Consider the following 56,916-nt stretch of genomic DNA (forward strand, 5'->3'; position numbering starts at 1 on the left):
GTGCTAACCCGCGCATAGCCAATCGTGGTCATTTGGATTGCCTCTGTCTCATTTGACTCTAGATGTTAAATTTCTAGTGTCTCAAAATATCTGAGTCAATCCTATTGAGACATTTATATTGTCTCACGGCGTTGTACCGCGAGGGTTTACCCTATTGGGACGCGATGGACTGATTGAGACAGAGCTAGGAACGAGACAGCGATCGCTCCGGCAGGACCAATCGCACCACCGAACAGTTTCCCTCTCCCGGCTTTCGATCAAGGGAGCTGATCACCGGGCAACAGTCCGAACATTCACGCCCGGGCAGCGGCCTCCGATCGAACACCCGCCAAGGCCATGCGTGGAGGTCTGGGAATCTGACCATGTTCCCCTAACTCACTTCCCATGACCACTGACGAGGCTCAGTTGCACTTCAATATCGTTGAAGGCGGGCTGCGGTTGTAAGCTGTAAACCTCGATTCGATGGTTACCTCGATTGAGGTGTAATCGGCCTATCATCCTGCCCTTAGAGTTTCGTGCGTGGCTCATATTGCATAACGAGTGGAAGGTTTGATCAACTACGGGAGCTTCTCCAGGTTTTGCGCGAACAACGACTCTGAAGGGAATGGGAAGGCCCAAGCGTGCGCGCGCTCGGTCCGGGATAGCGTCGTAGTCTGTATTGCTGGTACAGAAACTGCTGCCGTCTCCGTCTCCCACAAGCTTGTCTGCAATACGGGCTTCAATCGAAGGAAAGACAAATTCAAGTTCGAGCTGATACGACTTGTCCACCGGCACGTTGAATGCCCTATCGAGGATCAAGCCAGACTCTCGAAGGGAAACATCAGTAGCTGCAATCAAGGGCGGGAACGAGCAGAGCCCCGTGATAAACATTGCAAGCCCAATGATCTGTTTCTGGCAAAGACTGTAGGTGATCGGTCCCATATGGATCGTCTTCTGCGTCAAATGCTGTGATCTCGCGTCACTAGTTGTGTCGTCTTAAAACTTAGTTCTGAAATACTCGACAAAGCAACGAGACGTGTTGCCGTCGCCAAGCGCCCCCCAAGCATTCCCTCCAGTTTTCCCAGCGGTGGAATCGACGGCGGGGGTGAGTCGAGGTCAAAATTTTTTATGCGACTAGGCCCCAGTCTTGGGCAGTCCATTCCTACTAGCCAGCCCTAAAAGGCCATTTACTACCCGGTCCTTGATCCGGGCGTCCGTCCACCCCCACCCCTGAAACAAAAGCCCCCCCTTGTTCGGGAGGTTCAACCACGCGCGGCCAATAGCCGGCGCGAAAGGAACACTATGAGCGAAAACATCGAAGTAAAAACTACCCTCACGGCCCATGATCTCGCATCGCCGGTCCTGAAGGGCTTTCTCGCCAATCTCAAGAAACTTGAAGCCAACCTGAAAGGTTTCAATTCCCAGTTCGCGAATTTAGGCCGCGCCGGTGCAGCCTCGATAGCGGGGATCAACCGAGACGCCGAGTCGATGATCGCCAAAATGAATGGCGTGGCCGCCTCAGTGAAGTCGGCAAGCCGTTCGTATGCCGATGACTGGCGACGAGCGACGGATCAGCGGTTGAGCGACGCAAGATCAATGTACCGGCAGCTTGATCGTCTGGAGCGTGGTCATCAACGCCAGCTTGAACGACGCATTGCCGCAGAACGTAGGACCGGTTTCGGTCGTGAGTTTGGCCGCGCTCGAATGCCAGCACCGCATATTCGGACGCTCATGTTCGGCGGTGCGGCGGCTATCGGTGGAGTTGCTGGCGCGTTGTCGCAGCGCATGAAAGTCGAAGCGGCTGAGACTAAAGCCCGGATGTTTGGCGGCCTGACACCAAACGAGATCGTTGGACTTCGTAAAAGTTTTGCGGACCGTGCCGGAATCGTGTTCGGCGTCGGAGTCACGAAAGCCATTGAGACCGTTGTTGAGGGATTAAAGGCAGGCGTCGATTCTGCCAATGCAGCGGCATTCGGAGAGTTGGCGCTTCAAGCGCAAACCGGATTGGACATCGACTCCGGTGCAACGGCGAAACTGTTAGGCCGCATCACAACCCTAAAAGGTAGTTTCGATAAAAGCTATCTAGGCTCGGTGCTGAACGCCGTGGCAGTGGCGAACAATAGCACGGCAGCGGATGGCAACGAGATTGTTGAGGCTTTGCGCCGGTCGATATCGGCTACCGTCGCAACTAAGATATCGATGCAAGACCTTACTGCATTCGATGCCAGCGCCATCTCAGTCGGAATCCAGCCGTTCAAGGCTGGAACGTTCATGAGCTTTCTTACATCCGAACTCGCCAACGCTAAGAACGCGCGTGGTCAACGTGGAAAGGACCTGAATCAGGCGGCAAACATCCTAGGTTTGGGTGGCCGGTCCGGCTTGTCGGTTCAAATGATCGCAAAGCCGACTGAAACGTTGCTTACGATCTTTGATCGAATGATGCAGATGCCGGAAGCACTGCGGGCCAAGGTCGCTAACTTGGTCGGCATGCGTGAATGGTCCGGAGAACTGTTACAGCTTGCAGCCGCCCGTGACCTGATCGCCAAAACGCTAACGGAGATCGCTAACAAACCGAACTTTCTTCAGTCGGCGGCCCTTCTTAAGATCAAATCCATGGCCGGTCGCTGGGCATCGATCAAAGCGGCGTTTGGGCTGATCGTAGAGAAGATAGGAGCAGGTCTGACCGAGGCGTTCGATTCCGTATCCAACGCTGTGATCGATCTTGCAGCAAACTTTGATTTCAACACTCTCAAAGATCACTTTGCCGCCTTGACCAATGGCTTGCGCGATGGATTTGGCCTCAAAAATTGGGGTGATGCTGTTAAGTCGCTGGCATCATCGTTTGATGCTGGAAGCGTCAACAAGTGGTTCAAATTCGGAAAAGGTTTTGCAGAGGGGCTCCGCGAGACCGTCACCATGCTGAAGGGCGCATTCACCGGAATAGCCTCGTTGTTCGGGAAGGGTGACGCTGAGTCGATGGGTAAGTTCACCGCCCGATTGCTCGGACTCACGGTCGCGCTGGCCTTGGTTGCGCCAGTGGTCAATGTATTGGGCTCTATTAGTCTATTTCTCTTGACCATCGGCGCGGTTGCAAGTGGTGCCGCTACCGGCATTGCCGCCTTGTTCCTTGCGTTGACGGTTGGACTCAAACTGTCTCTGTCCTGGGTGGCCGACAAGATTTTCGGTGCGTTCACGGCGATCGTTGATCCCATCGTCGGGGCGATAAAATCCATCGTCACGAAAACATGGGGATGGCTTAAGGGGCTATTCGGATTCAGCCCATCATCCAGCGGTGGCGCTTCGGGAAGCTGGGAAGAGTCGTCGTTCTCAGATACCCGTAAACAGGTTGCAGCCATATCGGCCTCACCAGCCTCATATTCGGCCTCACCAGCCTCATATATTGGCTCCGACGTTTCCGGTGTCACCGGTGGTGCTCTGTCGCGAACGGCCTTCGAATCCACCTTCGCCGGGAGTGCATTGGCCAGCCAATACGACGCGATCAACGCTGCCGCAAAGGCGAACGGTTTGCCTCCCGCTTTGTTGGCTGCCGTCATCGCGCATGAAACCGGTCGTGGTCGCAATGTCAGAGGAAATAATGTCGCTGGATTGATGAACCCGGAGACTAACTTCCGAACGAAGCAGGGCTTCGCAACGATCAATGATGGTATCTCTGCCGCTGGTCGCGTGGTCGGTAAGAACTACCGGGTTGCCGGGGGCGATCTTAATAGGATGGGCCAGAGATACGCGGAAGTCGGTGCTGCCAATGATCCAAACAACCTCAACGCTGGATGGGTTAGCGGAGTCCGAAGCTTCCGAAACCGGCTATCCGGTGGCGTCGGAGGAGCAGGTTACGCCGGCCTTGGTGATCCATTGTCGGCGGCAGAGCAATATTTGGGGAAATCTGAGTACACCAACCGCGCCGAGCTTTCGAACCTGATCGGTCACGATGTCGCGGGCAATGCCAACGCATGGTGCGCTCGGTTCGTTAACACGATGCTCGATAAAACCGGCGGCAAGGGCACCGGTAGCGCCATCGCGAACAGCTTCCTGCGATACGGCGAACGGGTTATTGACAAGGCCAGCGTCGCAAGCGGTGACGTGTTGGTTCAGCCTAATGGCCGGGGCGTAGATCAGCCGGGGGGCCATGTCGGTTTCGCAACTGGTAGAACTCGCGAGGTCGACGGTCGCCTTCAGCTCGAAATGCGATCGGGCAATGATGGGGATTCCGTCAGGGACTCATGGCGCGATGCTTCGAAGCTTGAAGTCCGGCGCGGCCTTACTGCCAACGTCCCACCCGCCGACATGATTGCGAATGTCCCGCCGTCGTCTGGTTCGGAAACATCCGCTCTTCTCAAGCGGAACGGATCAGCGGTCCTTGGTAATGCCGGTGGCCCTGTCGCGATCAATATCAACGGCAACAGCCATGACCCTGAAGCTCTCGCCACGTTGGTGCAACGTCGTATTGACGAAGCGATGAATTGGCAAATGCACGACATAGGCCACGCACTGACGTGACCACCGCCTAAAATTTTGCTGCCGTTTGCACGTATACAAACGAATGCAAATGGACTCGTGAATAGACCGACTTGATAATTCGTCAGGCCGGTCGATTCCGATCGTAAATTTATTGGAGAAAAAAATTGGATTATAAAAATTACGACATCAATTTCGAAGATGACGTTGGCCGATACGTTGCTAGGACGCACGACGACGACCTTTTTTACATGGTGTCATTCAACAAATCACGCTTAATTAAGGCGATCGATCAACTTTGGGAGCACTGTGAAATAATGTGCTCGATAGGCCGTGATCCTGGAACGATTGACGGTCAACCATTTCCCGGATGGATCAGGACTTGGCTGAAGACGGATGCAGATAGAGTCGATCTCGATCAAGAATCCGCCCTTGGCAACCTTTGCTAGAATGTCCCCAAAATGCCAACTATAAGACCGTCTTACGAGGCGGCCTTATTTTTGGGTACAACTGAATGCTGATTTCTCTGATGTCATTTGAGACATGAGACAGCATTTTACGCCTTCAGGATCGAAGCCAGCCGCTCAATTGCAGGTGAGTGAAACTGTCTCGACATCTTGCTGCTCGGACCATCCGCTACGAAAATTGAACCGTCTTCCGTCCGTGTCGACGGTGAACATATGCTTGACCGCAGTTTGATTTTCCCAAACTCTTTTCGTCGGGCCTATGCTTTCCGCATAGTAAAAATAGCGCTGAGGGAGGAAATGGACTCGCCGATCGTCATCTTCCAAATAAAACTCTTCCTTGGGATTGAGACGCCAATACCCCGTCGCTTTAAAACTTGGAGCGAGGTAGGCGAGCGCAAAGTCAATCGTCTCGCGGCACAAATTCTGAACTTTGATTTGGATGCCGTAGTAAATTCTCCTCATATACGATGCTTTGGCGATGGCGGCCGCCTCGAAATCAATGGCGTCGTGAATATTCACACTCCTTTTCTGCAGAATTTTTCCCGCAGATTTTGCGACATATTCTGCAATGAAAGGACGTACTCCACCCCGTTTTGCGTATTGCACAGAGTGCTCGACTTCGTGGAAAAGTAATTCGACGCCTTCCTTTGTATCGAGGTCGATATCTCCGGGAAAGAAAATATCGTTCCCAACTGTTATTGCTTGACCATGGACAGTGTTAATTCCTGTTGCAAAGCGAATGTGCTCCATATTGATCGGCGTGTAGTGGTGTGACACGCTCTGGATTATCTCCTTAGGAATAGAGCGCCATCTGTGCTTCGCTTGGGTTTGTAGGTAACCGAAATAGTTATCTACGACGATTGCCAAGTGACCGTAGAGAGCATCGGACAAAATATTCTTTGGGCAGTCTTTGACGTTGAGAAAACACGATTTTAGACTTTCCCCACTAATTGGGCCAATACCTGGGCCTCCGGGTCCAAGCAGACCGCCCGGTCCAAGCGGTGACATGGGGAGTGTAAGTATTGGGCCAGCCACGGGGATTTGGCACGTCGATTTTCGGATTTCGCAAGCGGGGTCGTTGCCTCTAATCTTGCATTTTCCGAACATACTGACCAAGCAGCGATTGCACTTTTCATTTGGATCGCATGCGGAGGCACGGCTCGGTGAGAAGTGCAAAATACAAATAACTGCGCATATGATCTTTGTTAAAAAAATGCCACTCTGAAACAAAGGCGTTTCAATCGCGTCGTTCTGGCCTCCTATGGTACTTCCAAGAGCGATCATGGGCATCGTGCCTCCATACAACCACCCAAGCGGAAGCCAAGAAGACACGCAAGCTCTGGTTGCGGAAGAATACGGCTTCCTCAAGCGAAGATGTTCAAGTTCGAATGGGGATAGAAGGTAGAGGCAACGCCCGCCTGGGCTCAACTCAGGCCTCTAGGTGATGTCAGTTATTGCGCCGCCCTCGGCGTGGTCAGTACTGCTATTTCCGGCGACGCCATCGTTGGTGGATCACGTCCGCCCATGGCATGGAGCATAAGCCCTCAGGGGCCGGAGGCCGGCTGCATCAGATTGATTTACGTGTCAAGTACTTAGGTTGATTTTATTAGAAATTTATGCTAGGACATAAATCCAAGCAGAAGAAATATTCAGGAATTTAAACATATGGTACGATCTAAGAAACCACCGCAGCCATCACAGACTTACGTTGGACTGATGATGCTGGACGACGTTGTCGAGGCAATGGACCGACAAGCAGGCTATCGGCAGAGGGCTGCATTCGTTCGCGAAGCTGTCAAAGAGAAACTTGCTCGCGATGCTAGCGAAAAGGCCGCCGCGTAATCACCATCCAAAAACGCCAAAAGCCCGCACGGGAATGCGGGCCTTAGCGAGAACGTTCAACAACCTAAAACTGAAATTGAATAATGCCTGAAAATTCGAAAAAAATCAACTCCGATGAGCCTTTCATCACATCGCCCGATGGAGTGAGAATCCAAATCACCGCAGGTCGCAAACTTCAGCAAATCCGAACTTTCATGCGCGATCCGAAAATTACAGATGCGCAGTTTCGGGTGCTAGCCTGTCTTGTTGACCGGCTGAATGACGGCACGAAGGATCAAGAGAGTCGTTGGGGTTCTGCATATCCTCAATATGAAACGCTGGCGAATGATGTCGCGAAAGATATTCGATCCACTAAGCGGATCATCAAAGAATTGGAAACAGGCCAGCGTGAAACTCGCACCAGGGGCGTGACGAAACTTGTCCCATGCAGGGAGGTTCTGAGCGTTGAGCGTTCGGAAGCTAAACCTGGAAGAGGTGATGTTAATCAATATCGTTTGAAGGAATGGGGAGCCTTTGTCGAGAATAAGGGTGACGTCACCAGTCAGGAAGGGTGTGGTCACCTGTCAACGAAGGGTGCGGTCACCGGCAAGGAAGGGTGCGGTGACCTGTCAGGAAGGGTGCGGTCACCGGTAAAGAAGGGTGCGGTCACGTCACCCGATTCTACTCATCCACTCCCCTCAGCATCCAACTCATCAAATACAAACTCATCAAACTCAAAGAACGCCTCCGGCGGTGGTCCGGCTAATTCTCAGGTTCAAAGAAAAGGGGATAATGATAACGAGTCGAGAAATGACGACCGGTCAACATCACCTTGGCCGGATGATTACAGGAAAAAGTTTTGGGATCTGTATCCCCGTAAACCTGGAGACAGCCGGAGCAAAGCACTAGCAAAGCTCGAACGGATTGAAAGATCGGACTCTGTGGAATTCTCAGATCTGATGAAGGGTCTTGGATATTACGCAGCCAGAATGAACGAGAGAGTTCAGAAAAATCCGGATGACAGGAAGTTCATCGCAGCAGCTCAAAACTGGCTTGATCAAGCCAGATGGGAAACTGAAGAGCCGGTAAGCTTGAAAGATAAACATGCTGCGATCAAAGCTAGGGTGAAGGTGGCGATTTAAGTCGACACCGCTTCCTCCTCTGAGATCGTTCAGGTTTGGATAGGAAAGGCATCGAAATCCGGATGCTTTCCTTTCCTACACAAAGACCCGCCAGTGAGATTCGCCGTCTCACCGGCGGGTTCCCCATCCGGAACCCTATAACCTCACCACCAACCAATCTACCCCACCTAGCGGGGCCTTCTAACCGGGCCTCCGGAGAAAATCTGAGATTCGGACAAACAGTCCCGTTCCCTGCCAAGGTGTTCTTGGGCAAGGTCGTCAGGTCGAGGAGCGTACAATCTAGGTCAAACAGGTCAGCGAGGGGAAGGTCTGCCGCCTCCCACCTTTCCCTCTCCATAAAAGGATAATATTCCTATATGTGTTTTCACTCCGAACGAACTGGCTAGAATCTCATTTGCGTCCGTAAAACATGGATAACTCGTGGAAGGACGTGAGGGAAAAATAAGAAACTTTGAGTTTTGGTATTGACAAATATGGGGGGGTGTGAGACAATTAGTCCTATCATAGGGACTTTATACCCAATCAAATAGTCAACCTCAACCCGTCGCAAATCGCGGCGGGTTTTTCATTTTAGGAAACCAATGAAATTCGATGCAAAAACCTTAGCAGCGGAGCCGATGAAAAATATCACCTTTGCTCTGCCCGAGTCCGTGATCGATCGGATCGATCGCCTTGCCGCCAAGCAGGACGTGTCCTGCCCGAACCGAAGCGCATGGCTTCGAAGCGTCATCCTGTCAGCCATCACCCGCGAACACCGGGCAGCGGAAAAGACGGTGACGGCATGAGCAATCTCGAAGACATTCTCGCGAATGAGATTCAACGTCAGGGCTTCCGAACTACACCGGATGCTTTCCGAAACATACTGATCGAATGTACCGGTCGCGTCGATGATGGTGGGGAGTTCGTGTTATTTCCGTACCCGAACGAAGAGGGCGTTCGAAGCATTGCGATCGGCGATTTTATTAGGAGTTATCGACAAACCAGGCCGGATGCGTTCACGCCCATCACCAGCCAGGATACATCCCAACCAGATGACGGTCACGGCTATTCCGGCCTTACCGCTTCATACATCGAAGAAAATCGCCGGACTAAGCTTTCAGGCAAGCCGGAAAATAGCCATCGACACACCGGTAAAACGCTCGAAATGATGAGCGAGATTATCGCGGCTCGTAAAGGGGCGGTCCGATGATGAAAACGGTCAATCAAATCCGCGCTGAGACCATGGAGCGGAGTCACGCATTCGCCGACGTGATTGCGCTCCGTGACAAGCTTGCGGATGCCAGAAACCGCCTCGCCGCTGTTAAGGCAGACCTCGCCGCACGGCCACGCCAGCCGACAGAAACCCGCGACCGAATCCGCGATCATGTTGCGGACCTTGAGTCTAACCTCAACAAGGCTGAGGCATGGTGCAGAGAGATCAATCCCGATCAGCTTCTTAAGCACGACTCCAAACTTGTCGCCGCAGAAGAGGCTACTAGGGCCCTCAGGGAGGCTGAGGAGGCCGCTCACGAGATCGCCCTAGCGGAAGGCCGTAAAACGGCAGCGGTCGCCGGACAGGCCCGCCTTGAGGCTAGAAAGCGCCAACAGACGGAAGCCATCGAATATCAGTAAGCCGGGAAGGCTTCCCGGATTTTTGAGCGGGAAGCGAGAACAGCCGCGTGGGTGTGGGGGTTTCGAATGGACTCACCAGGTGCAAGCCCTCAGTGTTGTCCTTCCCCTCACCGTCAAAGCCGTGACTGAATATGGTTTGTTTTACCGATAATAATCATGTCCGAATGGTCGGACCGAACACGCCACTTCGGCTCAAGGACGCGGTTGCCATCGCCTTCCCGGCCGGTGGGATGACTATCGCGGGACTTCGAAAAGAAATCCTTCGAGGTCGTCTGCAAGCTGAGAAGATCGCCAATAAGGTTTTCATTACGCTAGCCGGTATTGAGCGAATGCGTGAACTTTGCAGAATTGACACCGCGCCAACGGAGAAGCCAGCCGAGATCAGCCATAATCGAAAGTGGTCAGATCAACTATCCTCGGCGGCAATCCTGCGAGATCGATTGCAACCGGTTGGCAAAAAGGACGCTGCATAGGATATGTTGTCTCGGACTCGGAGGCAGTATGGCGAGACAATCCAAGGGACCGCACTTATGGAAACGAAAGGCGCGGTTTGATCGGAGTGGAAAGCAGATATCGGCAGCGGTTTGGTTGATCAAGGATGCGGGAAAACAGATCACCACCGGCGTTGCTGCGAAAACCGGCCAGACTTCCCCACCGAAAGCCGCTCAGGAAGCGCTCCGCAACTACATCGCTTCAAAATTCGAAGTGACCCGCTCCGAGCGTGACATCGCCAGCATTCCGGTTGCTGATGCGCTCTTGCTCTATCTGACGGATAAAGAATCCGTGGTCGCGGATGCTGACCGGCTCAAGATCAGCGTTAAAAACCTAAACGAGTTTTTCGGAGAGAAGAAGCTAGCCGATATCAATACATCGCTCTGCGCCGCCTATACAGGAAAGCGTGGCAAATCCGGAGGCGCAAGGCGAGACTTAGAGACCTTGCGAGCGGCGATAAGGCATCATTCGGCAGAAGGACTCCACCGTGGGATCGTTCGGGTCACAATGCCGAAAAAAGGCGAGCGTCGGGAACGCTGGCTAACGCGGGGTGAGGTCGCCAAGCTTCTTTGGATTTGCTGGCGTCATCGGGAAGTCCAGACTCTTCACAAGGGAGGACGAAAGGGCGAGACCACCGCAACAAAGCGATTTACATTGCGCCACATCGCCCGATTTATCTTGATCGGCGTGTATACGGGAACGCGGGCCACCGCTCTCGCGTCGGCGTCTGCCATTCAGGAAAAAGGCAGATCGTTTGTCGATCTTGAACGTGGTATCTTCTATCGCCAGATCGTTGGAACGCGGATCACGAATAAGAAGCAACCACCGGTCCCACTGCCCCCTCGCCTTCTGTCGCACCTCAGACGGTGGCATCGGGCCGATGCTGTTAAAGCGGAAGCGAAAGGCAAGACCGCTGCCGACCTTCCGTTCATTCACTGGAATGGAAAGCCGGTGGCATCGGTCAAGAAAGGTTTTGCCAGAGCGGTCGATTTAGCAGAGTTACCCGGTAGCGTTACGCCGCACACCCTGAGGCATACCGCAGCTACCTGGGCAATGCAGAACGGTATTCCGATTTGGGAGGCCGCTGGCTATCTCGGAATGTCGCCTGAGGTCTTGAACGAGCATTATGCCCATCACAGCCCGGATCACCTAAGAGGGGCAGCATCAGCCATCGTAGGCAAAGCCTCAACCACCGGAAAACCACCGAAACCCACCGGGACCGGGAGGGCGGTTAGTCAGCCTAACGATGTTGACAGAACGCAAACCACCACCAAAAACCACCGAGAACACGATCAATCGGTGGCTGAAACGGTGGTTGAGAATGGAACCTGAAATATGGGGCGTGAAATTAAACAGCTATTTCAGCTATTTACATGGTCGGAGTGGCAGGATTTGAACCTGCGACCCCTGCGTCCCGAACGCAGTGCTCTACCGGGCTGAGCCACACTCCGACAAGACGCGGCTTATAGCCTTGGGTTTCGCGCGCCGCAAGAAGCTGAAATCGAGAACTGAAATTCTATGACTGTGGACCTCATAACGCAGATTCAACCAGCCGGCGAAGTGGCGGCGGCAGCGGCTACGCGGGTCCTTCAAAATGGCGGGCTTGTCGCGTTCCCCACTGAGACGGTCTACGGGCTCGGCGCTGACGCCGCCAACGCGGAAGCGATCGCACGGCTCTACCAGGCCAAGGGCAGGCCCGCATTCAATCCGCTAATCGTCCATGTCGGAGACCTTGCGGCCGCGAAACGGACCGCCCGGTTCAATGCCACCGCCCTCGCGCTCGCCGATACGTTCTGGCCGGGTCCGCTGACGCTGGTGCTGCCGAAGGGCGCTCGCTGCCCGGTGGCCGATCTTGCCACCGCGGGCCTCGACACCGTCGCCCTGCGGGTTCCCGCTCATCCAGTGGCGCGCGCTATCCTGCGCGATTTCGGCGGCGCGGTTGTCGCGCCCTCCGCCAACCTATCGGGCCACGTCTCACCGACGACGGCGGCGCATGTACAAAGCGATCTCGCGGGACGGATCGACCTCATCGTCGACGGCGGACCGGTGGAGGTCGGCATTGAGTCAACCATCATCGGCTGTTTCGATCAGCCGACGTTGTTGCGTCCCGGCGGAATTCCGCGCGCCGACATCGAGCGCGTGCTGGGCCACACTTTGGTCTCGCCAGATCCCGGCGCGGCCACTGGACGGCCGCTGGCGTCAGGGATGCTGGACTCGCACTACGCGCCACGCGCCACGATGCGGCTCAATGCTGCAAGCCTTGCGCGCGGCGAGGCGCTACTGGCCTTCGGTCGGACCGATCTGTCGGGTGTCGACACGGCAGCCGCTGTGATAAATCTGTCCGAACGCGGTGATCTAAAGGAGGCTGCGGCCAATCTTTTCGGCTGTCTTCGCGCCTTAGACACCAGCGGTGCGCGGACCATCGCGGTGATGCCGGTTCCCGACGAGGGGCTCGGGGAAGCCATCAACGACCGGTTGCGCCGCGCCGCCGCCCCGAAAGGCTGATAGACGTGCCGATCGTCAGGCCAGAATTCCTGCAGCCGCCGTTGTCGCCCGATCTGATTGCGCGCCTCACGGCCATCGTCGGCGACAAATATGCCGTGACCGACGCCGAGGAACTAGCGCAATACCTCACGGAGGCGCGCAACCTGTTTCATGGCCGCTCCCCGCTGGTGCTGCGTCCCGCATCGACGGCAGAGGTATCGGCGATCTGCAAGCTCGCCAGTGAACATCGGATCGCGCTGGTCCCGCAGGGCGGCAACACCGGTCTCGTCGGCGGACAGACCCCTCACAGCGGCGAGGTCGTGGTGTCGATGCGGCGGATGGACAGAATCCGCGAAGTCGATACCGCCTCCAACACAATGACGGTCGAGGCCGGCGTTATCCTGCAGACAATCCAGCGGCGCGCCGACGGGGCCGATCGTTTCTTCCCCTTGTCGCTCGGCGCCGAAGGAAGCTGCACCATCGGCGGCAATCTCTCGACCAATGCCGGCGGCACCGGCGCGCTGGCGTATGGCGTGGCTCGCGACATGGCGCTCGGGCTCGAGGTGGTGCTGGCCGACGGGCGCATCCTCAACGGTTTGTCCAAGCTGAAAAAGGACAATACCGGCTACGATCTGCGCAACCTGTTCATCGGCGCCGAAGGCACCCTCGGTATCATCACCGCCGCGGTCGTGAAGCTGTTCTCGAAACCGCGCTCGGTGCAAACCGCCTTTGTTGGCCTGAAATCGCCGGCCGACGCTCTGAAACTGCTGGCCATCTCTCAGGCCGAAGCCGCCGGGAGCCTGACAAGTTTCGAACTGCTTGCAGAGATCTGTGTCGACATCTGCCTCAAGCACGGCACCGACATCCGCGATCCGCTCGCTTACCGCCATCCCTGGTATGTGCTGATGGAAATCTCATCGTCGCGTGACGATGCGGCTGCGACAGTTGAGGCCGTTCTCGAGCGGGCTATAAGGAACGGCTTCGTCGGCGATGCGGTTCTTGCGGCCAGCCTTCAGCAGCGCGCGGCGTTTTGGAAGCTGCGCGAGACGATCCCGCCGGCACAGAAACGGGAGGGCGGCTCGATCAAGCACGATATCTCTGTGCCCATCGCCGCCGTACCTGCCTTCATCGCCGAGGCCAATATCGCCGTGGCAAAGCTCATTCCGGACGCGCGCCCGGTCCCGTTCGGCCATCTTGGAGATGGCAACATCCACTACAATGTCAGCCAACCCGTGAGCGGGATGACGACACAGGAATTTCTCGCCCGGTGGCAGGAGGTCAATGCCGTCGTCTTCAAGATCGCGCTGCGGATGGGCGGCTCGATTTCCGCTGAACACGGTATCGGCGTGCTGAAGCGCGATGATCTGCCCGGCGTGAAGGACAAGACGGCAATCGAAGTGATGCGCGGCATCAAGGCGCTATTTGACCCTCTCGGCATCATGAATCCGGGTAAGGTGCTGTAGGGGTAGGAAAACGGCAGCTTTTTTGAAATGGCGCAATGGCCACGAAATGTTGCTTTCCACGTCAGAACAGCGAGCCCTGACCATCGTCGCTTAAGGCTGCGGACGCAGCCTTGCGAGCCGCTGGCTTCTTTGCGGCCTGCTTCGTCTCGCTTTCCAGTTGCTCTGCTGAGATCGGCATAATCAGTTGCTCATCGTCGTGGACGACACGGTTCACGCGCGCCGACACCTCATGCGAGACGAATTCGCCGTTTTCCGGCGCGCGCAGCAACAGCGCAGCCTCTTCGGATTCGATAGCGGCGCCGTCGAGCCAGCGCGCGTGATCCGCAGGCGCGATCGTCACCGGCACGCGCGGATGCAAGGTCGCGAGATCGCCGCGCGCCGCCGTGGTGACGATGGCGACCGTATCAAGCTCTTCGCCACTCGGCCCGACCCAAGTCTCTGCAAGGCCCGCGAACGCAATCAGCCTGCCATTGCCGGGCCGGATGAAGAACGGCCGCTTTCGCTCTTCCGATTGATGCCATTCGTAGTAGCCGTCGGCCGGAAGCAGGCAGCGACGCCGTTTCATCGCGTTCTTGAAGGAGGGCTTGTCCAGGACCGTCTCGGCGCGGGCATTAATGAGAAGCGCGAACTGCCGGGGGTCCTTGACCCAGGCCGGAATCAGGCCCCATCGCATGAGACGGAAACGCCGGGCGTCATTCTCAAGGATGACGACAGGAACCGGCTGGGTCGGCGCAATATTGTACCGCGGCGGGAAATTCGGCTGTTCGGCGTACCCAAAAACCTGACGCATCGCCTCCGGCGGCGACAAGGTCACATAGCGCCCGCACATTTCATTGTCCCAACAGATGCGACATTCAATCCGTTTTAATATCGGAGTCCAACACTGGGACGAATGACATCGACGGCCAACGAATCACCCTTCTCTCCAGCGATCGCGACGCAAGCCGACCAGAACGGGGCGGGCAGCGGGGCCGCGCTGGCGGCCGCCAATATCAACCCGCAAAGCGGCCTTGCGACTGACTATCTCAATCACTTCAACGAAGCCATCATGCTGCTCGAAATGATACCAGACATGCCCGATTGCGTGGAGGATTTCCTAAATTGGCGGCCCCTGACCTACCGGGAGCACTTCATGGCCTCGAATTTCAAGGCACGCGAGCAGGCGATCCAGGCTTATGAAAACGCCAACCCCGACATTCGCGCCAAATTCGATAAGCTGACTGCCACCATGACCTCAATCCTGACCGCGGTGGCTTCTGCGATGAAGGAGGTTCGTCAGGACGTGACACGCGCCGCGCTTGCGACACAGGCGGTCGGCTGGATCAAGCCGATGGTCATGCGGGCGGGCGGCATCATCAATGGTCAGGGTGGCGAAACCGATGTCGATTACATTATGAGCCACTGATGCCTCCCGCGCGTCAGTTTCCGCAGCTCGCCGTCAGCGCCGCGATCTTCCGCGACGGCAAAATTCTGCTGGTGCGCCGCGCCCGGCCGCCCGGCAAGGGCTTGCACTCTCTACCCGGCGGACGAATCGAATTCGGCGAGACCGTCGCTGGCGCGTTACATCGCGAGGTGGCGGAGGAAACCGGGCTCACGATCGAGATTATCGGTCTCGTGGGCTGGCGGGAGGTGATGCCGACCCGGCCCGGTGACGGGCATTACATCGTGATGTCGTTCGCGGCCCGTTGGATCACAGGCGACCCCATCCTGAACGACGAACTCGACGCCTTCAGTTGGGTCGCCCCCGAGTTGCCAGGCGAATTGCGGCTCACCGAAGGTCTGCAAACCATCATCGATTCCGCACGGCGGCTCGTCGGGGTTTGAACCGGGGTTGAAAGCCCTGTGCAGATCGTCCCGCCTTGCTTCCATCGCATTGAAGGGGCATATCACGGCGGATCCGGGCCTCTTCATGCGTAAATCGGTTTTAGCGGTTGTTCTGGTGGCTGCGATCTGTGGCGCGATGCCCGCGCGCGCGCAGGACGGGGCCGCGCCTTTTGACGCCGATCTACAACGTCTGGCCGAAATCCTCGGCACGCTGCACTATCTTCGCGACATCTGCGCCGCCAACGACGGTGCGAAATGGCGCAGCCAAATGCAGGCCCTGATCGACGCCGAAACGCCCTCGGGCGAACGCCGCTCCAGGATGATCGCAGCCTTTAACCGCGGCTATAACTGGTTCCAGCAGACTTACCGGGTATGCACGCCGGCCGCGAATGTCGCCATCCGTCGTTATGTCGAGGAAGGCGCAAAAATTTCCCGCGACCTGACCGCCAGATACGCAAACTGATCCTGCCGCCGGGATTGCGCATCAAATGCGCCAAGGGGCGTTAACCTTTCCTAAAGAACTGGCTGTCCGGCCCCAAATCGCGTGCTAAACCACGGTCGTTGAGCGTTCGCCTCGTCAGACGTATTCGGAATTTTCATGCGCCCGCCATTTGCATTCAGCCCGGCCCGCGATTCACTGCCCGACCATGAGCAGAAGCAGGCTGCGCTGAGCTACCTCAATGAAGCATGGGCCGAGGCGCGGCACGACGGTGTCGATGGCGATTGTCTGGCGCAGGCCAGCCTGTTTGCTGCCTTCGCCGAACTCGTCGGCACCTATGGCGAGGATGCCGTGGCGACGTTCGTCGAAGGTCTTGCGGGCCGCGTTCGCAACGGCGAGTTCTCGATCGCGCTGGCGAAGCAATAAGCCCAGCTCCAGCCATCCTTTTGATTGAGATGATCTTATCCGAAAATCGGTATCCACTTTTCGGAATCATGCTCTAGGGCTTCAGCGTCTCCAGAAAACGCACCGGCTCGCCCGTGGATGCGGTCGCCAGTTCCCCCTGCCACATCACGCGGCGGCCGCGCACGAAAGTGCCGACCGGCCAGCCCGTCACGTCGACCCCATCATAGGGCGTCCAGCCTACGCGCGACGCCACCCATTTGTTCGTAATGGTCTCGGTCCGGCTGAGATCGACCACAGTGAAGTCGGCATCGTAGCCGGCCGCGATCCGTCCCTTGCAAGCGATGTTGAACAGCCGCGCCGGACCGGCGCTGGTGAGATCGACAAAGCGCGCTAGCGACAGGCGGCCCGCATTGACGTGATCCAGCATCAAAGGCACCAGCGTCTGGACGCCGGTCATGCCCGACGGCGACGCAGGATAGGTCTTCTGCTTCTCCTCCAGCGTATGCGGTGCGTGATCGGAGCCGAGCACATCGATGATGCCCTGCTCGATGCCCTTCCATATCCCCGAGCGATGAGCCGCATCGCGCACCGGCGGATTCATCTGCGCCAACGTGCCAAGCTGCTCGTAGCATCCGGGGGCGGCCATGGTCAGGTGATGTGGTGTCGCCTCGCAGGAGGCCACATCCTTGTGGTCGCGCAGATACTCGATCTCTTCCTTGGTCGAGATATGCAGCACATGAATGCGCTTTCCAGTCTCGCGGGCGAGAGTGACGAGCCGCTGCGTCGCCAGCAGCGCGGCGGTCTCGTCGCGCCACACCGGATGCGAACGCGGATCACCCTCGATGCGCAAATTCTTGCGCTCGTTCAGACGGTATTCGTCCTCGGCGTGAAACGCGGCACGGCGGCGGATCACGTTGAAGATTTTCCGCAGACTGTCATCATCCTCGACCAGCAGCGCGCCGGTGGACGATCCGACGAACACCTTGACGCCGGCGCAGCCGGGAGCGCGTTCCAGTTCGGGCAGATCCTGCACATTCTCGCGGGTGCCGCCTATGAAGAATGCGAAATCGCAATGCATCCGATGATGCGCCGCCTTCATCTTCGCGGCGAAGGTCTCCGCCGTGACTGTCAGAGGATTGGTGTTCGGCATCTCGAACACCGCAGTCACGCCGCCCATCACCGCACTGCGCGAGCCGGTTTCGAGGTCTTCCTTATGCGTCAGTCCCGGCTCGCGGAAATGCACCTGGGTGTCGATCACGCCGGGCAGGATATGCAGCCCCCGGCAGTCGATGACCTCGCCCGCGTCGGCCTGGCCAAGTCCGCCGATCGCCGCGATGCGGCCGTTTGAAACGGCGATGTCACCGACCCCCTCGCCGTCCTGATTGACGATGGTGCCCGATCTCAGAATCACGTCAAATGTCTTGGTCATTGTTCCCAAAAGCTTTCCGCGCGGCCGCGCGGACCTTGTTGCCCGCACCTTAGCGGCTTACGTTCCGAAAGCGAAATCCGGCACGCAGGTTTCCCCGGGGGTTACTGCGCGGAAACCGCCAAGAGAACAACGCCCGAACCAAGAGAAGTGTCATGAAAGCAGCGTTTCTTCCCGACCGGGGCGTGGTGAAGGTCAGCGGCGACGACGCCCGCAATTTTCTCAACGGTCTGGTGACCACGGACGTGACCAAGGTTGAGCCGGGGCTTGGGCGATTTGGCGCGCTACTGACGCCGCAAGGCAAGATCACCTTCGATTTCCTCATTACGGAAGCGCAGGCCGGTCACGGCGGCGGCTTTCTTATCGATTGCCCGTTGCCGCTAGCTCAGCCGCTCGCGACCAAGCTGGGTTTTTACAAGCTGCGCGCCAAGGTCACGGTCGAAAACCTTTCGGGCAAGCTCGGCGTGCTGGCGGCCTGGGACGGCGAACCCGCCATGCACCCCGACCTGACCTTCGCGGACCCGCGCAGCGACAAGCTCGGCTGGCGCATTCTCGCGCCGGAAGAACTCGCGACCCGAGCAGCCAATGTGATCGGCGCCGAACTGGTCGAAAGCGCCGACTATGAGGCTCACCGGATCGCTGCTGGCGTGCCGAGCGGCGGACTAGATTTCACGTTCGGCGATGCCTTTCCGCATGAAGCCAATATGGACCGGCTACACGGCGTCGATTTCGACAAGGGCTGCTATGTCGGTCAGGAAGTGGTTTCACGCATGGAGCATCGCGGCACTGCGCGCAGCCGGGTTGTGCGAGTGCGCCTGGACAATGGCACCCCCGAGCCAGGGGCGGCTGTGGTCGCGGGGGAGAAGTCCGTAGGCACCATGGGCTCGTCGGCAGCGGACCAGGGTCTTGCGCTGCTGCGGCTTGATCGCGCCGCCGACGCGATCGAGGCCGGGATTCCGTTGACGGCGGGCGGCGTTCCGATCCATGTCGCCGAACCGGACGACCTGAAGCTATCGGCGAAGAATACCGTCGCATGACGCAATCCGCGCGTATGCATGCCGACGGCCTCGCCCGCTGTCCGTGGCCCGGCGACGACCCGCTCTATCTCGCCTATCACGATACCGAGTGGGGCATACCCGAATATGACGACCGCGCGCTGTTTGAAAAGCTGATCCTCGACGGCTTTCAAGCCGGTCTGTCGTGGATCACGATTTTGCGCAAGCGCGACAACTTCCGCCGCGCCTTCGAGGGCTTCAACCCTGAGACAATCGCCCGCTACGACGAGAAGAAGGTCCACGCGCTGATGAACGATGCGGGAATCGTACGCAATCGGGCTAAAATCGAGGGCGCCATCACCAGCGCGAGGTCCTACCTGGCGATCATGGAGCAGGGTCCAGGCTTTTCCGCGCTGCTGTGGAATTTCATGGACGGCCAACCGAAGGTCAATCGGTTCAAGACCACCGCGACGGTACCAGCCTCGACACCACTCTCGGTCAGGATATCTAAGGAACTGGCTTCCCGCGGATTCAAATTCGTTGGGCCGACGATCGTGTATGCCTTCATGCAGGCAACAGGCATGGTCAACGACCATCTGGTCACATGCCATTGCCATGAGACATGCGGCAAGCAGGCGCGCAAGCCACGTCCCGCAACGCCATGACGGCGCGGGTTCCGAAAACCGCGACGCGCGCATGGCAGCGGATGCTGTCCGGGCGGCGGCTCGACCTGCTCGATCCCTCGCCGCTCGACATCGAGATTGCCGATATCGCGCATGGCCTCGCCCGCGTCGCGCGATGGAACGGCCAGACCCACGGCGCGCATATTTTCTCGGTCGCGCAGCACACGCTGCTGGTCGAGGCCGTGATGCGCGAGCACACGCCACGCGTCGATATCCGGGTGCGGCTGGCGGCGCTGCTGCATGACGCGCCGGAATATGTCATCGGCGACATGATCTCACCATTCAAGGCGGTGATCGGCGGTTCCTACAAGGCGGTGGAGAAGCGGCTGTTGTCGGCGATCCACATCCGCTTCGGACTGCAACCAGCATTGCCCGCCGACATCGAGCAGCAGATCAAGGATGCCGACATGGGCGCGGCCTATCTCGAAGCGACCCATCTCGCGGGCTTCTCGGAGCCCGAGGCGAAGCGGCTGTTCGGCAGCGATCCGGGCCTTCCGGAGGCGATGATCGACGATTATCTGACGCCGTGGCCGGCGAGCGAGGCCGAGAACCGGTTCCTAGCGCGATTCCAGAGCCTGTGCGGTTAGAGTGGGATCAGGATAGTATTTGGCGGTTTTCCGCCTGCGTCCCGCCCAAAAATATCGGAGCCGCATCACCTTCGCGGACCGCCTTTTGTCCCGAGGCACTCCGGCCTATAATCTCCCGAAAACCCGGGAACGCCATGATCCACGTCTGCTCGCTTGCCGCGCTTGCGCAAACCGTGAAAACCAGCGGTGCTAGCCATGTCCTCACCGTCATGGCGAACGTCGATCAGGTGCAGCGGCCGCACTCGATTCTAGAGGCCAATCATCTGAAAGTGTCGATGGACGACATCAACGAGCCCGTAGATGGTTTCGTCGCGCCGAACGACGATCATATCATGCAGGTTCTGACGTTCATCCGTAGCTGGGATCGCAAGGCGCCGCTGGTGATGCATTGCTACGCCGGAATCAGCCGGTCGACCGCGAGCGCTTTCACCGCCGCCTGCGCGCTCAACCCGCATCGCGACGAGATCTCCATCGCACGTCAGATCCGCGCGGCCTCACCAATCGCGCAGCCGAATCGCCTGATCGTGGCACTGGCCGACAAAGCTCTTGGACGTGGAGGACGGATGCTGCGCGCGGTCGACGAAATGGGTCCCGGCGACATGACGATCGAAGGGCGACCGTTCCGCATCGATCTGGAATAATCCATATTACGCTTTTCGTGGAAAAACGGTTCGCGACCCAGCACAATCGGTGTGCCAAGAACTTAATCGGTGGAACGGCGCAGTTCCAAAGGGCCTTCGACCTTGGCTGGCCTGGCTTCGGGCTTGACGGGCTCAAGCCTGGCGCTCTCGACCCTCGGGGTTTCGACACGCGCGGTCACTTCCGTGTTCGACGCATCGGCCGTGCGCGAAACCCTGCGGCGGGCATACGGGTGTGCAGCAGCGCGCGCCAGCAGCATCTGCCTGCCCCCCTGATGGTCGAAGTCGCAATACGCAAAGCCCATGCCCGATACCGAACCGCGGAAGCTGGCTTCGCTCTTCTTGTCAAGGTTGAAGCACGGTTCGAACGGAAGACCCTTGATCGACGCGCAAACCGCCTGGCCGCGCACTTGTAGCGTATTGCCCGGCAGCCTCATGTGGCGAACCGGACCTTCGCCGCTGAACTGCACCGCGCCGGCCGCGCCCCCGTCCTCGAACACCCGGCCGGCGCCACGCGTACCGTCGAAGCAGGTGAACGCGAAAACCTTGCCGGCGACAAACCGTTTAGCCTCGTTGGCATTCATGAGGTGACCGGCCATTGCCGGTGCGGCAATCGCACCTGCAATCAGGACTCCTGACACGAAACGCGCGAGCATACTGCAACTCCGACAACTTGATCGCGGGATAGCGCCGATGACTGACCTTTACCCGCTCCTTACCATACTAACCGTGGCAACATTGGAGCAGCTTGGTTGGTAAAGTCTGAATATCCTAGGAAACTTTCACCACGAGGCGCCCGCGAACTTCGCCAGCGAGAAATCCTGGTGACGGCTGGATCAACGCTTCCAGACAAATTTCATGAGTTATTTCAGATATTTCTAACAATAGAGACCATTCGCAAGCCGCCAGCCAGTCGTCCTTGATCCGCGCTTTACTCCGCCTAGGATCCAAAATGACAGTGCCCGTCTGTCGGCAATTGCGCCGGCGACTCTACCGCCGGGCAGAGCCACCAAATTCGGCCGAACTATGAGCTGCCTCGGCGAGGCTGGCGGAGATTTCGGCGGTCTGAGCCGTTGTTCCCCAACTCGGCGCATCTCTGCCGTCACCCCACGCGCGCGGACGGTAGAAGGTATGAACACCGGTGCGGTACATCTTCTTCATTTCCCGCACCCAGGAAGGATGCACCCAATAGGCGTGATAGTGCGTCGACTTGCCGACTTCCGACAGCCACAGCCGTCCGTCAAGAGTGGCCTTCGCTATCCTCCGGGCGCGATCCCACATGTCCGGCTCGGTGACGACGTCGCGAATGCCGTCGCAGGCAAACGTGAATTGGCACGCTAAACGACGCTTTGCGTTCTGGTAAACTGCGCCGCACACCGTGGTCGGATAGTAACCTGAGAACACGCGGTTCATAACCACCTGCGCAACCGCGATCTGACCGCGAACCGCTTCGCCGCGCGCTTCGAAATAAACCGCCTCCGCGAGGCATTTTTCCTGCTTGGCGCGCTTCTTGTCATCCAGAAGACCGAGCCGCTCGGCCGGCGTTTTGACCTCGCCCTTGCCGACCACGGTTTCGCCGGCTTTTGTAGAATCCCGCTGCGGCGGCCGGGATGCCTTCATGTCGGGATCCGCTGCCAGGGCCGGCATCACGATCATGGGTTCTTCGCCGGGGCGCCAGTGTTCCAGACCTTCACTTGCGACACCCAGCGCCGAACTGCCGAAGTACAGGCTTGCCGTCTTGATCGAGAACTCGTCAGTGGAAGGTTGCGGCCTCTCCACCGCATGATCAGCCTCAAGATCGTCTGATCGCTGCACATCGTATTGTGGCAGAGGAGGTGCGTTCAGGGCTTCCGCCAGTTCGGGATCGAGCCCCGAGGGTTCCCCGTCATGACGGGTTGTCGCCGTCTTTGCCCCGAACACCGACGCATTGGACGTTGAGGGGTCCTCCGGTGCAGCATCCGTCGGCGCAATGGGCGGTGGCTCCGGCGCAACGAGGGCTAAACGGTCGCCCTTCAGCGTCCGATTGACCTTGGGGAAATCAGAGGCGCTATAGCGTGGCGGCGGCCGCGTCAGCCGGTTGCGCGCGGCAGCATCAACGCCATCATCGAGACTCGCAAGCAGGAGTGTGGCCGCGCGCGGTACAGATGTGCCGACCGGACGCCCGAAATTGAAGGTCGCGACCTGAATGGAGCTGACCGCGTTGGCGGAAACACGCCTTTGCCAGCGTTCGGCGACACCCGGCTGCCTCGCAAGCAAGGACGCAATATCCTGATATCCGATTTCGTTCGGGATCAATGCGAAGACGCAGAGACCGAAACCGAAGAGCGCAAGACGCGCGCTCTTCGGTTGGTTACGCAACACAGACATCGACACGCTCACGCAACGCCACACACGTGATCGATTTGCACGTTTAGTCCATTTCGATCGATCTCGGTAATATCCAATTAAAGTTGCGAGGGCGTTAATCGGCGATGCAAGTGCACAACAGGCAAGAGGCATCCGAAAGCGCGCGCGAATATCGGGAGCGTTGGTAAACAACGCCTCGAGCGAAATAGTAAAGATACGGTCAACGCTTGATTCGCCGCGGATGACGCTCAGGCGGTTCACCGGCAGAGCATGATCTTATCCGAAAACCTACTTCTGCTTTAGGCGGCCGGCAGGCCTTCCGATCATCACCGTCCATCATCCACTCGGCTCGCGACGATCTTGCCGAGCGCCGCATGAGCGGCCGCAAGACGCGCGATCGGCACGCGGTATGGTGAGCATGACACATAGTTCAATCCGATCTCGTGACAGAATGCCACCGAAACGGGATCGCCGCCGTGTTCGCCGCAGATGCCCACCTTGAGATTTGGGCGGGTCTTGCGGCCACGCGCGACGCCGATCTTCACCAGTTCTCCGACACCGCCGCGATCCACCGAGATGAATGGATCGATCTCCAAAATTCCCTTCGCGATATAGGCGCCAAGGAAGCTCGCCGCGTCGTCGCGGCTGATGCCAAACGTGGTCTGCGTGAGGTCGTTGGTGCCGAACGAAAAGAACTCCGCCGTTTCGGCGATCTCTCCTGCCGCCAGACAGGCGCGCGGCAATTCGATCATGGTACCGACCTGATAGGCCGGCTTGCCGCCGGTTTCGCGTGTCACCGATTGCGCGGTCATATCGATCCGCGTCTTGATCCGATCGAACTCCGCCTTGGTCGCGATCAGCGGCACCATGACTTCAACGGCGACGGCATTGCCGGTGCGCTTTTCGGCCTCGATCGCCGCCTCGAAGATCGCCCGCGCCTGCATTTCGGCGATCTCGGGATAAACGATGGCAAGGCGGCACCCACGAAAGCCAAGCATTGGATTGAATTCGGCGAGATTGCGGGCACGGTCAGCCAGCTTGCGCGGATCGGTGTTCATCGCACGCGCGACATCTTCGATCTCGGCCTGTGTATGCGGCAAAAATTCATGGAGCGGAGGATCAAGCAACCGGATCGTGACCGGCAGGCCCTTCATGATCTCGAACAACTCGACGAAATCGGCGCGCTGCATCGGTAACAGCTTCGACAGCGCGGCGCGGCGCGCCTGCTCGTCTTCGGCCAGAATCATTTCTCGCACCGTACGGATGCGAGTCTCCTCGAAGAACATGTGCTCGGTGCGGCACAGGCCGATTCCCTCGGCACCAAACCTCACCGCCGTTCGCGCGTCGGCTGACGTGTCGCCGTTGACCCGGATGCCGAGCTTGCGAATCTCGTCGGCCCAGCCCATCAGCGTACCGAACTCACCGGACAGCTCCGGCTCGATCATCGACATCTGTCCCGCCAGCACCTCGCCGAGCGAACCGTCGATGGTGATGACGTCACCGACCTTGAAGGTGCGATCTCCGACTGCCATAGTGCCGCGTCCATAATCGACGCGGATGCTGCCGCAGCCGGAAACGCAGGGCTTGCCCATACCGCGCGCGACCACCGCCGCGTGCGAGGTCATGCCGCCGCGCGTCGTCAAAATGCCCTCGGCGGCATGCATACCGTGGATGTCTTCCGGACTGGTCTCGATCCGTACCAAGATAACCTTGCGGCCGCCGGCCTGCAGCTTGGTTGCCTCCTCCGAAGAAAACACGATCTCACCCGCAGCCGCGCCGGGCGACGCTGGCAAGCCGGTGGCAACCACGTCGCGCTGTGCGCTGGGATCGATGGTCGGATGCAGCAACTGATCAAGCGAGGCCGGATCGATACGGACCACCGCTTCTTTCCTGGAGATCAGGCCCTCATTGGCAAGTTCGACCGCGATGCGCAACGCGGCGCGCGCGGTACGTTTACCGCTTCGGGTCTGGAGCATCCACAGCTTGCCATCCTCGACCGTGAACTCCATGTCCTGCATGTCGCGATAGTGCTTTTCGAGCAACCTGTAGATGCGCGTCAACTCCTTGAAGGATTCGGGCATTGCCGTTTCCATCGACGGCTTGTCGGACCCGGACTCCTTGCGCGCCGCCTCGGTGAGGTCCTGCGGCGTGCGGATGCCTGCCACCACGTCCTCGCCCTGAGCGTTGATGAGAAACTCACCATAGAGCCGGCTTTCGCCGGTGGACGGATTGCGCGTGAACGCCACGCCGGTTGCCGATGTCTCACCCAGATTGCCAAACACCATGGCCTGCACGTTGACGGCGGTGCCCCACGACTCCGGAATATTGTGCAGGCTGCGATAAGTGACCGCCCGCGCATTCATCCAGGACGAGAACACTGCGCCGATCGCGCCCCACAGCTGCTCATAAGGATCTTGCGGAAAATCCTTGCCGGTCTCGCGTGCAACAGCCGTCTTGTACTTGCCCACCACCTCGACCCAGTCGTCGCCGGTCAGGTCCGTGTCAAGCGAATAGCCCCTGCCATCCTTGAACGTATCCAGAATGTCTTCGAAGTGATGATGCGCGAAGCCAAGCACGACATCCGAATACATAGTGATGAAGCGGCGATAGCTATCATAAGCAAATCGCCGATCGCCAGAGAGCGCGGCCATAGCTTCGACGGTCTTGTCATTGAGACCGAGATTGAGCACCGTATCCATCATGCCGGGCATCGAGGCGCGCGCTCCCGATCGCACCGAGACCAAAAGCGGATTGGCCGCATCACCGAACACCTTGCCGGTTATTTTTGCGACGTGCTGCAGTGCTTTTTCGACCTGCGGCTTCAGCTCCTTTGGATAGGATTCGTCATGCGCATAGAAAACCGCGCATACCGAAGTCGTAATCGTGAAGCCGGGAGGCACTGGCAAACCGAGATTGGCCATCTCGGCGAGATTGGCACCCTTGCCGCCGAGCAATTCCTTCAGTTCTGCTTTGCCCTCCGCCTTGCCGTCTCCAAACGTATAGACCCACTTGCTCCTCGCCGGCGGCGTTCTTGTTGCGTTATTCGTCGCTTTCCCCGTGCCGGCGGAATTTCGCTTTTTCGTCCGGGATTTTGTAGATGGTTTTGATTTCGTTGCAGGCTTTTTCGACTTCGAGGCAGCTTTGGCCATGGTTTGAAACCATTCCTCGTAGGGGAAATCGTGCGCGCCTTACACCACGTTTCGACAACGCCGCGCAAGCTACGCGAACTGCCTTGTCCTGAAGTGATATCGACCTACAACTCAAGTTCGGAGCACAACGCAAAACAGCCCGGCTTACGCCGGGCTGTTTTGATTTTAGACACCGATGGATAGCACCGAACGTTCGGTGCTCAGGCCTGCGGCTGTGGTTCGAGACCTGGATCGGGCTCCGGGCGCGGACGTGTTTTGCCGGCAGGCGGCACCGCCGACGTGCGCGGTGTCGCAGGCTCCAGCACCGATTCCCGGTTCGGCTTCTTGCCGTTGAGCAGATCGGTGATCTCATCGCCGGTCAAGGTTTCGAACTCAAGCAGGCCCTTGGCCAGCGTCTCCAGATCGGCCCGCTTCTCACCAAGAATGCGGGTCGCGTCCTTGTAACCGGTCTCGACCAGACGCCTGACTTCGGAGTCGATCTTCTGGGCAGTCGCCTCGGACACGTTCTGCTGGCGGTTGACCTGCATGCCGAGAAACACCTCGTCATTGTTCTCGCCATAGGACACCGTGCCGAGTTCTTTCGAGAGGCCCCAGCGCGTCACCATCATGCGCGCAAGACGCGTCGCCTGATCAATGTCGGACGCAGCACCGGACGTCACCTTCTCGTGGCCGAAAATCATTTCCTCTGCCACGCGGCCACCCATCATGATCGCAAGTCGCGAGGTCATCTGCTCCAGCGACATCGACAGCTTGTCGCGTTCGGGAAGTTGCATCACCATGCCCAACGCCCGGCCCCGCGGAATAATGGTCGCCTTGTGAATCGGATCGGTGGCGATGACATTAAGGCCGACGATGGCGTGACCGCCCTCGTGATAGGCCGTCAGCATTTTTTCTTCCTCAGTCATGACGAGCGACTTGCGCTCGGCGCCCATCATCACCTTGTCCTTGGCTTCCTCGAACTCGGCCTGCGTCACCATGCGCTTGTTGCGGCGGGCGGCCGTCAGCGCCGCCTCGTTGACGAGATTCATCAGATCCGCGCCAGAGAAACCGGGCGTACCGCGGGCGACGGTCTTGAGGTTGACATCGGGTGCCAGCGGCACCTTGCGAACGTGAACCTTGAGAATCTGTTCGCGGCCAACGACGTCCGGATTCGGCACCACGACCTGACGATCGAAGCGACCGGGGCGCAGCAGTGCTGGGTCAAGCACGTCGGGGCGGTTGGTCGCCGCAATGAGGATGACGCCCTCATTGGCCTCGAAGCCATCCATTTCGACCAGCAACTGGTTCAGCGTCTGTTCGCGCTCGTCATTGCCGCCGCCGAGACCGGCGCCGCGGTGACGGCCGACTGCATCGATTTCGTCGATGAAGATGATGCAGGGCGCGTTCTTCTTGGCCTGCTCGAACATGTCGCGGACGCGGCTGGCGCCGACGCCGACGAACATCTCGACGAAGTCCGAGCCCGAAATGGTGAAGAACGGCACGTTGGCCTCGCCCGCGACAGCGCGCGCGATCAGCGTCTTGCCGGTGCCGGGCGGGCCGACCAGGAGCACGCCGCGCGGAATACGCCCGCCGAGGCGTTGGAATTTGCCGGGGTCGCGCAGGAACTCGACGATCTCCTGCAGGTCCTGCTTGGCCTCATCGACGCCTGCGACGTCCTCGAAGGTGACGCGGCCGTGGGCCTCCGTCAGCATCTTGGCGCGAGACTTGCCGAAACCCATCGCCTTGCCGGCGCCGCCCTGCATCTGGCGCGATAGAAAAATCCACACGCCGATGAGCGCGATGAACGGCAGCCAAGAGACCAGTAGCGAGACGAACCATGGCACGCTGTCGCCGGGGGGTTTGGCTGTGATCTGCACCTTGGCGTCATAGAGCTTTTTCACCAGCCCCGGATCGGTTGGCGCATAGGTCTGGAAGTTGGAACCGTTGGTGAAGGTGCCGCGAATTTCCTGCCCTTGGATCACGACATCGCGAACATTGTTCTGATCGACTTCCGTCAGCAACTGCGAGAACGAAATATCCTGCGCGGTCGTGTGGTGACCAGGACTCTGGAACAATGTGAACAATGCCAACAGGAGCAAGACAATGATGACCCAGAGGGCGAAGTTGCGCATATTGGCGTTCATCGATCTTCCTTCGAGGCCGCGCGGATCGCAGCCGGATATCCCTGCATCGACTTAATAGATGGGGGTTGCCGAGACGTATACAATCTAGGCGCGGAGGTTGCCCCTGCCAAGGGAACCGGGTGAAACTCTTATTAAATAAAACCTATTCGGCCCTGGCAGTTGACACAAGGTTTCGCATTTCCAACATTTCGGCTTATCACCTCTTTGATCCGCCTCATCTTTCAAGCTTGCGCCGGGCGGAGTCTGCGGTCGTTTCATATTTTTGAAGCATGGTGGCGCTTGACGGAACTTGACGCGGGGCGGAAATGAGACCCGCTTTGAATCATAGCTTAGGGTTCTCTGCGCGGCGATTAACGGCATCAGTTGGTTCGACGCCGGGGCGGTGCCGGCTCGACGCTGATCCGCTCGGGGGTAAGCGTCACCAGCGCCCCCGCTAGCGTCCTTCTGAGCAGAACGCGTCGACCGAAATCCGCATGATTTGCGGCGCTTTCGAGTGCCAAGAGCAGAGCCTCAACCTTACCCAATTCAGCCCGCCCCTCGCAGCCGACACGATCGATCACCCGCAACAACAATCGAATCTTGATCTCCTCCGAGAGGACCGCAAACGCCTCCGTTCGAAAGCCAGGACGCTGCGCGTCGTCATCCTGCAGGGCCAGATAACGCTCCGCGCCGTCGACGAGGAGCTCCAGCGCTGTATTAGCTCGCGCCAGACGCGATGCGAGCCGCGTCAGGTTATGGGCATCGCATCCTTCCTCCGCCAGCGCCGGCATCAGAGCACGCAAACGCGGCCGCGTGAAATTGAGGTTGCGATTGGTCGGATCCTCCACGTAGTCGATTTTTGCCTTCTTCAGCGTCGCAATCAGCCTCGACTTCGGAACATTCAGAAACGGCCGGGCAAGGATGAACCCGTCACGCATCGTTTCACGTGCCATTGCGGAGAGGCCCGCAATGCCGCTGCCGCGCGATAATCGCATCAGAACGGTTTCCGCCTGATCATCACAGGTGTGAGCGGTGAGGATATGCAATGCGCCGTGGGCGCGGGCTGTTCTCGCCAGCAGGCGGTAGCGGGCGTCTCGCGCGGCCGCCGGTAATCCGGATTCCGGTTTGGCGCCGCTCCAGCGCACGATGCGGTGTGTCACGCCGAGCGAGGTTGCGAGCAGCTTGACCTGTCGCGCCTCGCGCGCGGAGCCACGCCGCAGGCCATGATCGATGGTAACAGCAATGAGGTCGGGACCGCCTGTCATGGCGCGCCGCCAACGTGCCGCGAGCCACATCAGCGCCATGGAATCGGGGCCGCCGGATACGGCGAGAACGAGTGCGCGAGCCGCTTTCCAGTCCGCGAACAGCGTTTTTGCTTCCGTTGCCGAAATCGGCAAAGCGGAGCCCGTTTTCGGTGGCTTCATCGCTTGTGCGGTCGATCTAGTCCGAACCACCGATGCCCATCCCAAACGTCAGGCGGTTGCCGTCCAGATCGTCGATATCGAAATCACGCATGCCGTAGGGACGATCGCCCGGCGGATGCACTATGGTCGCCCCGCGCGACTTCAGCTCATCGTGCAGCGCGTCGACCTCGGTCACAAACACGTTGACGGCGCCTTGGCCGGATTCGCGCGGCGTCTTGTTCGCGGCCTGGAAATGAATCGTAACGTCGCCCCGCTCGACGCCGCCGTAGAAAACCGGATCACCGTAGGTGAAGCCGACCTTGAAGCCGAGGACGTCGCGATAATGGGCAACGGCTTTGGGGACGTCCTGGACCACGAACAGGGTCGCGGCCGAACAAAATTGCGGGGCATGAAGGCTCATCGGACACGCTCCTTATAGTCGGAGACCCGCCCGAATTTACGCGATCCAGCGCATGTTCTCTAGAGCGCGATCAGCAAAAGTGGATTCCGGTTTTGCGTCCGATCGCGCGCTACCGCTCATACTTTGGCGGATCATGCGCTAGCACTTTACCCGCCTCTGCTCACGGTCCACGGCCTGTTTCACTCCAGCGGAGGCGCGGGGATATTTGCGCGTGACCTCACCAAGCGCGGCGCAGGCGGCTTCCTTTTCTTTCAGGGCGGCCAACGATTGACCAAGCCGAAGCAACGCATCGGCCGCCTTTGCCGAACTGTCGTACTTTGTGGTCACGCCCAGAAAAGCCTCAGCAGCCTCGCGATATTTCTGGCGCTGAAACAGGCTTTCTCCGAGCCAGTACTGCGCGTCGCCCGTCAGCGCATCGGAAGGGTATTTCTGGGTGAAATTGCGCATGGTTTCCTCGGCAAGCGCAAAGTCCTTGCGCTGCATGTAGCCGATGCCAAGATCGAATTCGTCCCGCGGCGTCGCCGATGGCGGCAGTGTTGTCAGGCCGCCCGAATTGAGCGGAGCGTTGCCGGTCCTCGGATAATTCCCCGAAGAGCGTGGACCGACGTTGGCGAGATCGAGCGGAGCGCCGGCTTCGCGGCCGCCGGGCGAGCCTACGGCCGTCGCCGGGATCGGCATCTGTCCGCCGCCGAGCGCGCGTGGCGCACCGGGGGCGTTAGGGTTCTGGCTAGGGTTGAAGGCATCACCCCGGTGACCTTGCGCAGGCACGGGTACGACCTGCTCCTGCACGAGGGGTGGCTGGCTTCCTCGCTGATCGTAATTCGGTTGAGGCGAACCGGCGTTTGGATTTGCCGGCGCAGTCGCCGCGACGCCAGGTGATGCCGTTCCAGGCTGCAACTGCTGCAGCTGTTGTTCGAGCATCCGATTCCGGTGCTGCAACTCTTCGTTCTGCCCGGTCAGGGTTCGCAGCTGCTGTTCCAGTTGCTGGATGCGGAGTTCAGGATCGACATCGTATTGCGCGGAGACATGTGACGAAAGCACGAGCATCGTGGCAACGGCCATTGCGCGTGCAAGCCTCGGAGGTATGGATGACATTTTGGCCTGTCGACTGAATAAACGTCACATCGAAAGCGCACCCATTGAAAACTTGAGTACGCCGAAAATGTGACTTGGTCTAACAACAACAATCACTTTACGACGATCTTGCCAGTCAGTCTTCTCCTTAAATATTTTCGTGGCGTTAAGCGTGAAAACGGCGCCCTCTGGCTTGAGCTGCAGATAACAGCCGGTTTGCATCGTCAAGACAGAAGGCAGAAGCCGGCTTTTATTTCACCGATCGTCCTGGCGCAAAAAACCGGCGCCCCAAGAGCGCCGGCTGAAAACAAAATAAGATAAGGGACGCCTCAGGAACTGGCGTTGAGCACCGTGACAGCGCGGCGGTTCTGGGACCAGCAGGAAATGTCGTTGCAGACCGCGACCGGGCGCTCTTTGCCATAGGAAATGGTCCGCATCCGGCCCGGATCGATGCCGCGCGACGCAAGGAAAGAACGAACCGTCTGCGCGCGGCGGGCGCCGAGCGCAATGTTGTACTCGCGGGTACCTCGTTCATCCGCATGGCCTTCGACGGTGAAGGAATAGCGATTGTAGGTCTGCAGCCAACGCGCCTGTTTCTCCAGCGTCGTTATCGCCTGTGGCGACAGGCTGGTCTGGTCGCTCTCGAAGAAAACGCGGTCGCCGACATTGACCACGAAATCCTGCTGGCTGCCCGGGGTCGCAGCGCCGGCCATCCCGCCGCCCCTCCCGTCCATCGGATTTTTATTAGCGCAAGCACCCATCGACAGCGCCGCCGCAACCACGGCGGCGAGCTTCAATCCCCGGAGGAATCGCTTCTGATTTAACATTCCGGAGCCTCCACGCTCGCGTTTTCCACTGTTATCCGCTCTACAGGGTGATGGTTAAGCGAACGTTCCGTCAACCTTGATGAGAGGTTGCTCGATTGCATCAAATGCCATGTTTGCGAAAGAAGCGCCCGCGATGGTTAATAAGCCGCAAATGTGGCGCGAGGGTGAACCGACAGCGATTTCACAACCGCGCGGTCCGCGGAGTCCGCCCCTGAACCCACATCACAACAATTAGGTCGGATATCAGGACCTCGGGACGATCGAGGGTCGTGCGAACGAAAACGGAGAATCGGTGGGCACCAGAGTTGCGGTGCCAGCTCTGCGCTCGAATAACATTCGACGTTCGAAATAGCTCGAACGGAGATACGGATAGCGGGCGAAGACCTTTTCGCGAGAGGCCGGAAAATCGACCGCCATCAGACAGATCGGCTTGACGAGACCAGGATACCGGCGCGGCGGACTCAACGGCTGGTGATCAAATAAACGCCGGTAGAACGACCGGTGTTCAGCGCGAACGGTAGCCAGACCGAGGTCCGCATTGAAGAAACTGCAGGCGACGAAGCATAGACGGAGCGTGATGTAGGGCAATTCAGGAAATCGACCCGCAAGCTCCGGATCCGCCACAAAGCGGGTCGGGTCGACCATAACCTTGCGCCGATCGACCTCCGGCTGGAGATAATCCTTAAACACATCCACCGAAGGACTGAGCGGATGCTCCGGCGACGAAATGCTGAGACGAATGGAACTGGCCAGCGCGCCGTCCAGATAGACGGCAAAAATCCAGGAATTCGGCATTTCGTCGAAACGATCAAAGATTTTATGGTCGCGGTTGGTCTCGATCGCGCCCTCATTCAGGTAGGCGCGATATCGAAGGCGGTAGATGATATCCCTATCTGCCGGCGTTTCCACCAGGCGATAATCAACCCGATCCAGAAGTTCGATACTTCGGTCTACAGGCTTAGCGACTGTTAGAGCCGAACTCATTGGGAGCACCCTCGCCGCCTGATTCCAGCAAACAATCGAAGGTTAACGATTCGTTAATGAAATGAAAAGATAACAAAACATTAATGTTAGTGTGTCCTCACATTCTTTCAACGGGGACCCTCGACTCGAAGTTGGAGCGTCCCTCAGGGAGAAATCTAAGCGATCGACCGGACACCCTTCACATTGCCATCACACAGATGACGTCCATGAGAGGCGTCGAGCTGCTGACGAATGCCCGCCGCCGATACCGGTCGGCTGAACAGATAGCCTTGCGCTTCCGTCACCGTGCCGTCGACGCTGACGAGATCGAGCTGCTCGTTGGTTTCAATGCCTTCGACGACGACGGCCATGCCGAGATCGGCGCTCAGCCGAGCCACACCACGCAATAGCATCAGGGGCCGGTCCGTATCGATCCCCTCCAGAAACGAGCGATCGATCTTGACCTTCTGGAGCGGGAAATTGTGCAAATAACTAAGGCTCGAATACCCTGTGCCAAAATCATCGAGTGAAATCCTCACGCCCGCAGAGCGCAATTGGCTCAGCGCGTCGTGAGTCCACTGCGTGTTACGCAGCAACGACGATTCTGTAATCTCGATTTCGAGGCGGTGCGCCGGAAGACCGGAAACCTCCAAGGCATAGCGGACTTCGCTCAGGATGTCGCGCTGATGGAATTGCTCCGACGAGAAGTTGACGGCGACGCTGACAACCTCCGGCCACGTCATGCATTCCATGCAGGCCTTGCGCAAAATCCAGCGGCCGAGATCGATGATGATCCCCATCTCCTCCGCCACCGGAATGATGTCCATCGGTGACACCGTACCGCGCGAGGGATGATTCCAGCGCAGCAGTGCCTCGCAGGCGGTGATCCGTCCCGACTTCAGATTGACCAGCGGCTGATAGAACAGTTCGAACTCTTCCTTGGCCAGTGCATTGCGTAGATCGAGTTCGAGGGCGCGGCGCGATTCGACCGTTTCAGCCATCTCGTTGCGGAAGAAGCAGAAGGTTCCGCGACCATCGGCCTTGGCACGGTAGAGCGCCATGTCGGCGTGCTTCAGAATGTTGTCGGCCGTGATGCCAGGTGATGTCATTGCGATACCGATACTCGCGCCGATCTCGACAAGATGGCGATCAATTTCATATCGCTCGGTGAGCCGTTCGACGATACGGCGGGATAGCGCGGCCGCCTCCTCCGCCGACTGGATGTTTTGCTGAAACACAACGAATTCGTCGCCGCCGAATCGCGCGACGAAGTCCTCCGGGCGAAGCATTCCCCGGAGTCGGTCGGCGACAATGCTTAACAGGCGATCCCCACAGGGATGACCGAGCGTATCATTGATCTGCTTGAACTGATCTAGATCGATGAACAGCAGCGCCGATAGCCTCGGCGCACTATTGGAGGTCGCCAGCAAGCGTTCGATTTCGTCGCGAAAGCTGAGCCTGTTGGGCAATTCGGTAAGCGGATCGAAGCGAGCGAGATGGTTGATTCTCGCTTCCGCCTTGCGCCGCTCCGTGATGTCCTCGACCAGCACGACCGCGCCGCCGACGGCCATCGGCTGGAACGTCCACGACAACGCCCGCCCCTGCTCCATATCCACGTCGGTGGTCACGATTGCGCCGGCTTGCGAATTCTCGATCTCCGAGATAATCGTCCGCCCGTTTTCGGACGACATCGTTCCGGCGGCCACGCATGCGGCGATGACATCCGCTGCGCCCACGCTGCGATGCACGAAGTCGTCGGCGAGATGCATCATTTCACTGAAACGATAGTTCATCACGCCAAGGCGACCGTCTGCGCCGAACATGCACAGGCCATGCGGCATGTTGTTCAGCGCGGTGTCGAACTGGGCGGCGAGCGCGGCTTCGCGTTCGCGCGCGATCAAGGCGCGGAGAAAAATCTGCTGTAGTCTGGTCGTGATCCTCTCGAGACCAAGGAAATACAGCAGGGTGAGAAGCGCCATCCCAAGGTAATAAGGACTGCCTTTCAGCGCCATCGCCCCAGCCATCGGCCCGCAGGTCAGCAGAATCTGCAGGTGGAAAATCCATGGGCGTCCGTAGGCGCGGCCGGCGCCGGCCGCCACATATCCCGTGGTGACCGAGATGCAGATCATGTGCGCGACGGCGTCGTCGGTCATCAGAAGCGCGATGGCGCACCATGCGCCAAGGACAATTGCGTAGAGCACCGCTCCGATCTGATAGCGGGCCTCCCAGCGCTCGGCTTCGCCTACAGTCAGATCCGAACGGCGATTCTTGTATTTCGCCATGTCGAAAGTGCGGAGCATGCCAATCAGGACCAGAAGCACCGCGCATGGCCACAGCAGATGGTTGCCGGTCTTCAATGCGGTCATGACCGCCGCAATCGCAGCGCAGACCGCGCCAGCCAACATCGGTGCCGGATTCTGGAATAGCGAACCCACAAGCGCCGCATATATCGCTGGCGACATCGTATCGGTATCGCGATGGTGGTCGGCCAACTGCATCGGCTGCGCGCGCATCCTTTCCGCGCGCACAGTGTTACCGGCCGCTAGTGAAGCTTTTCTGAGCGAACATCGTTAGCGAGACGTTTGAACCGGCCACCTGAAGGCCGAGTTTACCCTGCAAAACAGAATGTTACAGGATCAAGATCCAACCGACGCCGATCCGGTTTCGGCTCGGGGATCCGGCTTATGAGAGCAGGGGCGACCATGCCGGATCGGACGCAAAACCAGGCGTGGGAACTTTCAATTCGTTGCGGCCGGAGACGTCGATCGTATAAAGCGATGGTCCAGCGTTGCCGCCGGGGTCGCGGAAGAACATCAGGACCCGCCCGTTAGGCGCGAAGGTCGGACCCTCGTTGTGAAATCCCGACGTCAGAATTCGTTCGCCGGAACCGTCCGGCTTGATAATGCCGATGGAAAACTGACCACCGCCTTGCTTCGTGAAGGCGATGTAGTCACCGCGGGGTGACCACACCGGAGTCGAGTAGGAGCCCTCCCCGAACGAGATGCGTTGGGCCCCGCCGCCGGTCGCTCCCATCACATAAATTTGCGGTTTACCGCCGCGATCCGACTCAAAACAGATGCGGGCGCCGTCCGGCGAATACGAGGGCGACGTGTCGATCGCCGGCGTGTCCGTCAGACGTGTCGTCGACTTCGAGCGAATGTCCATCACGAACAGGTTCGAGTTTCCACCCTGCTGCAGGCTCATGATGATGCGTTGGCCATCCGGCGCGAACCGCGGCGCGAACGACATACCGGGGAAGTTGCCGACGATTTCGCGCTGGCCGGTTTCGATGTTGAACAGATAGACCCGGGGATCGCCCTGCCCGAATTCCATATAGGTGATTTCCTGGGTCGACGGCGAAAAGCGCGGCGTGATCACAAGGTCAGCTCCGCGCGTGAGGTAACGCACGTTGGCGCCGTCCTGATCCATCAGGGCCAGCCGCTTGACGCGGTGCTGCGCTGTTCCGGACTCGTCGACGAACACCACGCGGCTGTCGAAATAGCCTTTCTCGCCGGTCAAACGCTCGTAAATCTGATCCGAGATGATGTGCGCGATCCGCCGCCAATATTCCGGCGATGTAAAATATTGCTGGCCTGCAAGCTGCTGGCCGGTCGCGACATCCCACAAACGAAACTCGGCCTTGAGCCGCCCGTCGCCCTGACGCGTCATACGTCCGGTCACCAGCGCCTGTGCGTTGATGGTCTTCCAGTCGGCGAACTGCGGCGGCACGTCGATATTGGTGATCTTCTGGATATACGCGGCCTGGTCGATTGGCGCGAACAACCCGCTGCGCTTGAGATTGTTGGTGATGACCTTGGCGACGCCGGCACCGACCTCGCTATCCGACGGCGAACCGGCAATGAAATTCGGAATGGCGATCGGGAGCGGCGCGACGTTGCCCTCGGTGATCTGGACCCGCGCCTGGGCGAAGGCTTGCCTACCGCCCAGCAACACGGCAGCCGATGCCATCCCGGAAATCATGTGTCGGCGGTTCAGGCGGAACGGCATTCTCTGCAATCCATTTCTCTCGATCATCGGTCAAACTTTTCATCCGCAACGTTCGTTGCTTACGACTTTCGTTCTGTGAATACGGGCTCGAAAAACTTCCATTCGTCGAAATAAGCCGCAGGCAGATTGTACGGCTGGCATTCAATGATCGCGCGCAGCGCGCTTTCCTGATAAACGCGGAAGTAGGGTGTCGACGGGTTGCTGATCGCGGTCGGCGTGGTCTCCAGCGTGCCGTCGCGCTTCAGCTTGATGCTGAACACCGCTTCGATCATCTGAGCTTCGAGCCCGCCATAGGGCTTTTTCCAGCAACGCTCGACCTGGGACTTGAACATCGACCCCCAGGTCGCGGAATTGTCCGCGGCCTTGCCATGAGCGAGGCCGAGCGCGGCATTCGGATTCAGCGTGTCTCCGGTGACCGAGCGGCGGGTGGGCTCGCGCTTGTCAAGCAGTGCCGCAATCTTCGATTGGTCGAACACGCGCTCAGCCTTCTTCGCCTCTGCCTGGGCTTTCGCCTCGGCTTCTGCCTTGGCCTTTGCCTCGGCTTTGGCTTTGGCTTCCGCTTTCGCCTCGGCTTTTGCTTTCGCCTGCGCTTCGGCCTTCGCCTTGGCCTTGGCTTGAGCCTCCGCCTTTGCTTCAGCTAAGGCTTCCGCCTCGGCCTTCGCGGCCTCTGCTTTGGCTTTCGCATCCGCCTTGGCCTTTGCGTCGGCTGCTTTGGCTGCCGCCTCGGCCTTCGCTGCTGCTGCAGCAGCCTCGGCAGCGGCCTTGTCATCTGGCTTTGGTTGTTCTTTGGGCGCCACGTCGGTCATGACCGGCGGCTTCTTGTCGTCGATCTTGCCGACAGTGTCCTCCGGCGGCGGTGTGGGCTCGGCGACCTTCTCGACCAGGGGCTTCGGTTTTTCCTTCTTGCCGGTCTTCATGCCCGCCGTGACGTGGGCGAGTTGATCGGCGGAGATGATGTCGACCGGCAAAGATTCTTCTGGCACCGATTCGAAAGCCTTCGACGAAAACGACACCAGCCCCCACCCGATCACAAGGACGTGCAGGGCAACCGATGCTGCCAGTGTCTTATCGACCTTGATCTTCAACCTTAAGATCCCTGCTCCACTTCGGTGACCAGCGCCAGACGCTTGAACCCGGCGCCCGACAGCCGACCCATCACTCGCGCCACCGTGCCATAGTCGGCCTTCTTGTCGGCGCGCATGAAGATGCGCTCGTCAAGACCGCCGCGTGCATCGGTGATCGCCGTCAATTTCGGAACCAACTCCTCCATCGTGACTTCGGTGTCGTTGATGAAAATCCGTCCCTGAGCATCAACCGACAACTGCAAGGGCGTCTTGTCCTGCTCGAGGCTTTTGGCCTGGGTCTGCGGCAAATCGAGCGGAACGCCCACAGTCAAAAGCGGCGCCGACACCATGAAGATGATGAGAAGCACCAGCATGACGTCGACCATGGGCGTGACGTTGATCTCGGCCATCGGCTGTGACCGCCGCCGTCCTCTTCGTCCACCACCGCTGGAGGAAGCCGCTGCCGGATTCATTGCCATGATGGACCGCCCGTTTCCATGCCGCTTGACCTCACGCCCGCTCGTCGATCTGACGCGAGAGGATCGCAGAAAACTCGTCGGCGAAACCCTCAAGGCGCTGGGCCTGACGATTCACTTCCGCAGTGAACTTATTGTAGAAAATAGTCGCGGGGATGGCGGCGATAAGGCCGATTGCCGTTGCGAACAGCGCTTCGGCGATGCCCGGCGCCACCACCGCGAGCGAGGTATTCTTCGATGCGGCGATCGACTGGAAGCTCGACATAATACCCCACACGGTCCCAAACAGGCCAACGAAAGGACCGGCAGAGCCTACGGTCGCTAACACCAGCAACCGCCGCTCCAGCCGCTCGATCTCCCGCGCGATGGAAACGTTCATCACTTTCTCGATCCGCATCTGAAGCCCGGCAATCGAGCGCGCCTGACTTTCGAAAGAACGTTTCCACTCGCGCATCGCTGCGACGAAACAGGCCGCCATCGATTGTGTCGGCTTGGCCGACAACGCCCGGTACAGGTCCTCAATCGACTCCCCTGACCAGAAGGCCTGCTCGAAACGGTCCATCGCGCGCTTGGTGCGGGCGTAAAGAAAGATCTTGTCGATCGCGATCGCCCACACCCACACCGAGCAGGCCAACAGGCCCAACATGACTGCTTTCACGATCCAGTGAGCGTGAAAAAAAAGCGTAATCAGCGACACATCGGTCGAAGCTAGGGGCAAGGCTGACTGCGCCACGTCGGCCGGATTCATGAGCAGTTTCCTCTCAACGCAAGTATCCCTATCGACGCGGAGCGCGACCTCAAGCCGCCAGTTTCGCGGCCACGAAGCTCACGCGGCGTAAAAGCGCCACGTAACAAGCCGGTTGAGTCACTTGGGGGGTCCGTCCAATGCCGGAGCTTGCATCCCCTGCCAACGTGTCAAAACGAGGGCTAACGGCACGCCTTTACGGCTGTAACCAAACGCTAATCATGGTTAAGACCAGGTTACCAAAGAGGATTGAGGCTCTGAAATCCGCCTTATATTCCAATCCTTGTTCACCGTGAGCCGTACCCGGCGGAAAGCGGGTGGGAGGCGGCCGACCGTCGATTATTACCCAGGACGAGAGTTCCGGCCCAGTGGGCGTGTGGCGATGATCCGACGCCTGAATCGAGAGAGGTTTCAGACCCGCAGATGAGAAAAAGCCCGCCTGTCGGGACAGGCGGGCTTTCCTATCGATTGGCGGAAGCCGGGCAGCATCAAAACCAGCGCCGGTCGCAGCGTCCGATTAGTGACTACTGGTCTTGCGGCCTATCGTTCGGCGGCGTCGGATGGGTGCGATGCTGGGCCATGAAGGCATCGAACTCTTCCTTGTCCTTGGCGTGACGAAGCCGTTCGAGAAAGTCCTTGAACTCTTTCTGCTCGTCCTCAAGCCGCCGCAGCGTCTCCATGCGATACTCGTCGAAGGCGCGGTTACCGCTGGACGGCGCGCCAAAACCGCGGAAGCCAAAACCTCGGCGCTCCATATGATCCCGCATCCGGTCCATTTTGTACTGCATCCGTTGCATTTTGCTCTCAAACCGGTCGTTGCTCCAGCAGCCCATTTTCCTGCTCCCTAGAGTGAAGAAGAGAATCGCGAGACCGATCGGCCACCACACCATGAAGCCCAGCACGATCAGGACAATCCGGAATGGATGCCAGGGCGCGTCCGTGAAACAGCGGGAATACGGGGGCTGACCTTGGCCCGGCGCATTGTTGGGGCCATTCCAGCGATCGTAGTCAGCGGTGTGGGCCATAGGCCTTCTCCATGAACGGCGTCATGCCGCGTGAATGTAAATAACATTTACATAGGTAACCCACGAAAGGCTTTTGTCAAGCGCGACTTTGCCTGGAAATGCCGGGTTTTGGCGGTGCTACGGTTTCCCGCCGTTGTAAGGTCTCGTCACATTGAAAGCGGCAAATATTGGCGAGCAGACCAAAAAGCCTATCCATGAGAAGCACTTGGCCGATTGCTGCGAGCGCAGGATAAAATCCAGTCCCGGGGATACGCGCAGCTGAATCGGTTGGTCAGGTCGCGGACTTTTGATCCCACGGCCCTCGTGGCGGCTTGGCTGGAGCGTTCGGGTCCTCAGGCGACCTGCGTTCGGTCGGAAAGCCGAGCCCCCGCAGATAAATCAGCACGCCGGCTTCGAGCAGATCTTCGGCGGACATCGGCAGCTTGCGCCGCGCCGCGTCGCCGCGGCCGAACAGGGAGGCTATGCCGTGCGCCAACGACCAGATATGCAGCGCCATCATCAAAGCCGGTGGTCGCGCGACGCCCGGCGGTGTCAGTGCTGCAAGCCGTTCCGCCGCAGCACGAATGATGCTGAAGGCGCGCTCGCTCGCGGCTGACAGCATCGGATTGACATCGGTCGGCAGCCCGGATTCGAACATCGCCGAGTAATAAGCCGGTTCGTTGCGGGCGAAGGCGAGATAGGCGCGGCCGACGCGCTCGAACGCGCTGACGGTATCCGGGCGCCCGTCATCCCATGCCTTGGTCAACACCGCCTCGAACTGCTCGAAGCCGCGTTGCGCGATGCTCGCCAGCAGTTCATCGCGATCACGGAAGTGCCGGTACGGCGCCGCCGGACTGACGCCCGCGGAACGCGCCGCATCGGCGAAGGTGAAACCCGCCGCGCCCTTCTCGGCGATCAGGCCGAGTGCCGCCTCCAGCAGGGCCTCCTTCAGATTGCCGTGATGGTAGCCTCGCTCCGGGCGGCGATGGTCCTTGCGCCAACTCATGTGAAGAGTTTTTACATGAGCACGCGGGAAACACCACTCGTTTCGTCCTGCTTCCATTCGAGAGGCAGGGCGAAATCCAGCATGAAGAAGCGCAAACCGTTGCGGCGAACCCCGACCTCCGGTCAAACGAGGCCGGCTCGCCGCCGGAAGTCGGCCAATGGCCGTGGCGACCTGATGCGGAGCCTATCGGCGCGCGACCTCTGCGCGCAGCCGTTCTTCCTGTTCGCGCAGTTCCGGCGTGAACGCCTCGCCGAAATCCTCCGCGTCGAACACCTGACGCAGTTCGAGTTCATCTCCGGGTGCGAAAGGCGCGCGTTTCATCCACTGGATCGCCTCGTCTTTTGAACCAACCTCGATCAGCCAGAATCCGCAGACGAGATCACTGGTCACCGGGAATGGGCCCTCTGTCACCACAGGTGCAGCGCCTGAATATTTGATGCGCGCGCCTTTCGAGGTCGGATGCAACCCCTCGCCCGCCTGCATCACACCGGCCTTCACCATCTCTTCGTTGAACCGACCCATCGCGGTCAGCATTTCGGTGCTCGGCATCTCGCCCGCTTCGGTTTCCTTCGTCGCCTTCACAATCACCATGAAACGCATCGCGATTCTCCTTCGATCCAGTGATCCAGGCCGTTTCTTGGCGGCCCCGCAATGAAGACGGGCGGACTGCGGCCTCTCCGACATGTCCGGTAGAGATTTTTCGGCGCGCGCGCCGATCCTTCAGTCGCCCTGTGGAAACATGTGGAAATACGGCTCGGCGTCCTTCAGCACGCGGGCATAGGACGGTCGCGCCTTGAGACGTTCCAGATAGGCGGCAAGATGTGGATGGCTATCAGCATATGGCAGCACCTTGGCGGCATAGAACAACGCCGGCGCGGCAGCGCAATCCGCCATCGAGAAATCGTCGCCGGCTGCCCAACTGCGCGATGCCATCTCCCGCTCGGCGATGTCATAAGCCGCGCGCATCCGCGTTTTCGCATCCTCAACGCCGTGCGGGTCCTTGCTACCGGCAGGCCGTAGCCGGTCGCCGACCACCTTTTGCATATGGTTGTGAATGTGCAGATCGTAAAAGCGGTCCTTCAGCCGCACCTCGCGCTCCGCGTCCCGATCCTGCGGGATGAACTGCGTCACGCCCGGATAATGCCTGTCGAGATACTCGATGATGATACTGGATTCCGGCACCACCTCGCCGCGAGCGGCATCCTGCAACACCGGAAATTTGCCGACACCCCACAGCTTCAGCAGCGCCGCGCGCTCGTCCGGATCGCCGAGATCGACCGACATAGCCGTGAACGGCGTCGCGTTCTCATGGAACGCGATTAGCGCCTTGTGGCAATAGGACGACAGCGGATGCATGTACAGCGTCAGCGGCATGATGTTCTCCCGGTAAGCGAGCGCTTTGCAGCACTGCATGTGATGACGCAAGACGAAACTATCGCGCGTCGTCAAGCGCACATGAGCGCGTATCTCGCGTTTTCCGTCGCAACAAATTCCCGCCGCATTGCTTGATCACGCTTGCGTCATTGCTTCGGCCGCGGGGACAAGATGCGGGCGCAGCAATTCCAAGGGGCGTTCCACGTAAACATCGATTCAATTTTGGCTCGCGCGCAAGCCGTGACGAGTCATGCCCGAACCACACTGGCCAAAACCAAATGGGGGAGGACATCATGACCGATGCCACAAAGCGGACGGCTTCCGGCACGCTCGCCGATATGTTCGCGCATGTCATGGCGGTGACGGCACTGCTGGTGATTGCAGCGTGCGTCTTCTACGTAAAATAGCTCTTCGGCCGCCGTCACGACAGCGCGAACACGGGCTGCGCGAGAGGAAAGCGAATCACGCAGGTGTCCTCGAAGGGGGCATAGGAATTGATTTTCATCCTGCTCCCACCACAGGCATGAGCGGTTAATTCAGTTTTCCACTGCCTTGCGCAGATTGGCGAGACCAGCCTCGAAATCAGTACCGACCATGCGATCCATGTTGATGAACACGTGCATGATCTTGCCGATGAACGGCGTCGGCCCCTGCATCGTCCATGTGACACGGGTGCCATCGCCCTGAGGCTGCAATGTGAATTCGGCGGTGTTGTGCGCCTCGAAGGGTTTCAGGAAGTCGAGCTTGATGACGACATTCTGGGAAGCGGGTGCATCGAGGATTTCCATGTGGCCCGTGCCGACGTTGCTGTCGCCTTCCCAGGCGTAGGTCGCACCTTTGCCGCGTTCGGCGCCGCCGTAGGTCCGCTTCATCGCGGGATCGCGAGTCTCATAAGGCGACCACCGTCCCCACTGATGGAAGTCGGCAATCAGCGGGAAGATATTCTCCGGCGACGCCTTGATGACGGCGGACCGCTCGACGCGGAACGTATCGGGCTTGGTCGAAGCCAGTATTAGAACAACGGCGAGAGCAATGACGATGATAGCAATGACGGCGGCAAGGACTTTCAACATGGCAAACCCTCAAGTCTGGATAAAACAGGACAGCCCAAGGACGAACGGCGAGGCGACATCCAGACAGCGACCGGACAATTTTTTGAATCAGCTCCCAGAACCCTACTCCGCCGCCCTGGTGCGGGGCGCGCCGTCTTTCATCAGCCGATCCAGATGCATGCGGATATGCGCCGCTTCCGCCGAGGTATTAGCGAGCGCGATGGCGCGGTCGAATGCAACGCGCGCCTCATCGTTGCGGCCCAATTGCATCAGGTATGCGCCCTTCACGCCGAAGAAGTGAAAATAGCCTGACAGACGCTGCTCCAGCGGCGAGATCAGCGCGAGCGCCGCTTCCGGCCCCTTCACCTTGGAGAGGGCCACGCTGCGATTGAGCGTCACCACCGGCGACGGCTGCAATTGCTCCAGCGTCGCGTACAGAAGATCGATCTGGCGCCAGTCGGTCTCCTCCGGCTTTGGCGCGCTCGCATGAAGCGCCGCGATTGCCGCCTGCACCTGATAGGGGCCGGCGCGACGATGGCGCATCGCCTTGTCGATCAGCGCCGTGCCTTCCGTGATCATCTTTCTGTTCCACAAACTACGGTCCTGATCCTCGAGCAGGATCACTTCACCGTCGGAATCGAAACGTGCGGCGGCGCGGGCATGTTGCAGCAGCAACAGTGCCGTCAGCCCCATGATCTCCGGCTCGTTCTGAAACAGCCGAAGCAGCAGCCGCGCCAGGCGAATCGCCTCCTCGCATAGCGGCGCACGGACCTCGGAGGTGCCGCCGTTCGCCGAATACCCCTCGTTGAAGACGAGGTAGATCATGGCGGCAACGACGCCGAGCCGCTCGCTGCGCTCGACCGCGCCAGGCGTCTCGAACGCGACGCCGGCTTTCGCAACCGCCGCCTTGGCACGGGTGATGCGCTGCTCCATCGCAGCTTCGCTGACAAGAAATGCACGCGCGATCTGCTTCACAGTCAGACCCGAGACGATACGCAGCGCCAGCGCGATCTGCTGAGTCGCAGGCAGATCAGGGTGGCAGCAAATGAACAGCAAACGCAAAATATCGTCGCGGTAGTGGGAGCCGTCGAGCCGCTCGGCGATTTCACTCTCGGCGTCGCCGAGGTCGGAGATCACATCGTCGTCCGGTAATTCCTGCTGCTTGCTCCGCCGCCGCACCTCGTCAAGCGCGGCGTTGCGCCCGACCATGATCAGCCACGCCGCCGGATCGCGCGGCGGCCCGTTTTCCGGCCAGTTCCTCAAGGCCCGCAAGCAGGCGTTCTGGTACGCCTCCTCGGCTGTGTCGAGATTGCGGAAATAGCGCAAGAGCGCGCCGAGCGCCTGGGGTCGCGCCGCCGTCAGGGCCGCATCGATCCAGGCGACGTCGGTCATGTCAGAGCCCCTCCGGAATCGAACAGGCCGACGGGACGGATCTCATAGGAGCCACCCGGATTCGCCTCACCGAGTTCCTGCGCCGCCTCCAGCGCCTCCTCAAGGTTCTTGCAGTCGATCAGGTAGAACCCGAGCAACTGCTCCTTGGTTTCAGCGAACGGACCATCGACGATCAACGGTGGGTTTTCCTTGCGCAAGGTGGTCGCCGCGGTGGTCGGCAGCAGCCGTGCCACCGGTCCGAGCCGGCCCTGCTTCTTCAACTTGTCTTGTACGACCGCGAGCTTTTGCATGACGGCGGCGTCCTGCTCCTTGCTCCAGGAACAAACAACATCCTCGTTATGGTAGCAAAGTAGGGCATAGAGCATGCGCAATGGTCCTTCTTCCTCTCAGGACGAACCAGTATGCCGATAGCCGACACATGACCCAACAAAATTTCCGGGGGGATTTTGGGGCGACAGCAAGCGCAAGGTCCAAACGCCCTTGCATAGCCGACGCGACCATTGAGTTATGGAAACGCGCCTTTTGACTTCCCGGCCCACAACCGGGATACGGGTTCGGGTTTGAGATAAAGAAGCTACCCGTTCGCCGCCGCCTCGATATCGGCGATGACGATCTTCTTCATCTTCAACATCGCCTTCATGGCACGACCGGCTTTGGCGCGATCCGGATCCTGCAACAGGCGCGGCATCATATCGGGTACCACCTGCCACGACACGCCAAACCTGTCCTTGAGCCACCCACACTTAAGCGGCCCGCCGCCATCGGCGGTTAGCTTGTTCCAGTAGTAGTCAACCTCGTCCTGCGACTTACAGTCGATGCTGAACGAGACAGCTTCACTGAACTGGAAATGCGGGCCGCCGTTCAACGCGATGAACCGCCTTCCCTCGAGATCAAAGGCGACGGTCAGCACCGTTCCGGGCGGCTTCGAGCCGCCTTCGCCATAGTAGGTCGTTTCAACGATCTTCGAATTGCTGAACACGGTGGTGTAAAATTTCGCTGCTTCCTCGGCCTGTGTATCGAACCAAAGGAACGGGGTGATGTTGGGCATCGTGGGCTCCATGATTGCGTGCCCCGGTTGATGCGAGGCAACCCGCCAGCAAACGTCGGGTTCCGCAAGGGCGTTGCCCAAGGACGAACGGCCCGGCCGCGATCGACATCACTAAGGGATTTCCACATCAGACATTTTTCTGCCTGGATTCGGCGACGGCCCGGCCCATTGCCGGCCATGCAAATCATCGTGACCGTCATGCATGGCGATCCGGGATATCGGCGTAAGGCGCGCAGATCTTAAAAGAGGGGTCTTCGTGTGATCCCCGGCGATCAAACCTGATCTGTCTTCATCGCCACACGAAGCGCCTTGGGTATCGGCTTCGCCCGCCCTCCGGATATGAACGCCACCTTCACCCTCGCATCCAACAGCAGCACGTCGCCGCACCGCACCTCCTGATGCAGCGTGATCGAGGCGCCGCGCACTTCCAGCGGCCGCGTTACGATGTCGAGCACGTCGTCCATCCGCGCGGGCTTCAGAAACTCGAGCTGCAACGCGCGCACTACGAAGGCAAAACCGGGCGCTTCGCTTTCGGCCTCCGCGAACAGTGCGCGCTGGTCGGCGCCGAGCAGCCGCAGATAGTTGCTACGTCCGCGCTCCATGAAGCGCAGATAATTGGCGTGATAAACGAGGCCGGAGAAGTCCGTGTCCTCGTAATACACGCGAACCTGCATGTGATGTCCGCCGTCGACGATATGTCCGTCAAGCATATGGGGTTTCATCGCGACTTTTTGGCCTGAAATAAAACCAGCAAACCGGCCCAGGTTAGCTGAAAAAGCAGAAAAAACGGCCACGCAAACCAAAACGCCAACCAGCTCACGTTCTCTTGCATGAACTTAAATCCAAGGGGCGGCATTGCCGCCAGTTGAACCGTTTCTCCCGTCAAAGCGGGATCGACCGCATCCACCGTAATCTTTGTCGGATTGAAGCCAAATTCCAACGACAGCGTTTCGGTCCCTCCGGGCCGAAGGGGACGAGTAATGAGGTGGCAGGAGTATGCCCACGGCGCTGATGCTTCAAATATGATGGATGTACGTCGTAACGACGCGATCAAGCGAACTTGCCTACCGGCGTCGACAGGCTCCCTTTTACCTGACGCCCCCACCCGGGTCGAAGGGTCGCCAAGCTCCGGCCGACGATCGTTGCAACCTTTTCTGGAGAACCAGAGTTCCATCTTCAGAGGTTGATGAGCAAAACGAAATAACCACAAACCTACCGTCGCGCCCGGCTCAAGCTTAAGGCGCACGGCTTCAGTCCAACTCGCAATGAACCCCGCAGCACAATACAGGCTGAGAACAATCGATACTCCAGCCCAGATGCCCCATCGCCTCCTGGAAGATTGGGTCGTCAATCTCTATTCCTCCCCCTCGCCGAACAATCCGAACTGCGCCGGATCGCGCGTGGGCTCGGCTAGGCCGAGATGGCGGAAGGCGTGCGAGGTGAGCAGCCGCCCGCGCGGGGTGCGCTGCAGGTAGCCGCACTGGATCAGATACGGCTCGATGATGTCCTCGATGGCGTCGCGCGGCTCCGACAGCGCCGCCGCCATGGTTTCCACACCCACAGGCCCGCCACCATAGTTCAGCGCAATGGTCGTGAGGTAGCGGCGGTCCATCGCATCGAGGCCGGCGGCATCGACTTCGAGCGCGCCGAGCGCATGATCGGCGATTCTCCGGTCGATCGACGCCGCATCGGCGGCGGACGCGAAATCGCGCACCCGGCGCAGCAGGCGGCCGGCGATGCGCGGGGTGCCGCGAGCGCGGCGGGCGATCTCGTTGGCGCCGTCCGCCGTCATGCCGACATTGAGAACACGCGCGCCACGGCTGACGATCCTCTCCAGCTCATCCTCGGTGTAAAAATTCAGCCGCACTGGAATCCCGAAGCGGTCGCGCAGCGGATTGGTCAAAAGCCCCGCGCGCGTCGTCGCGCCGACCAGAGTGAACTTCGCCAGTTCGATCTTGACCGAGCGAGCCGCCGGCCCCTCGCCGATGATGAGATCGAGCTGAAAATCCTCCATCGCGGGATACAGCACTTCCTCCACCGCCGGTGAGAGACGATGAATCTCGTCGATGAACAACACATCGCGTTCTTCGAGGTTGGTGAGCAGTGCCGCGAGATCGCCGGCCTTGGCGATCACAGGGCCCGAGGTGGCGCGAAAGCCGACGCCGAGCTCGCGCGCGACGATCTGCGCCAGCGTGGTCTTGCCGAGGCCGGGCGGCCCGACGAACAGCACGTGATCGAGCGCCTCTTTCCGTTTACGGGCGGCATCGATGAAAATCTGCAGGTTGGCGCGCGCCTGCGCCTGTCCGACGAATTCGGCCAGCTTTTGCGGCCGCAGCGCGGTGTCGCCGACATCGTCGGACCGGCGCTCGGGCGTGACGATGCGGGAGGGCGTGGTCACTTCGACAGCTCCTTCAAGCCGAGCCGGATCAGTTGCGCAGTCTCCGCATTTTCGCCAGCGCCACGCGAGGCGACCGCGATCGCTGCGGTCGCCTGCGGCTGACCGTAACCGAGATTCACCAGCGCGGAGATCGCATCCCGCACCGGGCGCGGCGCATGCTGGTCATCGATGGCGCCTGCGAGATGTACCACCGCCGGATCGACATTGGCGAAGGCCGGTGCCTTGTCCTTCAGTTCGGTGACGATGCGTTCGGCCACTTTCGGTCCGACGCCCGGCGTACGCGCCACCGCAGCCTTGTCGCGGAGCGCAATGGCGTTAGCGAGATCGGCCGGCGACAGCGTGCCCAGCACCGCGAGCGCCACCCGCGCACCGACACCCTGTACGGTTTGCAACAGACGGAACCATTCGCGCTCGTGGTCGGTGCGAAATCCGAAGAGCTTGATCTGGTCCTCGCGCACATACGTCTCGATCGACAACACCGCCGCCTCGCCCGGCGACGGTGTTGTCTGCAGCGTGCGCGACGCGCAATGCACCTGATAGCCGACGCCGCCGACATCGAGGATCACGTAATCCTCGCCGTAGGAGTCGATGATACCTTTTAACTTGCCGATCATGCGTCCGCCGCCTTCATTCGCGATGCGAGCATCGCGCTTCCACGATGGTGCGCGTGGGTAATGGCGATGGCGAGCGCGTCGGCGGCATCGGCGCTTTTCGGGTCAGCTTTTGGCAGCAGGATTTTCAGCATCGCCTGGATCTGGGTCTTGTCGGCGTGGCCTGCGCCAACCACGGTCTTCTTTACCTGGTTGGGCGCGTATTCCGCCACCGCGATGCCGAACATCGCCGGCGCCAGCATCGCAACGCCCCGCGCCTGCCCGAGCTTCAGCGTCGCCACGCCATCCTTGTTGACGAAGGTCTGCTCGATCGCAGCCTCGGCGGGGCGGAATCGGTCGAGCACCGCGCCAAGCCCGGCATGGATCGCCAGCAGCCGGCTGGCCAGCGCCATGTGTTCGCGCGTCTCGACCGAGCCGCAGCCGACGAAGATCAGCCGATTGCCCTCGATGTCGAGCACGCCCCAGCCGGTGCGGCGCAGGCCCGGATCAATGCCCATAATGCGAATCGGTGAGGAGGTCATGGCCCATGTTAGCGCAAAGCATCCCGCTGCGTCCCCCAAGCGGGCTCCGGCTCAATTCGTTTCAACGCAATCGCACGGCCCAGGACAGTCTCCCGAGGCGGGGCCATGATGAGCAACGTTGCGGCCAATCCTGGTTTGTCGAACCTTGCCCGTTCCGGTAACGACAAAGCCGTATCCGCCATCCGACCGATCGATCCATGTTCGGCTGAACATGGTCTGCTCGGAGACGGGATAGCTACGTCATAGGGGGCGACAGGTCCGTCTCCGAGACCGGACCGAAGAGGAATCTCAAGCGTCATGCGGATAGCAATTGCCGTTTTCTTCATGATGACGATCGTCAGCACCGCTGTTTCGGCCGATTCGCCAACCGCCGCGCAAAACCGGTTCACCTCCATTGCCAACAAGGATTGCACTTTCGCTCCAATCGGCGACGAGCCGGGCGACGAGGAAGACCAGCTCAAGACATGTCCTGGCGTCGGTAGCGCGCAGGTGCTGGTCAACGCCCTGGGAACTCGTCTGCGGATAGGCTTTCGCTGGCCAAAGGGGGCTCACCCGCAAAAGATCATCTGGGCGGTGGAAGCATGGTCCGCCGGATTGACCGTCGACTGGCGCGGATCTGGCAAGGGCAAGGAGTTCGAGCCTTATGCCGCGATCGTCAGGATGAAATTCCAGAAACAGGATTCGCCGGCTGCCGGCGACCAGGTACTCGCCGTGATCCGGATCACACAGGATACCGCTTGCGTCATGGGCGCTGTTGACACCGGAGCGAACCCGAACGCCAATGAAGCTGCGCATGCGCTCGCCGACGCAGCGGCATCATTCGTATGCGGCAAAGACAAGCCGACGATCGGCGGAGTGAGAACCAAGGCCGCGGAAGAGATTGTGCAAGGCATCGCTGAATGATGAGCCGGCAAGCATAAGCCGCCGGTGCTGGAGCACGGACGAAAAGAACATTAGCAAAAGAATTAAGGCGCTTAGTCAGGTCACGAGCTGACCTTATAACCGCATTCTGCCGGGGTTTTCACCACAATGAGTATGCTGTTCAGAATCGTCCTTGCGTCCGTCCTCACGAGCCCTGCGCTTGCACTCGCGCAAGCGCCGAAAAAAGCCGCCGCGCCTCCTGCCTTGGAGGCGGAATTCAATGCCTTTATCGTCAAGTTCCGAGCGGCTTTGAAAGCGAACGATCCGACGGCCGTCGCCAGCATGACCAAGCTGCCTTTCATGGGTGACAAGGCGTACGCGGATGCCGCACAGTTTCGGGCGAAGGCCTATCCGGAATTCTTCTCTGCGAAAGATCGCGCCTGCATCCAGCGTAAGAAAGCGGAATACTTCGAGATGGCGAGAACAACGACAACTACTTTGTCATCTGCGGCGAGAGCATTTTTACCTTCACCAGAACGCCAACCGGATTCCTTCTGACGGAGGTTGGCGTAAATGATTAGGCATGCGCCCTCAGCGAAGGCGTAGCGCCCCGCTACTATGGTGGTTTCGAGCGAAGTGGAGAGGAAAGGTTCTACAGCAGCGTCCCACTCAGGATCAGCACCGCCACGCTGAAGTAGATCATCAGCCCGGTGACATCGACCAGCGTTGCCACCAGCGGCGCCGAAGCGCTCGCGGGATCGAAGCCGGCGCGTTGCAGCATGAACGGGAGCATCGATCCGGACACTGAGCCGAAAACAACGACGCCGATCAGCGCGGCCGCGACGGTCAGCCCGATCAGCATCCAGTGCTCGCCATAGTCGTAAATGCCGAGCTTCTGCCAGGCCACCACGCGGACCAGTCCGATGACGCCCAGCATGGCGCCGAGGATCAATCCCGTCGGCAGTTCGCGCAAGGCCACGCGCCACCAGTCGCCGAGCTTGACCTCGCGCAGCGCCAGCGCGCGGATCAGGAGCGAGGTCGCCTGCGAGCCGGAGTTGCCGCCCGAACTCATGATCAGCGGGATGAACAGCGTCAGCACGATGGCCTTTTCCAGTTCGCCCTCGAAGTGCTGCATGGCGCTCGCGGTCAATAGCTCGCCGATAAACAGCACGCAGAGCCAACCGCCGCGCTTGCGGATCATACCCGGCAGCCCAACCTGCAGATACGGCTCGTCAGTCGCCGCCATGCCGCCGAATTTCTGGGCGTCCTCGGTGTTTTCTTCGATGATGGCGTCGATGATGTCGTCGACCGTGACGATGCCGAGGACATGCCCGGCCTTGTCCACGACAGGCACCGCCAGCATGTCGTGCCGCGAGATCAGCCGCGCGACCTCTTCGCGATCCGTTAGCGGGGAGGTGGTGATCGGGGGGCGCGCCAGATCGGCGATCTGGGCCGAAGGCTCACCGGCGATCAGCCGCCGCAACGACACCGCGCCCACCAGCCTTCGCGTGAAGGCGTCCAGTACATAGATGGCATAGACCGTCTCGCGGGTCCGTTCGACCTGGCGGATATGCTGTAGAGTCTGCTCCACTGTCCAGGTCGCGGTGACGCTGACGAATTCGGTTGTCATCATCGCGCCCGCGGTGTTTTCCGGGTAGGTGAGCAGATTTTCGATAGTGGCCCGCGTGTTTCGGTCGAGCCCCTGCATCAGTTCGCTGCGCGCCGGCTCATCGAGCTGCTGGACGATATCGGCGGCGACGTCCGCCGACATTTCAGTCAACAGGATGATGGCGGTGCGCCGGGGTAGCGAGGCGATGACCTCCGCCCCGTGATATAATTCCGGCTTGTCGAGAATCTCGACCGAAGTATCGACCGGCAGAAGCACCAGCACCGCCGCGGCGTCCTGCGGTTCGAGTTGGTTGAGAATTTCGACGTTATCGGCGACATGGCCGCCGCTCAGGCGCGAGGCCAGCGCGTACACATCAAGGTCGCCGTCCGTTGTGGCGGTGTAGGTATCCGTCATAGCTCACCTTCGTGGTCTGCCGGCAACGGCAGGCCTGGCGAGCTCATCAAGCTCTCAGACCGGCGCCGCTGTCGGCGAGGTACCTGGCAAAGTACCTGGACTGTCGCTTGGCATAATGTCGTGGTTTCCAGTGATGGGCGTGCGACCGAGGCCGCAAGCATCCCGCTTGGCTGACATGATCCTTCAGCCGGACGGCGTCAAGAAAAAAGAGAGCAGCTATGATTTGCGCAGGAGATTGAACGCCTCTTCTCGGCACATCTCGAGACTGCGATGTGCCGTATCGATAACAAGGTGGTCGCAATTCCACTTATCGTGGACGCGGGCGACAACCGCATCCCAGTCTGGCAAAGCCAGTCCCACGATGTCGCTTGATCTCGTCTCAATTCTCCGACGGTGCTCGACAGGATCGCTGCACACCACCTCAAGCCATCGAACTTCGGCTCCGGTACGCTGGGCGGTAGTTTCCCAGCCTTCCCGTACCTCTTGGCAATCGTTCACACAGTCCGCGATGACATCCAACCCAAGCGCTAAATTGTCCTCAGCAACGGCTTGGGCTGCTCGATAGGTCCAGTCGAAAAGATCGCTCGGCGCCGTGCCCGATGACCAAATTGCTTGATCCATCGAGTCGATTCGTAACCAGATCGAGCCGAAACACCGGGCCAGATGCCACGCAATGCTTGATTTGCCGACGCCGGGCAAACCTGCCAGTGCGATGAGCCTTGCCATTGTACTCCCTATTCCTCCGACCAGAGCCGAAACGGCTCAATTTCGGTTCTCCCTTTGTGAACCGAAAGGTCTGCAATGGCTTTTTTACAGAGTCCCGCTGCCTTCGGCTGCTGTCCTAGCCCCCCAGCTTCGCCATCAGAGCGTCCGACACCTCGAAATTGGCATAGACGTTCTGCACGTCGTCGTGCTCGTTCAGGAGGTCGATCAGCTTGAGCAATTTCTCACCGGTATCGTCATCGACCGCAACGGTGTTCTGCGGCTTCCAGATCAAGGCGACCTTGCGCGCCTCGCCGAACCTGGCTTCCAGCGCCTTGGCGGCCTCGCGGAAGGTGTCCTGCGAGGCATAGATTTCGTGGCCGCCCTCGCCCGACACCACGTCGTCGGCGCCGGCTTCAATGGCAGCTTCCAGCATGTCGTCGGCCGAAGCCTTGCCCGCGTCGTATTCAATGACGCCAAGCCGGTCGAACATAAACGACACCGAGCCGGTTTCACCAAGATTGCCGCCGGCCTTCGTGAAATACGAACGGATGTCGGAGGCGGCGCGGTTGCGATTGTCGGTCAGCACTTCCATGATGACGGCGACGCCGCCGGGACCGTAGCCTTCGTAACGCAGTTCGTCATAGCTCTCGGCGTCGTTGCCGCTGGCCTTCTTGATGGCGCGCTCGATGTTGTCCTTGGGCATATTTTCTGCCCGCGCCGCGATCATGGCAGCGCGCAGCCGCGCATTCATCGCCGGATCGGGCGCTCCCAGCTTGGCCGCCACCGTGATTTCGCGCGCCAGCTTGCTGAACAGCTTCGACTTTTGGGCATCCTGCCTGCCCTTGCGGTGCATAATATTCTTGAATTGGGAATGTCCGGCCATCGGCAGGTCTCTCTAATATTCCGGCAGCCGACGGCGGCGCACCGGGCTTCTCGGCAAAGGTGGAAGCGGCGCGGCGTTATAAGACGGGATCGCGCCGAATCAAAGACCCGCTCGGCAATGTGCGGCACGGCCATATATCGAATCAAAATCCTTCAAGCGCGATTACGTCCAGAACGACGGCTCCGCCTGCTCGAGCCGTCCACCGAGCCGCACCGGCGCGATTCGGAGCGCGAGCCCCGTCGCGTCGTCGGTCTCGACCGCGACGCCGCTCAAGGTGGCGACGCCATTGGCCGGCTCGAACCGGGCGCTCGAAATGCCCGTGGTGAAGCGGCGCAGCGGCTCATCCCTCTGCATTCCGATCACGGAGTCATAATCGCCGGTCATGCCGGCATCGCTCATATAGGCAGTGCCGCCGGAAAGGATGCGATGATCCGCCGTCGGCACATGGGTATGCGTTCCCACCACGAGGCTGACACGACCGTCGCAGAAGAAGCCCATGCTTTGCTTTTCGCTAGTCGCCTCGCCGTGGAAATCGACGACGATCGCGTCCGCCGCCTCGCGCAGCGGACAGGCATCTAACTCACGATCGATAGCACGGAAGGGATCGTTGAACGGCTCCATGAAGATGCGCGCCATGGCGTTGATGACGAGCGCGCGGCGGCCATCCTTGGTGTCGATCAGCATGGCGCCGCGTCCTGGCGTATGACGCGGGAAATTCAGCGGACGAATGAGCCGCGGCGCCCGCTCGATGAACACCAGCGCCTCTTTCTGATTCCATGCGTGATTGCCGAGGGTGACAGCGTCGGCACCGGCGTCGAGAAATTCCTGGTAGATCGTTTCCGTGATACCGAAACCGCCAGCCGCATTCTCGCCGTTGACGACGACAAGATCGAGCTTCCATGCGGCAATAACCACCGGCAGGTGTTCGTTGACCGCGGCGCGCCCGGTCTTGCCGACGACGTCGCCGATAAAAAGAATCCGCAACCTTATAAACTCCGGAAATCGAACAGATCGGTTTCGGTTAGCACATAATCGAGCCGGACGTCGTGGGGCAGTGCCGGCACGTGCGGTATCTCCTGCACCGTAAAAGCAAGACCGATCGCGACAATGGTCTTATGTCGCCGCAGAGCCTCAAGCGTGCGGTCGTAATAGCCGGCGCCGTAGCCGATACGATGGCCGGCGCGGTCGAACGCGACGAGCGGAACCAGCACGATATCCGGGACGGCCTCGGCCGCAGTGGCGGACGGCTCGGAAATCCCGAACGCACCGGGCACCAGCGCCTCCCCTTGCTTCCACGCGCGGAACGCCAGCGCGGCGTCAGGCCGTGCGATCGCCGGCATCGCAAGCGCCGCGCCCTGCCTGGTGAGGCTTTGCATCAGCGGCACGGGATCAATCTCGCTGCGGATCGGCGCGTAGCCGGCGACGACTGTTGATGAGTTTATATCGAGCGGCGGCATCCGTGCCGCAATCGCGACCGCCGCACCGGCGCGCTGCTCCGGGTCCAACGCATCGCGACGAGCCAGCGCGGCGGCGCGCAATTCGTCCTTGGGTGGAGCGTCAGAGGAAATCGACATGCAAAATGTTTATAGCGCTTTTTCAAGCAAAGGGAGGACCGGTTCGTTCGACGAAAGCGTCAAACCAAAAATCACGGCACCTAGCTTCTGATCCCGTCAGAAGCAGAGTCGCTCATCGTCATCATCAATCCAGTAACAGTTCAAAGCGAGCGACATGAAACTAGAGACCCGGCAATGCAGACAAGTTTACACAGTCTGCGACTACCATGGCGGGCATAACAATCGAATAGCGCAAAGGGTTAAAGTGCGAAGCCGCAATCGCCGTTGGAGCGCTCGATCCCGGAGTTCCCTACGAAAGTAGGTGGGCACCATATGTCCGGGTCCACGAACCCGGCCAGGGACAGTTCCCTTAAGGATCGATAAGGCCCCGGGGATGTGTGGCTCCTGACGCGCGATGCAGCCTCGCATTGCGGAATGTATCTACGATGAGCAGCGAGCGCCAGTGCGACACGCTATCGGGCACGAACTTTCATGGTTGCTGTAAAAGATCTAAAAACTCGCTCACCCTCGACCAGATCAGTGTTGAAGCAAGACACTTCTAATATCGCAAACCGATCCAGATTCAGGATAACTCAGGCTCCGCCCACTGCATATGTGCGTGCGCGTTCCATTGGGCAGGCATCTCATAATTGCGATCAATCAAAGCCTGTCATTCGAATACTTATCCGATGGCGATGCCGCCGCCGACGGTGCGGTTTAACATCTGCGTGGTCTTCTCGATGCGGTGGGCCGCCATGTTCAGCGCGGCGACAACCGCTGTCTGCGTAGCGCGTGCGCGCTCGGCGGCCGCAGCGCGCACATCGCGCAAAGCCTTGAGCTCTTCCTCCAGCGCCCGGATGCGCTGTTGCGCATCCAGCAGTTCGTCGGAGGTTACCAGCGCTGCCATGACCTCGAGCCGCTGGTCGCCGATCTCGCCGAACTTGCCGCGCAATTGGCCGATACGGCTTTCCAGATCGT

56 protein-coding genes, 1 tRNA gene and 1 other RNA gene (2 of these 58 running past the window's edge) are annotated in these 56,916 nt (G+C 59.6%); 18 read left to right on the forward strand and 40 right to left on the reverse strand.

Annotation, left to right across the window (positions count from 1 at the left end; genetic code table 11):
- Positions 1-32 carry the 5' end (the start) of a recombinase family protein gene (locus ACM561_RS15845; protein WP_425906273.1) on the reverse strand. It extends 520 nt beyond the left edge of the window, so the window shows 32 of its 552 coding nt (coding positions 1-32); the start codon lies at positions 30-32; the stop codon falls past the left edge of the window.
- Positions 33-375: 343 nt separating this feature from the next.
- Positions 376-942 carry a DUF5625 family protein gene (locus ACM561_RS15850; RefSeq protein ID WP_425906275.1) on the reverse strand — a complete coding sequence of 189 codons (567 nt, stop codon included), beginning with the start codon at positions 940-942 and terminating at the stop codon, positions 376-378.
- A 339-nt stretch (positions 943-1,281) separates the two neighbouring features.
- On the opposite strand from ACM561_RS15850, the gene ACM561_RS15855 reads away from it, so the two are divergent.
- Positions 1,282-4,494: a phage tail tape measure protein gene (locus ACM561_RS15855; protein WP_425906276.1), complete on the forward strand. Its 3,213-nt coding sequence runs from the start codon at positions 1,282-1,284 to the stop codon at positions 4,492-4,494.
- Between the two features lie 542 nt (positions 4,495-5,036).
- On the opposite strand, the gene ACM561_RS15860 is transcribed toward ACM561_RS15855, so the two are convergent.
- Entirely contained in the window at positions 5,037-6,209 is a 1,173-nt protein-coding gene (locus ACM561_RS15860; protein ID WP_425906278.1) for an eCIS core domain-containing protein, read from the reverse strand.
- A 635-nt stretch (positions 6,210-6,844) separates the two neighbouring features.
- Between ACM561_RS15860 and ACM561_RS15865 the strand changes: the two genes are divergently transcribed.
- From ACM561_RS15865 to ACM561_RS15885, 5 genes are all read left to right on the forward strand, one after another.
- Positions 6,845-7,882, forward strand: coding sequence for a helix-turn-helix domain-containing protein (locus tag ACM561_RS15865; RefSeq protein ID WP_425906280.1), 1,038 nt, complete (start codon positions 6,845-6,847; stop codon positions 7,880-7,882).
- 581 nt (positions 7,883-8,463) lie between these two features.
- A complete protein-coding gene (locus tag ACM561_RS15870) occupies positions 8,464-8,667 on the forward strand; it encodes a hypothetical protein (protein ID WP_425906282.1) in 204 nt (67 codons plus the stop codon).
- Positions 8,664-9,071: a hypothetical protein gene (locus ACM561_RS15875; RefSeq protein WP_425906284.1), complete on the forward strand. Its 408-nt coding sequence runs from the start codon at positions 8,664-8,666 to the stop codon at positions 9,069-9,071. The genes ACM561_RS15870 and ACM561_RS15875 overlap by 4 nt, the downstream gene beginning before the upstream one ends.
- The gene (locus ACM561_RS15880; protein WP_425906285.1) at positions 9,071-9,493 is read left to right on the forward strand and encodes a hypothetical protein; all 423 of its coding nucleotides are present in this window, start codon (positions 9,071-9,073) and stop codon (positions 9,491-9,493) included. Before ACM561_RS15875 ends, ACM561_RS15880 begins: the two co-directional genes overlap by 1 nt.
- Positions 9,494-10,249: 756 nt before the next feature.
- Positions 10,250-11,317 (forward strand): tyrosine-type recombinase/integrase, encoded by a 1,068-nt coding sequence (locus tag ACM561_RS15885; protein ID WP_425906287.1) that lies wholly within the window; start codon positions 10,250-10,252, stop codon positions 11,315-11,317.
- Between the two features lie 42 nt (positions 11,318-11,359).
- Here ACM561_RS15885 and ACM561_RS15890 read toward each other — a convergent pair.
- Positions 11,360-11,436: transfer RNA gene (locus ACM561_RS15890), tRNA-Pro, on the reverse strand.
- 67 nt (positions 11,437-11,503) lie between these two features.
- Here ACM561_RS15890 and ACM561_RS15895 point away from each other — a divergent pair.
- Together ACM561_RS15895 and ACM561_RS15900 are read left to right on the forward strand one after the other, a co-directional pair.
- Entirely contained in the window at positions 11,504-12,490 is a 987-nt protein-coding gene (locus ACM561_RS15895) for an L-threonylcarbamoyladenylate synthase (protein WP_425906289.1), read from the forward strand.
- Between the two features lie 5 nt (positions 12,491-12,495).
- Positions 12,496-13,932, forward strand: coding sequence for an FAD-binding oxidoreductase (locus tag ACM561_RS15900; RefSeq protein ID WP_425906291.1), 1,437 nt, complete (start codon positions 12,496-12,498; stop codon positions 13,930-13,932).
- 61 nt (positions 13,933-13,993) lie between these two features.
- On the opposite strand, the gene ACM561_RS15905 is transcribed toward ACM561_RS15900, so the two are convergent.
- Positions 13,994-14,761 carry an SOS response-associated peptidase gene (locus ACM561_RS15905; RefSeq protein WP_425906293.1) on the reverse strand — a complete coding sequence of 256 codons (768 nt, stop codon included), beginning with the start codon at positions 14,759-14,761 and terminating at the stop codon, positions 13,994-13,996.
- 63 nt (positions 14,762-14,824) lie between these two features.
- Between ACM561_RS15905 and ACM561_RS15910 the strand changes: the two genes are divergently transcribed.
- The 4 genes from ACM561_RS15910 to ACM561_RS15925 all read left to right on the forward strand — a co-directional run bounded on the left by ACM561_RS15910 (position 14,825) and on the right by ACM561_RS15925 (position 16,621).
- A complete protein-coding gene (locus tag ACM561_RS15910) occupies positions 14,825-15,337 on the forward strand; it encodes a hypothetical protein (protein WP_425906294.1) in 513 nt (170 codons plus the stop codon).
- Positions 15,337-15,756, forward strand: a complete 420-nt coding sequence (locus ACM561_RS15915) for an NUDIX hydrolase (protein WP_425906296.1) — start codon at positions 15,337-15,339, stop codon at positions 15,754-15,756. Before ACM561_RS15910 ends, ACM561_RS15915 begins: the two co-directional genes overlap by 1 nt.
- Positions 15,757-15,841: 85 nt before the next feature.
- Positions 15,842-16,219, forward strand: coding sequence for a TIGR02301 family protein (locus tag ACM561_RS15920; RefSeq protein ID WP_425906298.1), 378 nt, complete (start codon positions 15,842-15,844; stop codon positions 16,217-16,219).
- Between the two features lie 135 nt (positions 16,220-16,354).
- Positions 16,355-16,621: a hypothetical protein gene (locus ACM561_RS15925; RefSeq protein WP_425906300.1), complete on the forward strand. Its 267-nt coding sequence runs from the start codon at positions 16,355-16,357 to the stop codon at positions 16,619-16,621.
- A 73-nt stretch (positions 16,622-16,694) separates the two neighbouring features.
- Here the strand turns inward: ACM561_RS15925 and ACM561_RS15930 are convergent, their stop codons facing one another.
- Positions 16,695-18,029 carry a dihydroorotase gene (locus tag ACM561_RS15930; RefSeq protein ID WP_425906301.1) on the reverse strand — a complete coding sequence of 445 codons (1,335 nt, stop codon included), beginning with the start codon at positions 18,027-18,029 and terminating at the stop codon, positions 16,695-16,697.
- A 152-nt stretch (positions 18,030-18,181) separates the two neighbouring features.
- Between ACM561_RS15930 and ACM561_RS15935 the strand changes: the two genes are divergently transcribed.
- The 4 genes from ACM561_RS15935 (at position 18,182) to ACM561_RS15950 (ending at position 20,932) form a co-directional block, all read left to right on the forward strand.
- Entirely contained in the window at positions 18,182-19,063 is an 882-nt protein-coding gene (locus tag ACM561_RS15935) for a YgfZ/GcvT domain-containing protein (protein WP_425906303.1), read from the forward strand.
- Complete coding sequence (locus ACM561_RS15940; protein ID WP_425906305.1) at positions 19,060-19,686, forward strand: DNA-3-methyladenine glycosylase I; 627 nt, start codon at positions 19,060-19,062, stop codon at positions 19,684-19,686. Before ACM561_RS15935 ends, ACM561_RS15940 begins: the two co-directional genes overlap by 4 nt.
- A complete protein-coding gene (locus ACM561_RS15945) occupies positions 19,683-20,291 on the forward strand; it encodes a YfbR-like 5'-deoxynucleotidase (RefSeq protein ID WP_425909784.1) in 609 nt (202 codons plus the stop codon). The genes ACM561_RS15940 and ACM561_RS15945 overlap by 4 nt, the downstream gene beginning before the upstream one ends.
- 134 nt (positions 20,292-20,425) lie before the next feature.
- Positions 20,426-20,932 (forward strand): tyrosine phosphatase family protein, encoded by a 507-nt coding sequence (locus ACM561_RS15950; protein WP_425906307.1) that lies wholly within the window; start codon positions 20,426-20,428, stop codon positions 20,930-20,932.
- Positions 20,933-20,994: 62 nt separating this feature from the next.
- Here ACM561_RS15950 and ACM561_RS15955 read toward each other — a convergent pair whose 3' ends face one another.
- The 27 genes from ACM561_RS15955 to ruvC form a co-directional block, all read right to left on the reverse strand.
- Complete coding sequence (locus tag ACM561_RS15955; RefSeq protein WP_425906308.1) at positions 20,995-21,585, reverse strand: hypothetical protein; 591 nt, start codon at positions 21,583-21,585, stop codon at positions 20,995-20,997.
- A 334-nt stretch (positions 21,586-21,919) separates the two neighbouring features.
- Positions 21,920-23,296, reverse strand: a complete 1,377-nt coding sequence (locus tag ACM561_RS15960) for a cell wall hydrolase (RefSeq protein ID WP_425906310.1) — start codon at positions 23,294-23,296, stop codon at positions 21,920-21,922.
- 305 nt (positions 23,297-23,601) lie between these two features.
- The gene (gene ppdK, locus ACM561_RS15965; RefSeq protein ID WP_425906311.1) at positions 23,602-26,424 is read right to left on the reverse strand and encodes a pyruvate, phosphate dikinase; all 2,823 of its coding nucleotides are present in this window, start codon (positions 26,422-26,424) and stop codon (positions 23,602-23,604) included.
- 200 nt (positions 26,425-26,624) lie between these two features.
- Entirely contained in the window at positions 26,625-28,547 is a 1,923-nt protein-coding gene (gene ftsH / locus ACM561_RS15970) for an ATP-dependent zinc metalloprotease FtsH (RefSeq protein ID WP_425906313.1), read from the reverse strand.
- Positions 28,548-28,906: 359 nt separating this feature from the next.
- A complete protein-coding gene (gene tilS, locus ACM561_RS15975; RefSeq protein ID WP_425906314.1) occupies positions 28,907-29,950 on the reverse strand; it encodes a tRNA lysidine(34) synthetase TilS in 1,044 nt (347 codons plus the stop codon).
- A 16-nt stretch (positions 29,951-29,966) separates the two neighbouring features.
- On the reverse strand, positions 29,967-30,350 hold the full coding sequence (locus ACM561_RS15980) for a bleomycin resistance protein (protein WP_425906316.1): 384 nt from the start codon (positions 30,348-30,350) through the stop codon (positions 29,967-29,969).
- Positions 30,351-30,488: 138 nt separating this feature from the next.
- Positions 30,489-31,412 carry a tol-pal system protein YbgF gene (gene ybgF / locus ACM561_RS15985; protein ID WP_425906318.1) on the reverse strand — a complete coding sequence of 308 codons (924 nt, stop codon included), beginning with the start codon at positions 31,410-31,412 and terminating at the stop codon, positions 30,489-30,491.
- Positions 31,413-31,753: 341 nt separating this feature from the next.
- Positions 31,754-32,251, reverse strand: coding sequence for a peptidoglycan-associated lipoprotein Pal (gene pal / locus ACM561_RS15990; protein ID WP_425906319.1), 498 nt, complete (start codon positions 32,249-32,251; stop codon positions 31,754-31,756).
- Positions 32,252-32,494: 243 nt separating this feature from the next.
- Positions 32,495-33,235, reverse strand: a complete 741-nt coding sequence (locus tag ACM561_RS15995) for an N-acyl amino acid synthase FeeM domain-containing protein (RefSeq protein ID WP_425906321.1) — start codon at positions 33,233-33,235, stop codon at positions 32,495-32,497.
- 155 nt (positions 33,236-33,390) lie between these two features.
- Positions 33,391-35,712: a putative bifunctional diguanylate cyclase/phosphodiesterase gene (locus ACM561_RS16000; protein ID WP_425909786.1), complete on the reverse strand. Its 2,322-nt coding sequence runs from the start codon at positions 35,710-35,712 to the stop codon at positions 33,391-33,393.
- A gap of 184 nt (positions 35,713-35,896) precedes the next feature.
- Positions 35,897-37,222, reverse strand: coding sequence for a Tol-Pal system beta propeller repeat protein TolB (gene tolB / locus ACM561_RS16005; protein WP_425909788.1), 1,326 nt, complete (start codon positions 37,220-37,222; stop codon positions 35,897-35,899).
- A 59-nt stretch (positions 37,223-37,281) separates the two neighbouring features.
- A complete protein-coding gene (tolA, locus tag ACM561_RS16010) occupies positions 37,282-38,301 on the reverse strand; it encodes a cell envelope integrity protein TolA (RefSeq protein WP_425909790.1) in 1,020 nt (339 codons plus the stop codon).
- 8 nt (positions 38,302-38,309) lie between these two features.
- The gene (gene tolR / locus ACM561_RS16015) at positions 38,310-38,765 is read right to left on the reverse strand and encodes a protein TolR (RefSeq protein ID WP_079447992.1); all 456 of its coding nucleotides are present in this window, start codon (positions 38,763-38,765) and stop codon (positions 38,310-38,312) included.
- Between the two features lie 31 nt (positions 38,766-38,796).
- Entirely contained in the window at positions 38,797-39,510 is a 714-nt protein-coding gene (gene tolQ / locus ACM561_RS16020) for a protein TolQ (RefSeq protein WP_425906323.1), read from the reverse strand.
- A gap of 521 nt (positions 39,511-40,031) precedes the next feature.
- On the reverse strand, positions 40,032-40,532 hold the full coding sequence (locus ACM561_RS16025; RefSeq protein ID WP_425906325.1) for a DUF2852 domain-containing protein: 501 nt from the start codon (positions 40,530-40,532) through the stop codon (positions 40,032-40,034).
- Positions 40,533-40,803: 271 nt separating this feature from the next.
- Entirely contained in the window at positions 40,804-41,517 is a 714-nt protein-coding gene (locus ACM561_RS16030; protein WP_079447995.1) for a TetR/AcrR family transcriptional regulator, read from the reverse strand.
- Between the two features lie 183 nt (positions 41,518-41,700).
- Positions 41,701-42,117, reverse strand: a complete 417-nt coding sequence (locus tag ACM561_RS16035; protein ID WP_079447996.1) for a YciI family protein — start codon at positions 42,115-42,117, stop codon at positions 41,701-41,703.
- Positions 42,118-42,237: 120 nt separating this feature from the next.
- Positions 42,238-42,891, reverse strand: coding sequence for a glutathione S-transferase family protein (locus tag ACM561_RS16040; RefSeq protein WP_425906327.1), 654 nt, complete (start codon positions 42,889-42,891; stop codon positions 42,238-42,240).
- Between the two features lie 536 nt (positions 42,892-43,427).
- Complete coding sequence (locus ACM561_RS16045) at positions 43,428-43,964, reverse strand: SRPBCC family protein (RefSeq protein ID WP_425906328.1); 537 nt, start codon at positions 43,962-43,964, stop codon at positions 43,428-43,430.
- Positions 43,965-44,066: 102 nt separating this feature from the next.
- Positions 44,067-45,335, reverse strand: coding sequence for an RNA polymerase sigma factor (locus ACM561_RS16050; protein ID WP_425906330.1), 1,269 nt, complete (start codon positions 45,333-45,335; stop codon positions 44,067-44,069).
- A complete protein-coding gene (locus tag ACM561_RS16055) occupies positions 45,332-45,700 on the reverse strand; it encodes a YciI family protein (protein WP_425906332.1) in 369 nt (122 codons plus the stop codon). Before ACM561_RS16055 ends, ACM561_RS16050 begins: the two co-directional genes overlap by 4 nt.
- A gap of 209 nt (positions 45,701-45,909) precedes the next feature.
- A complete protein-coding gene (locus tag ACM561_RS16060; RefSeq protein WP_309774909.1) occupies positions 45,910-46,383 on the reverse strand; it encodes a VOC family protein in 474 nt (157 codons plus the stop codon).
- A gap of 272 nt (positions 46,384-46,655) precedes the next feature.
- The gene (ybgC, locus tag ACM561_RS16065; protein ID WP_425906333.1) at positions 46,656-47,093 is read right to left on the reverse strand and encodes a tol-pal system-associated acyl-CoA thioesterase; all 438 of its coding nucleotides are present in this window, start codon (positions 47,091-47,093) and stop codon (positions 46,656-46,658) included.
- A gap of 8 nt (positions 47,094-47,101) precedes the next feature.
- The gene (locus tag ACM561_RS16070; protein ID WP_425906334.1) at positions 47,102-47,629 is read right to left on the reverse strand and encodes a hypothetical protein; all 528 of its coding nucleotides are present in this window, start codon (positions 47,627-47,629) and stop codon (positions 47,102-47,104) included.
- A 108-nt stretch (positions 47,630-47,737) separates the two neighbouring features.
- Positions 47,738-48,781 carry a Holliday junction branch migration DNA helicase RuvB gene (gene ruvB / locus ACM561_RS16075; RefSeq protein WP_425906336.1) on the reverse strand — a complete coding sequence of 348 codons (1,044 nt, stop codon included), beginning with the start codon at positions 48,779-48,781 and terminating at the stop codon, positions 47,738-47,740.
- The gene (gene ruvA / locus ACM561_RS16080; protein WP_425906338.1) at positions 48,778-49,395 is read right to left on the reverse strand and encodes a Holliday junction branch migration protein RuvA; all 618 of its coding nucleotides are present in this window, start codon (positions 49,393-49,395) and stop codon (positions 48,778-48,780) included. Before ruvA ends, ruvB begins: the two co-directional genes overlap by 4 nt.
- The gene (gene ruvC, locus ACM561_RS16085; protein WP_425906339.1) at positions 49,392-49,913 is read right to left on the reverse strand and encodes a crossover junction endodeoxyribonuclease RuvC; all 522 of its coding nucleotides are present in this window, start codon (positions 49,911-49,913) and stop codon (positions 49,392-49,394) included. Before ruvC ends, ruvA begins: the two co-directional genes overlap by 4 nt.
- A 297-nt stretch (positions 49,914-50,210) precedes the next feature.
- Here ruvC and ACM561_RS16090 point away from each other — a divergent pair, with 297 nt between their 5' ends.
- Entirely contained in the window at positions 50,211-50,816 is a 606-nt protein-coding gene (locus tag ACM561_RS16090) for a hypothetical protein (protein ID WP_425906341.1), read from the forward strand.
- 222 nt (positions 50,817-51,038) lie between these two features.
- Positions 51,039-51,332 (forward strand): hypothetical protein, encoded by a 294-nt coding sequence (locus tag ACM561_RS16095; protein WP_425906343.1) that lies wholly within the window; start codon positions 51,039-51,041, stop codon positions 51,330-51,332.
- 94 nt (positions 51,333-51,426) lie between these two features.
- Here the strand turns inward: ACM561_RS16095 and mgtE are convergent, their stop codons facing one another.
- The 7 genes from mgtE to ACM561_RS16130 all read right to left on the reverse strand — a co-directional run.
- On the reverse strand, positions 51,427-52,797 hold the full coding sequence (mgtE, locus tag ACM561_RS16100) for a magnesium transporter (RefSeq protein ID WP_425906345.1): 1,371 nt from the start codon (positions 52,795-52,797) through the stop codon (positions 51,427-51,429).
- A gap of 216 nt (positions 52,798-53,013) precedes the next feature.
- Positions 53,014-53,523 carry an AAA family ATPase gene (locus ACM561_RS16105; protein ID WP_425906346.1) on the reverse strand — a complete coding sequence of 170 codons (510 nt, stop codon included), beginning with the start codon at positions 53,521-53,523 and terminating at the stop codon, positions 53,014-53,016.
- 115 nt (positions 53,524-53,638) lie between these two features.
- Entirely contained in the window at positions 53,639-54,385 is a 747-nt protein-coding gene (locus ACM561_RS16110; RefSeq protein WP_079448007.1) for a YebC/PmpR family DNA-binding transcriptional regulator, read from the reverse strand.
- 162 nt (positions 54,386-54,547) lie between these two features.
- Positions 54,548-55,369: a TIGR00282 family metallophosphoesterase gene (locus ACM561_RS16115; protein WP_425906348.1), complete on the reverse strand. Its 822-nt coding sequence runs from the start codon at positions 55,367-55,369 to the stop codon at positions 54,548-54,550.
- A 2-nt stretch (positions 55,370-55,371) separates the two neighbouring features.
- On the reverse strand, positions 55,372-55,959 hold the full coding sequence (locus ACM561_RS16120; protein ID WP_425906350.1) for a 5-formyltetrahydrofolate cyclo-ligase: 588 nt from the start codon (positions 55,957-55,959) through the stop codon (positions 55,372-55,374).
- Between the two features lie 245 nt (positions 55,960-56,204).
- Positions 56,205-56,365: non-coding RNA, 6S RNA (gene ssrS / locus ACM561_RS16125), on the reverse strand.
- A gap of 255 nt (positions 56,366-56,620) precedes the next feature.
- Positions 56,621-56,916, reverse strand: partial view of a cell division protein ZapA gene (locus tag ACM561_RS16130; RefSeq protein ID WP_425906352.1) — the 3' portion only. It continues 88 nt past the right edge of the window; only the last 296 of its 384 coding nucleotides appear in the window; the start codon falls outside the window, past its right edge; the stop codon is at positions 56,621-56,623.

It is taken from the genome of Nitrobacter sp. TKz-YC02, assembly GCF_049852135.1.
Lineage (GTDB): Bacteria > Pseudomonadota > Alphaproteobacteria > Rhizobiales > Xanthobacteraceae > Nitrobacter > Nitrobacter vulgaris.

Coding starts and splice junctions, on each gene's coding strand:
- ACM561_RS15855 (WP_425906276.1), top strand. CDS start 1,282: ATGAGCGAAAACATCGAAGTAAAAACTACCCTCACGGCCCATGATCTC.
- ACM561_RS15860 (WP_425906278.1), bottom strand. CDS start 6,209: ATGCCCATGATCGCTCTTGGAAGTACCATAGGAGGCCAGAACGACGCG.
- ACM561_RS15865 (WP_425906280.1), top strand. CDS start 6,845: ATGCCTGAAAATTCGAAAAAAATCAACTCCGATGAGCCTTTCATCACA.
- ACM561_RS15870 (WP_425906282.1), top strand. CDS start 8,464: ATGAAATTCGATGCAAAAACCTTAGCAGCGGAGCCGATGAAAAATATC.
- ACM561_RS15875 (WP_425906284.1), top strand. CDS start 8,664: ATGAGCAATCTCGAAGACATTCTCGCGAATGAGATTCAACGTCAGGGC.
- ACM561_RS15880 (WP_425906285.1), top strand. CDS start 9,071: ATGAAAACGGTCAATCAAATCCGCGCTGAGACCATGGAGCGGAGTCAC.
- ACM561_RS15895 (WP_425906289.1), top strand. CDS start 11,504: ATGACTGTGGACCTCATAACGCAGATTCAACCAGCCGGCGAAGTGGCG.
- ACM561_RS15905 (WP_425906293.1), bottom strand. CDS start 14,761: ATGTGCGGGCGCTATGTGACCTTGTCGCCGCCGGAGGCGATGCGTCAG.
- ACM561_RS15910 (WP_425906294.1), top strand. CDS start 14,825: ATGACATCGACGGCCAACGAATCACCCTTCTCTCCAGCGATCGCGACG.
- ACM561_RS15915 (WP_425906296.1), top strand. CDS start 15,337: ATGCCTCCCGCGCGTCAGTTTCCGCAGCTCGCCGTCAGCGCCGCGATC.
- ACM561_RS15920 (WP_425906298.1), top strand. CDS start 15,842: ATGCGTAAATCGGTTTTAGCGGTTGTTCTGGTGGCTGCGATCTGTGGC.
- ACM561_RS15925 (WP_425906300.1), top strand. CDS start 16,355: ATGCGCCCGCCATTTGCATTCAGCCCGGCCCGCGATTCACTGCCCGAC.
- ACM561_RS15930 (WP_425906301.1), bottom strand. CDS start 18,029: ATGACCAAGACATTTGACGTGATTCTGAGATCGGGCACCATCGTCAAT.
- ACM561_RS15935 (WP_425906303.1), top strand. CDS start 18,182: ATGAAAGCAGCGTTTCTTCCCGACCGGGGCGTGGTGAAGGTCAGCGGC.
- ACM561_RS15940 (WP_425906305.1), top strand. CDS start 19,060: ATGACGCAATCCGCGCGTATGCATGCCGACGGCCTCGCCCGCTGTCCG.
- ACM561_RS15945 (WP_425909784.1), top strand. CDS start 19,683: ATGACGGCGCGGGTTCCGAAAACCGCGACGCGCGCATGGCAGCGGATG.
- ACM561_RS15950 (WP_425906307.1), top strand. CDS start 20,426: ATGATCCACGTCTGCTCGCTTGCCGCGCTTGCGCAAACCGTGAAAACC.
- ACM561_RS15955 (WP_425906308.1), bottom strand. CDS start 21,585: ATGCTCGCGCGTTTCGTGTCAGGAGTCCTGATTGCAGGTGCGATTGCC.
- ACM561_RS15960 (WP_425906310.1), bottom strand. CDS start 23,296: ATGTCTGTGTTGCGTAACCAACCGAAGAGCGCGCGTCTTGCGCTCTTC.
- ppdK (WP_425906311.1), bottom strand. CDS start 26,424: ATGGCCAAAGCTGCCTCGAAGTCGAAAAAGCCTGCAACGAAATCAAAA.
- ftsH (WP_425906313.1), bottom strand. CDS start 28,547: ATGAACGCCAATATGCGCAACTTCGCCCTCTGGGTCATCATTGTCTTG.
- tilS (WP_425906314.1), bottom strand. CDS start 29,950: ATGAAGCCACCGAAAACGGGCTCCGCTTTGCCGATTTCGGCAACGGAA.
- ACM561_RS15980 (WP_425906316.1), bottom strand. CDS start 30,350: ATGAGCCTTCATGCCCCGCAATTTTGTTCGGCCGCGACCCTGTTCGTG.
- ybgF (WP_425906318.1), bottom strand. CDS start 31,412: ATGGCCGTTGCCACGATGCTCGTGCTTTCGTCACATGTCTCCGCGCAA.
- pal (WP_425906319.1), bottom strand. CDS start 32,251: ATGTTAAATCAGAAGCGATTCCTCCGGGGATTGAAGCTCGCCGCCGTG.
- ACM561_RS15995 (WP_425906321.1), bottom strand. CDS start 33,235: ATGAGTTCGGCTCTAACAGTCGCTAAGCCTGTAGACCGAAGTATCGAA.
- ACM561_RS16000 (WP_425909786.1), bottom strand. CDS start 35,712: ATGCAGTTGGCCGACCACCATCGCGATACCGATACGATGTCGCCAGCG.
- tolB (WP_425909788.1), bottom strand. CDS start 37,222: ATGCCGTTCCGCCTGAACCGCCGACACATGATTTCCGGGATGGCATCG.
- tolR (WP_079447992.1), bottom strand. CDS start 38,765: ATGGCAATGAATCCGGCAGCGGCTTCCTCCAGCGGTGGTGGACGAAGA.
- tolQ (WP_425906323.1), bottom strand. CDS start 39,510: ATGAATCCGGCCGACGTGGCGCAGTCAGCCTTGCCCCTAGCTTCGACC.
- ACM561_RS16025 (WP_425906325.1), bottom strand. CDS start 40,532: ATGGCCCACACCGCTGACTACGATCGCTGGAATGGCCCCAACAATGCG.
- ACM561_RS16030 (WP_079447995.1), bottom strand. CDS start 41,517: ATGAGTTGGCGCAAGGACCATCGCCGCCCGGAGCGAGGCTACCATCAC.
- ACM561_RS16035 (WP_079447996.1), bottom strand. CDS start 42,117: ATGCGTTTCATGGTGATTGTGAAGGCGACGAAGGAAACCGAAGCGGGC.
- ACM561_RS16040 (WP_425906327.1), bottom strand. CDS start 42,891: ATGCCGCTGACGCTGTACATGCATCCGCTGTCGTCCTATTGCCACAAG.
- ACM561_RS16045 (WP_425906328.1), bottom strand. CDS start 43,964: ATGTTGAAAGTCCTTGCCGCCGTCATTGCTATCATCGTCATTGCTCTC.
- ACM561_RS16050 (WP_425906330.1), bottom strand. CDS start 45,335: ATGACCGACGTCGCCTGGATCGATGCGGCCCTGACGGCGGCGCGACCC.
- ACM561_RS16055 (WP_425906332.1), bottom strand. CDS start 45,700: ATGCTCTATGCCCTACTTTGCTACCATAACGAGGATGTTGTTTGTTCC.
- ACM561_RS16060 (WP_309774909.1), bottom strand. CDS start 46,383: ATGCCCAACATCACCCCGTTCCTTTGGTTCGATACACAGGCCGAGGAA.
- ybgC (WP_425906333.1), bottom strand. CDS start 47,093: ATGCTTGACGGACATATCGTCGACGGCGGACATCACATGCAGGTTCGC.
- ruvA (WP_425906338.1), bottom strand. CDS start 49,395: ATGATCGGCAAGTTAAAAGGTATCATCGACTCCTACGGCGAGGATTAC.
- ruvC (WP_425906339.1), bottom strand. CDS start 49,913: ATGACCTCCTCACCGATTCGCATTATGGGCATTGATCCGGGCCTGCGC.
- ACM561_RS16090 (WP_425906341.1), top strand. CDS start 50,211: ATGCGGATAGCAATTGCCGTTTTCTTCATGATGACGATCGTCAGCACC.
- mgtE (WP_425906345.1), bottom strand. CDS start 52,797: ATGACGGATACCTACACCGCCACAACGGACGGCGACCTTGATGTGTAC.
- ACM561_RS16105 (WP_425906346.1), bottom strand. CDS start 53,523: ATGGCAAGGCTCATCGCACTGGCAGGTTTGCCCGGCGTCGGCAAATCA.
- ACM561_RS16110 (WP_079448007.1), bottom strand. CDS start 54,385: ATGGCCGGACATTCCCAATTCAAGAATATTATGCACCGCAAGGGCAGG.
- ACM561_RS16120 (WP_425906350.1), bottom strand. CDS start 55,959: ATGTCGATTTCCTCTGACGCTCCACCCAAGGACGAATTGCGCGCCGCC.